This is a genomic window from Rhodosalinus sp. 5P4, from assembly GCF_041365695.1.
In the GTDB taxonomy this organism is placed as follows: domain Bacteria; phylum Pseudomonadota; class Alphaproteobacteria; order Rhodobacterales; family Rhodobacteraceae; genus Rhodosalinus.
The window spans coordinates 193885-250227 of record NZ_JBGFSJ010000004.1 but is presented as its reverse complement, the minus strand read 5'-3'; the positions used below and the strand labels follow the sequence as shown (position 1 = coordinate 250227).

Annotated in this window: 49 protein-coding genes, 1 tRNA gene and 1 pseudogene (1 of these 51 only partly in view); 28 read left to right on the top strand and 23 right to left on the bottom strand. The window is 68.5% G+C overall.

Annotated features, from left to right (window positions below):
* The 4 genes in view from AB6A69_RS09065 to AB6A69_RS09050 are tightly spaced (at most 32 nt apart) and all read right to left on the bottom strand, a layout consistent with a single transcriptional unit that may run on beyond the window.
* Positions 1 to 122 carry the 5' portion of a BMP family ABC transporter substrate-binding protein gene (locus AB6A69_RS09065; protein WP_371060533.1) on the bottom strand. The gene continues 952 nt to the left of window position 1, outside the view, so 122 of the gene's 1074 nt are visible here — the first part of the coding sequence; it begins with the start codon at positions 120 to 122; the stop codon falls past the left edge of the window.
* 32 nt (positions 123 to 154) lie between these two features.
* Entirely contained in the window at positions 155 to 1078 is a 924-nt protein-coding gene (locus tag AB6A69_RS09060; protein ID WP_371056437.1) for an ABC transporter permease, read from the bottom strand.
* Positions 1078 to 2163, bottom strand: a complete 1086-nt coding sequence (locus AB6A69_RS09055) for an ABC transporter permease (RefSeq protein ID WP_371060532.1) — start codon at positions 2161 to 2163, stop codon at positions 1078 to 1080. Before AB6A69_RS09055 ends, AB6A69_RS09060 begins: the two co-directional genes overlap by 1 nt.
* A 27-nt stretch (positions 2164 to 2190) precedes the next feature.
* Positions 2191 to 3723 (bottom strand): ABC transporter ATP-binding protein, encoded by a 1533-nt coding sequence (locus AB6A69_RS09050; protein WP_371060531.1) that lies wholly within the window; start codon positions 3721 to 3723, stop codon positions 2191 to 2193.
* 170 nt (positions 3724 to 3893) lie between these two features.
* On the opposite strand from AB6A69_RS09050, the gene dnaE reads away from it, so the two are divergent.
* Together dnaE and AB6A69_RS09040 are read left to right on the top strand one after the other, a co-directional pair.
* Positions 3894 to 7400, top strand: a complete 3507-nt coding sequence (dnaE, locus tag AB6A69_RS09045; RefSeq protein WP_371060530.1) for a DNA polymerase III subunit alpha — start codon at positions 3894 to 3896, stop codon at positions 7398 to 7400.
* Complete coding sequence (locus AB6A69_RS09040; RefSeq protein WP_371060529.1) at positions 7384 to 8262, top strand: hypothetical protein; 879 nt, start codon at positions 7384 to 7386, stop codon at positions 8260 to 8262. Before dnaE ends, AB6A69_RS09040 begins: the two co-directional genes overlap by 17 nt.
* Positions 8263 to 8271: 9 nt before the next feature.
* On the opposite strand, the gene AB6A69_RS09035 is transcribed toward AB6A69_RS09040, so the two are convergent.
* Positions 8272 to 8487: a SlyX family protein gene (locus AB6A69_RS09035; RefSeq protein WP_371060528.1), complete on the bottom strand. Its 216-nt coding sequence runs from the start codon at positions 8485 to 8487 to the stop codon at positions 8272 to 8274.
* Positions 8488 to 8613: 126 nt separating this feature from the next.
* Between AB6A69_RS09035 and hisS the strand changes: the two genes are divergently transcribed.
* From hisS to hisG, 3 genes are read left to right on the top strand one after another with little or no spacing between them, the layout of a single operon-like run.
* Positions 8614 to 10242 carry a histidine--tRNA ligase gene (gene hisS / locus AB6A69_RS09030; protein WP_371060527.1) on the top strand — a complete coding sequence of 543 codons (1629 nt, stop codon included), beginning with the start codon at positions 8614 to 8616 and terminating at the stop codon, positions 10240 to 10242.
* Entirely contained in the window at positions 10239 to 11327 is a 1089-nt protein-coding gene (locus AB6A69_RS09025; protein WP_371037543.1) for an ATP phosphoribosyltransferase regulatory subunit, read from the top strand. Before hisS ends, AB6A69_RS09025 begins: the two co-directional genes overlap by 4 nt.
* Entirely contained in the window at positions 11324 to 12022 is a 699-nt protein-coding gene (gene hisG / locus AB6A69_RS09020; RefSeq protein WP_371060526.1) for an ATP phosphoribosyltransferase, read from the top strand. The genes AB6A69_RS09025 and hisG overlap by 4 nt, the downstream gene beginning before the upstream one ends.
* A 9-nt stretch (positions 12023 to 12031) precedes the next feature.
* On the opposite strand, the gene AB6A69_RS09015 is transcribed toward hisG, so the two are convergent.
* Positions 12032 to 12460: a DUF1489 family protein gene (locus AB6A69_RS09015; RefSeq protein WP_371060525.1), complete on the bottom strand. Its 429-nt coding sequence runs from the start codon at positions 12458 to 12460 to the stop codon at positions 12032 to 12034.
* Between the two features lie 82 nt (positions 12461 to 12542).
* Between AB6A69_RS09015 and AB6A69_RS09010 the strand changes: the two genes are divergently transcribed.
* The gene (locus AB6A69_RS09010; RefSeq protein WP_371060524.1) at positions 12543 to 14834 is read left to right on the top strand and encodes an adenosylcobalamin-dependent ribonucleoside-diphosphate reductase; all 2292 of its coding nucleotides are present in this window, start codon (positions 12543 to 12545) and stop codon (positions 14832 to 14834) included.
* 10 nt (positions 14835 to 14844) lie between these two features.
* Here AB6A69_RS09010 and clpS read toward each other — a convergent pair whose 3' ends face one another.
* The 6 genes from clpS to AB6A69_RS08980 all read right to left on the bottom strand — a co-directional run bounded on the left by clpS (position 14845) and on the right by AB6A69_RS08980 (position 20803).
* The gene (gene clpS, locus AB6A69_RS09005) at positions 14845 to 15150 is read right to left on the bottom strand and encodes an ATP-dependent Clp protease adapter ClpS (protein WP_371060523.1); all 306 of its coding nucleotides are present in this window, start codon (positions 15148 to 15150) and stop codon (positions 14845 to 14847) included.
* Between the two features lie 100 nt (positions 15151 to 15250).
* Complete coding sequence (locus AB6A69_RS09000) at positions 15251 to 16915, bottom strand: amidohydrolase (RefSeq protein ID WP_371060522.1); 1665 nt, start codon at positions 16913 to 16915, stop codon at positions 15251 to 15253.
* 59 nt (positions 16916 to 16974) lie between these two features.
* Entirely contained in the window at positions 16975 to 17994 is a 1020-nt protein-coding gene (locus AB6A69_RS08995) for an extracellular solute-binding protein (protein ID WP_371060521.1), read from the bottom strand.
* A gap of 17 nt (positions 17995 to 18011) precedes the next feature.
* Positions 18012 to 18818: an ABC transporter permease gene (locus tag AB6A69_RS08990; protein WP_371060520.1), complete on the bottom strand. Its 807-nt coding sequence runs from the start codon at positions 18816 to 18818 to the stop codon at positions 18012 to 18014.
* Positions 18811 to 19725 (bottom strand): ABC transporter permease, encoded by a 915-nt coding sequence (locus AB6A69_RS08985; RefSeq protein WP_371060519.1) that lies wholly within the window; start codon positions 19723 to 19725, stop codon positions 18811 to 18813. The genes AB6A69_RS08990 and AB6A69_RS08985 overlap by 8 nt, the downstream gene beginning before the upstream one ends.
* Positions 19726 to 19729: 4 nt before the next feature.
* Positions 19730 to 20803 (bottom strand): ABC transporter ATP-binding protein, encoded by a 1074-nt coding sequence (locus AB6A69_RS08980; RefSeq protein WP_371060707.1) that lies wholly within the window; start codon positions 20801 to 20803, stop codon positions 19730 to 19732.
* A 241-nt stretch (positions 20804 to 21044) separates the two neighbouring features.
* On the opposite strand from AB6A69_RS08980, the gene AB6A69_RS08975 reads away from it, so the two are divergent.
* Both AB6A69_RS08975 and AB6A69_RS08970 read left to right on the top strand, forming a co-directional pair.
* The gene (locus AB6A69_RS08975) at positions 21045 to 22382 is read left to right on the top strand and encodes a mechanosensitive ion channel family protein (protein WP_371060518.1); all 1338 of its coding nucleotides are present in this window, start codon (positions 21045 to 21047) and stop codon (positions 22380 to 22382) included.
* Positions 22383 to 22449: 67 nt separating this feature from the next.
* Positions 22450 to 22524, top strand: a tRNA-Gln gene (locus AB6A69_RS08970).
* A gap of 492 nt (positions 22525 to 23016) precedes the next feature.
* Here AB6A69_RS08970 and AB6A69_RS08965 read toward each other — a convergent pair.
* From AB6A69_RS08965 to AB6A69_RS08940, 6 genes are read right to left on the bottom strand one after another with little or no spacing between them, the layout of a single operon-like run.
* Positions 23017 to 23943, bottom strand: coding sequence for an isoaspartyl peptidase/L-asparaginase family protein (locus AB6A69_RS08965; RefSeq protein ID WP_371060517.1), 927 nt, complete (start codon positions 23941 to 23943; stop codon positions 23017 to 23019).
* Positions 23940 to 24839 carry a polysaccharide deacetylase gene (locus tag AB6A69_RS08960; RefSeq protein ID WP_371060516.1) on the bottom strand — a complete coding sequence of 300 codons (900 nt, stop codon included), beginning with the start codon at positions 24837 to 24839 and terminating at the stop codon, positions 23940 to 23942. The genes AB6A69_RS08965 and AB6A69_RS08960 overlap by 4 nt, the downstream gene beginning before the upstream one ends.
* Positions 24836 to 25585: an SDR family NAD(P)-dependent oxidoreductase gene (locus AB6A69_RS08955; protein ID WP_371060515.1), complete on the bottom strand. Its 750-nt coding sequence runs from the start codon at positions 25583 to 25585 to the stop codon at positions 24836 to 24838. The genes AB6A69_RS08960 and AB6A69_RS08955 overlap by 4 nt, the downstream gene beginning before the upstream one ends.
* The gene (locus AB6A69_RS08950) at positions 25576 to 26592 is read right to left on the bottom strand and encodes a ketopantoate reductase family protein (RefSeq protein ID WP_371060514.1); all 1017 of its coding nucleotides are present in this window, start codon (positions 26590 to 26592) and stop codon (positions 25576 to 25578) included. The genes AB6A69_RS08955 and AB6A69_RS08950 overlap by 10 nt, the downstream gene beginning before the upstream one ends.
* Entirely contained in the window at positions 26589 to 27290 is a 702-nt protein-coding gene (locus AB6A69_RS08945; protein ID WP_371060513.1) for a creatininase family protein, read from the bottom strand. Before AB6A69_RS08945 ends, AB6A69_RS08950 begins: the two co-directional genes overlap by 4 nt.
* Entirely contained in the window at positions 27287 to 28267 is a 981-nt protein-coding gene (locus AB6A69_RS08940) for a GntR family transcriptional regulator (protein ID WP_371060512.1), read from the bottom strand. The genes AB6A69_RS08945 and AB6A69_RS08940 overlap by 4 nt, the downstream gene beginning before the upstream one ends.
* A 185-nt stretch (positions 28268 to 28452) precedes the next feature.
* Between AB6A69_RS08940 and AB6A69_RS08935 the strand changes: the two genes are divergently transcribed.
* The 11 genes and pseudogenes from AB6A69_RS08935 (at position 28453) to AB6A69_RS08885 (ending at position 40041) form a co-directional block, all read left to right on the top strand.
* Positions 28453 to 30027: an ABC transporter substrate-binding protein gene (locus AB6A69_RS08935; protein WP_371060511.1), complete on the top strand. Its 1575-nt coding sequence runs from the start codon at positions 28453 to 28455 to the stop codon at positions 30025 to 30027.
* 64 nt (positions 30028 to 30091) lie between these two features.
* Positions 30092 to 31066, top strand: coding sequence for an ABC transporter permease (locus AB6A69_RS08930; protein WP_371060510.1), 975 nt, complete (start codon positions 30092 to 30094; stop codon positions 31064 to 31066).
* On the top strand, positions 31063 to 32001 hold the full coding sequence (locus AB6A69_RS08925) for an ABC transporter permease (RefSeq protein ID WP_371060509.1): 939 nt from the start codon (positions 31063 to 31065) through the stop codon (positions 31999 to 32001). Before AB6A69_RS08930 ends, AB6A69_RS08925 begins: the two co-directional genes overlap by 4 nt.
* Positions 31998 to 32963, top strand: coding sequence for an ABC transporter ATP-binding protein (locus tag AB6A69_RS08920; protein ID WP_371060508.1), 966 nt, complete (start codon positions 31998 to 32000; stop codon positions 32961 to 32963). Before AB6A69_RS08925 ends, AB6A69_RS08920 begins: the two co-directional genes overlap by 4 nt.
* Positions 32960 to 33976 carry an ABC transporter ATP-binding protein gene (locus tag AB6A69_RS08915; RefSeq protein WP_371060507.1) on the top strand — a complete coding sequence of 339 codons (1017 nt, stop codon included), beginning with the start codon at positions 32960 to 32962 and terminating at the stop codon, positions 33974 to 33976. Before AB6A69_RS08920 ends, AB6A69_RS08915 begins: the two co-directional genes overlap by 4 nt.
* Positions 33973 to 35499: a carboxypeptidase M32 gene (locus AB6A69_RS08910; protein WP_371060506.1), complete on the top strand. Its 1527-nt coding sequence runs from the start codon at positions 33973 to 33975 to the stop codon at positions 35497 to 35499. Before AB6A69_RS08915 ends, AB6A69_RS08910 begins: the two co-directional genes overlap by 4 nt.
* A 93-nt stretch (positions 35500 to 35592) precedes the next feature.
* Entirely contained in the window at positions 35593 to 36504 is a 912-nt protein-coding gene (locus tag AB6A69_RS08905) for a DMT family transporter (protein ID WP_371060505.1), read from the top strand.
* Between the two features lie 64 nt (positions 36505 to 36568).
* Positions 36569 to 36962 (top strand): annotated as a pseudogene (locus AB6A69_RS08900) (transposase); the annotation flags it as partial.
* A gap of 260 nt (positions 36963 to 37222) precedes the next feature.
* The gene (locus AB6A69_RS08895; protein ID WP_371060504.1) at positions 37223 to 37738 is read left to right on the top strand and encodes a hypothetical protein; all 516 of its coding nucleotides are present in this window, start codon (positions 37223 to 37225) and stop codon (positions 37736 to 37738) included.
* On the top strand, positions 37735 to 39396 hold the full coding sequence (locus AB6A69_RS08890; RefSeq protein WP_371060503.1) for a Calx-beta domain-containing protein: 1662 nt from the start codon (positions 37735 to 37737) through the stop codon (positions 39394 to 39396). Before AB6A69_RS08895 ends, AB6A69_RS08890 begins: the two co-directional genes overlap by 4 nt.
* Before the next feature lie 171 nt (positions 39397 to 39567).
* Positions 39568 to 40041 (top strand): pyridoxamine 5'-phosphate oxidase family protein, encoded by a 474-nt coding sequence (locus AB6A69_RS08885; protein ID WP_371055123.1) that lies wholly within the window; start codon positions 39568 to 39570, stop codon positions 40039 to 40041.
* A gap of 294 nt (positions 40042 to 40335) precedes the next feature.
* Here AB6A69_RS08885 and AB6A69_RS08880 read toward each other — a convergent pair whose 3' ends face one another.
* Positions 40336 to 41145, bottom strand: a complete 810-nt coding sequence (locus AB6A69_RS08880; RefSeq protein WP_371060502.1) for a helix-turn-helix domain-containing protein — start codon at positions 41143 to 41145, stop codon at positions 40336 to 40338.
* Positions 41146 to 41262: 117 nt separating this feature from the next.
* On the opposite strand from AB6A69_RS08880, the gene AB6A69_RS08875 reads away from it, so the two are divergent.
* The 5 genes from AB6A69_RS08875 to AB6A69_RS08855 all read left to right on the top strand — a co-directional run bounded on the left by AB6A69_RS08875 (position 41263) and on the right by AB6A69_RS08855 (position 48928).
* Positions 41263 to 43284, top strand: coding sequence for a CocE/NonD family hydrolase (locus AB6A69_RS08875; RefSeq protein ID WP_371060501.1), 2022 nt, complete (start codon positions 41263 to 41265; stop codon positions 43282 to 43284).
* A 112-nt stretch (positions 43285 to 43396) separates the two neighbouring features.
* Positions 43397 to 44941, top strand: a complete 1545-nt coding sequence (locus AB6A69_RS08870; RefSeq protein ID WP_371060500.1) for an ABC transporter substrate-binding protein — start codon at positions 43397 to 43399, stop codon at positions 44939 to 44941.
* A 58-nt stretch (positions 44942 to 44999) separates the two neighbouring features.
* Positions 45000 to 45941 carry an ABC transporter permease gene (locus tag AB6A69_RS08865; RefSeq protein ID WP_371037530.1) on the top strand — a complete coding sequence of 314 codons (942 nt, stop codon included), beginning with the start codon at positions 45000 to 45002 and terminating at the stop codon, positions 45939 to 45941.
* On the top strand, positions 45928 to 46866 hold the full coding sequence (locus tag AB6A69_RS08860) for an ABC transporter permease (protein WP_371060499.1): 939 nt from the start codon (positions 45928 to 45930) through the stop codon (positions 46864 to 46866). Before AB6A69_RS08865 ends, AB6A69_RS08860 begins: the two co-directional genes overlap by 14 nt.
* 1 nt (position 46867) lies before the next feature.
* Complete coding sequence (locus tag AB6A69_RS08855; RefSeq protein WP_371060498.1) at positions 46868 to 48928, top strand: dipeptide ABC transporter ATP-binding protein; 2061 nt, start codon at positions 46868 to 46870, stop codon at positions 48926 to 48928.
* A 62-nt stretch (positions 48929 to 48990) separates the two neighbouring features.
* Here AB6A69_RS08855 and AB6A69_RS08850 read toward each other — a convergent pair whose 3' ends face one another.
* Complete coding sequence (locus AB6A69_RS08850; RefSeq protein ID WP_371060497.1) at positions 48991 to 49722, bottom strand: DUF1194 domain-containing protein; 732 nt, start codon at positions 49720 to 49722, stop codon at positions 48991 to 48993.
* 183 nt (positions 49723 to 49905) lie between these two features.
* On the opposite strand from AB6A69_RS08850, the gene AB6A69_RS08845 reads away from it, so the two are divergent.
* Entirely contained in the window at positions 49906 to 50223 is a 318-nt protein-coding gene (locus AB6A69_RS08845; protein WP_371037526.1) for a hypothetical protein, read from the top strand.
* Positions 50224 to 50347: 124 nt separating this feature from the next.
* Here AB6A69_RS08845 and hisD read toward each other — a convergent pair whose 3' ends face one another.
* A complete protein-coding gene (gene hisD / locus AB6A69_RS08840; RefSeq protein ID WP_371060496.1) occupies positions 50348 to 51655 on the bottom strand; it encodes a histidinol dehydrogenase in 1308 nt (435 codons plus the stop codon).
* Positions 51656 to 51741: 86 nt separating this feature from the next.
* Here hisD and AB6A69_RS08835 point away from each other — a divergent pair, with 86 nt between their 5' ends.
* Positions 51742 to 52692 (top strand): LysR family transcriptional regulator, encoded by a 951-nt coding sequence (locus AB6A69_RS08835; RefSeq protein ID WP_371055115.1) that lies wholly within the window; start codon positions 51742 to 51744, stop codon positions 52690 to 52692.
* Positions 52693 to 52822: 130 nt separating this feature from the next.
* Here AB6A69_RS08835 and AB6A69_RS08830 read toward each other — a convergent pair whose 3' ends face one another.
* Positions 52823 to 53584: an alpha/beta fold hydrolase gene (locus AB6A69_RS08830; protein WP_371060495.1), complete on the bottom strand. Its 762-nt coding sequence runs from the start codon at positions 53582 to 53584 to the stop codon at positions 52823 to 52825.
* A gap of 82 nt (positions 53585 to 53666) precedes the next feature.
* On the opposite strand from AB6A69_RS08830, the gene AB6A69_RS08825 reads away from it, so the two are divergent.
* Positions 53667 to 54035: a hypothetical protein gene (locus AB6A69_RS08825; RefSeq protein ID WP_371037522.1), complete on the top strand. Its 369-nt coding sequence runs from the start codon at positions 53667 to 53669 to the stop codon at positions 54033 to 54035.
* A gap of 51 nt (positions 54036 to 54086) precedes the next feature.
* Here the strand turns inward: AB6A69_RS08825 and glyA are convergent, their stop codons facing one another.
* The gene (gene glyA / locus AB6A69_RS08820; protein ID WP_371037521.1) at positions 54087 to 55382 is read right to left on the bottom strand and encodes a serine hydroxymethyltransferase; all 1296 of its coding nucleotides are present in this window, start codon (positions 55380 to 55382) and stop codon (positions 54087 to 54089) included.
* A gap of 164 nt (positions 55383 to 55546) precedes the next feature.
* Here glyA and AB6A69_RS08815 point away from each other — a divergent pair, with 164 nt between their 5' ends.
* On the top strand, positions 55547 to 56308 hold the full coding sequence (locus tag AB6A69_RS08815; RefSeq protein ID WP_371060494.1) for an NAD kinase: 762 nt from the start codon (positions 55547 to 55549) through the stop codon (positions 56306 to 56308).
* The last annotated feature ends 35 nt before the right edge of the window (positions 56309 to 56343 follow it).

Sequence of the window (56343 nt, the reverse complement as noted above, 5' to 3'; positions counted from 1 at the left end):
CAGCCACCGTCGCCGATGGGGCCGACATAGACGAATCCCACCTTGAGGGGGTCGTCCTGCGCGGACACGGGAAGCGCGAGCGCGATGGCCGCCGCTGCGGAAAGAAGGGTTCTGCGGTTCATGAGATGTCTCCCTGTTGCTTTTGTCGAACGCCTCAGTTCGAGGCGTGGAAGATGCGGCCCAGCGCCGCCGGGGCGCCATGCGTCCCGCGCGCCGAGATGAGCACGAGCACGAGGATCGTTACCAGATAGGGCGAAGCCGACAAGAGCGCGACGGGCACGTCCGCCCCGGCGGCCTGCAGGTTCAGTTGCAGCACGCTGACCCCGCCGAAAAGATAGGCGCCGATAAGGATGCGCCCGGCCCGCCAGGACGCGAAGACCACGATGGCGAGCGCGATCCACCCGGCGCCGGCCGTCATGCCCTCGGTCCATTGCGGCACGCGGACGAGCGAAAGATACGCACCCCCGAGCCCGGCGCAGGCGCCCCCGAAAAGGATCGCGAGAAGCCGCACCCGCACGACCTTGTAGCCGAGCGCGTGGGCGGCCTCGGCGCTTTCTCCCACGGCGCGCAGGACGAGCCCTCCGCGGGTGAGGCGCAGGAAGACCCAGACCGCGGCGACGATCGCGAGGCTCAGATAGACGATCGGATCGTGCGCGAAGAGCGCGCGGCCGAGATACGGGATCTCGGAGAGCGGCCCGAGGTCCAGCCGCGGCGTGGGCGGCGCCTTCATCCCCTCGAACGGCTTGCCGATGAGCGCCGACAGCCCGAGCCCCGCGAGCGTCAATGCGAGGCCGGTGGCCACGTGATTGGCGAGGAAGAACTGCGTCAGCACGCCGAAGGCGAGGCTCAGGCCCGCGCCCGCCGCGGCCGCGGCCAGGAAGCCGAGCGCGGGGTTGCCGCTCGTGACCGCCACGGCGAAGCCCATCACCGCGCCGGTGATCATCATCCCCTCCACCCCGAGGTTCAGCACGCCCGACCGCTCGGCCACGAGTTCCCCGATCGCGGCGAGCAGGATCGGCGTCGCGGAGACGATGATCGCCGCGGTGAACACCGCCGGCTGGATCGCGCCGAGATCCATCACCCCACCTCCCGCCGGCCGATCCGGATCCGGTAGTTGGCGAACACGTCCGCGGCCAGCAGGAAGAAAAGCAGCATTCCCTGGAAGAGCTGGATCGCGGCGGCGGGCAGCCCGAGCATCAGCTGCGCGAGTTCGCCGCCGATGTAGGTGAGCGCCATCAGTAGCCCCGCCGCGAGGATGCCGAGCGGGTTGAGCCGGCCGAGGAAGGCCACGATGATCGCGGTGAAGCCGTAGCCCGAGCCGAAGTCGATGGTGATCTGCCCGGCGGGTCCCGTGACCTCGAAGAGCCCCGCCATGCCGGCCAGCGCGCCGGCAAGCCCGAGGCTGACGAGGGTGATGCGCGCCGCGTTCACGCCCGAAAACCGCGCCGCGCGCGGCGCCGCACCCATGAGCTGGATCTGGAAGCCGAGGATATGGCGCGCCATCAGCACCTGCGCCGCGATCACGGCGGCGAAGGCCGCGACGACGCCCCAATGCATGCCGGTCCCGGCGACGAGTTCGGGATTGGCGGTCGCCTCCCACTGCGCAAGGTTGCGCGAGCCCGGAAAGCCCATGCCCTCAGGGTTCTTGAGAAGGCCCGAGGAGGCCGAGGCCAGCACCGCCTCTGCCACGTAGACCAGCATGAGCGACACGAGGATCTCGTTGGTGCCGAAGCGCACGCGAAGCAGCGCGGGGATCATCCCCCAGGCGAAGCCGCCCGCCGCGCCGGCCAGAACGGCAAGCGGGAAGATGAGGGGCGAGGCGGACGGGTAGAAGGCCAGTGCCGCGCCCGCCCCGCAGATCGCGCCGATGATGTATTGCCCCTCGGCGCCGATGTTCCACACCCCCGCGCGGAAGCCGATGGCAAGCCCGATGGCGATCAGGATGAGCGGCCCGGCCTTCACCAGAAGTTGCGGCCGCGAATAGGCGGCGAATTGCGGATGGAAGAGCGGATCCCAGAAGATGACGCGGATCGCCTCCAGCGGATCCGCGCCAAGCGCCGCGAAGAGCGCCCCGCCGGCGAGCATGGTCAGCGCGACTGCGATGACGGGCGCGCCCGCGGTCCAGCCGCGCGAGGGCTGCGGGCGTTTTTCCAGCGCGATCATGAGCCGGTCACCTGGCGCGTCCGCGGTTCACTGCGCCACATGCGCCACCTCCATGTCGTGGGCGCCGCCCATCATCAGGCCGATGCGTTCCCGGTCGAGTTCGCCCACGGGGCGCACCGCGCTCAACCGTCCGGCGTTGAGCGCGCCGAAGCGGTCGGATATCTCCATCAGCTCGTCGAGATCCTGGCTGATCGCGAGAACGGCCGCGCCCCGGGCGGCCATGTCCATGAGCGCCTGCCGGATCGTCGCGGCCGCGGCCGCGTCGACGCCCCAGGTCGGCTGGTTCACGACAAGCGCGACCGGCGTCTGCAGCAACTCCCGCCCGATCACGAATTTCTGCAGGTTGCCGCCCGAAAGCGCCCGCGCCGCGACCTCGGGCCCCGGCGTGCGCACGTCGAAGCGGGCGATCACCTCCTCGGCGAAGCGCCGCGCGGCGCCCCAGTCGATCATCCCGCGCGGCGCCAGCCCGCGTGTCGCGGCCGCGGTCAGAAGCGCGTTGCGGGTCAGGCTCATCTCGGGCACGGCGGCGTGGCCGAGACGTTCCTCCGGCGCGCTGGCAAGGCCGAGGGCCCGGCGCTGGGCGGGCCCGAGCGCGCCCACGTCGCGGCCCTGCAGGAAAACCGCGCCCCGCGGCGCGCGCCGTTCGCCCGAGAGCGCGGCAAGAAGCTCTTCCTGCCCGTTGCCGGCCACGCCGCCGATCCCCAGCACCTCGCCCTGACGCAGGGCGAAACTCACGTCGCGAAGCGCGGTGCCGAAATCTCCCGGCGCCGGAAGCGAAAGACCGCGTGCCTCCAGCGCGACCTCGCCCGTGTCGCGGCGCGCGCGGGCCGTGGTATCGAAGGCGCCGCCCACCATCGCCTCGGCCATCTCGCGTGCCGTGCTCTGCCGCGGGTCGGGGCGGGCCACCACCCGCCCGCGACGCAGGATCGTCGCGCGGTCGCAGAGCGCGCGGATCTCCTCGAGCTTGTGCGAGATGTAGAGGATCGACGTCCCCTCCGCGGCCAGCTTGCGCAACGTCTCGAACAGGATCTCCGTTTCCTGCGGCGTCAGCACCGATGTCGGTTCGTCCATGATCAGAAGCCGGGGCTCCTGCAGCAGGCAGCGCACGATCTCCACGCGCTGCCGCTCGCCCGCAGAGAGCGTGCCCACGGTCCGCGCCGGGTCGAGCGGCAGACCGTAGAGCTGCGAGACCTCGGCGATCCGCTGCGCCAGCGCGCGGGGCGGCGGCGCAGTCTCCATCCCGAGCGCGATGTTCTCGGCCACCGAGAGCGCGTCGAAGAGCGAGAAATGCTGGAACACCATGGCCACGCCCGCCGCGCGGGCCGCGCGGGGTTCCGGCGGGGCGTAGGGGGCGCCGCGCAGCGTCATGCGCCCCGCGTCGGGCTGCACGAGCCCGTAGATCATCTTCACCAGCGTCGTCTTGCCGGCGCCGTTCTCGCCCAGGAGCGCGTGCACCTCGCCCGCCGCGATCTCGAGCGAGACGTCGTCGCAGGCGCGCACGCCGGGATAGATCTTGGTGAGCCCCTCGAGGCTCAGAACGCTCTGGCCCGCCCTGGTCAAATCTCTCGTCTCCGCCGCGCCGGTCACCGTCCGCTTTAGCCCGATCCCGCCACGCTCCGCAATCGCGCTGCCGCCTGCGCGCGGTCCCCGGCCACGCCGGTGCGCGCGAAACGGGCGGCGCGCGGCGGCGGGCGCTTGCGCGCGCCGCCGCTTTCGGCGAGTCTCGCGCCATGACCGAGCCGCTCTTCGTGCACCTGCGCCTTCACACCGAATACTCGCTTCTCGAAGGCGCCGTGCGGCTCAAGAATCTGCCGGAGCTCTGCCGTGCCGCCGGGATGCCGGCGGTGGCCGTGACGGACACCAACAACCTCTTCTGCGCGCTGGAGTTTTCGGTCGCCACGCAGGGCGCGGGCATCCAGCCGATCCACGGCTGCCAGATCGATCTCGCCATCGCGGAGGCGGATCCGCTGGTGGCGCGCGGACAGCAGCCGAGGCCCGCGCCGCTGGTGCTGCTCGCGCAGTCCGAAGAGGGCTACGGCAACCTCATGAAGCTCAATTCCTGCCTCTACCTGCGGGGGGACGGGCAGGCGGCGCATGTCACGCTGGACGAGCTTGCACGCCACGGCGCGGGGCTCATCTGCCTTTCCGGCGGGCCGGAGGGCGCGGCGGGGCGGCTTCTGGCGCAGGGCAAGCGCGCCGAGGCGGAGGCGCTGATGCGCCGCTTGCGCGACATCTTCCCGAACCGCCTTTACGTCGAGCTCCAGCGCCACCCGGGCGAGCAGGGGCTGCCCGAGGCCGAGCGGCTGACCGAGCGCGGATTCGTCGAGATGGCCTACGGGATGGAGCTGCCGCTTGTGGCCACCAACGACGTGCATTTCGTGAAGGAGGAGCATTACGAGGCCCATGACGCGCTGATCTGCATCGCCGATGGCGCCTATGTCGACCAGCGCGAACCGCGCCGCCGCCTCACGCCGCAGCACTACTTCAAGTCGCCGCAGGAAATGGCGGCGCTTTTCGCCGACCTGCCCGAGGCGATCGAGAACACCGTCGAGATCGCCCGCCGCTGCGCCTTCATGGTCGAGAAACGCGACCCGATCCTGCCCCGCTTCGCCGCGGACGAGGTCGAGGAGCTGCGCCGCCAGGCGAAGGAAGGCCTTGCCGCGCGGCTTGCCGTGATCCCCCACGCCGCGCCCGTGGAGGACTACGAGAAGCGCCTCGAATTCGAGCTCGGTATCATCGAGAGCATGGGCTTTCCGGGCTATTTCCTGATCGTGGCCGATTTCATCAAGTGGGCCAAGGATGAGGATATCCCGGTGGGGCCGGGACGCGGGTCGGGGGCGGGCTCGCTCGTGGCCTACGCGCTCACCATCACGGACCTCGATCCGCTGCGCTATTCGCTTCTCTTCGAGCGATTCCTGAACCCCGAGCGGGTTTCCATGCCCGATTTCGACATCGACTTCTGCATGGACCGGCGCGAGGAGGTCATCGCCTACGTGCAGGAGAAATACGGGCGCGAGAAGGTGGCGCAGATCATCACCTTCGGCGCGCTTCTGTCGAAGGCCGCGGTGCGGGACGTGGGCCGCGTGCTGCAGATGCCCTACGGGCAGGTGGACAAGCTGTCGAAGCTCATCCCCATCGAGGGGGTGAAGCCCGTCTCCATCGAGAAGGCGCTGGAGGAGGAGCCGCGCCTGCACGAGGCCGCCCGCGCCGAGGAGGTGGTGGACCGGCTGCTGACCTATGGCCGCCAGCTCGAGGGGCTGCTCCGGAACGCCTCCACCCACGCGGCGGGGGTGGTGATCGGCGACCGGTCGCTCGACGAGCTGGTGCCGCTCTACCAGGATCCGCGTTCGGAAATGCCGGCCACGCAGTTCAACATGAAATGGGTGGAGCAGGCAGGGCTGGTGAAGTTCGACTTCCTCGGCCTCAAGACGCTTACCGTCATCCAGAACGCCATCGACCTCATCCGCGCCTCGGGGCGCGATCTGCACGTCGCGGCCGACGGGAGCGCGATCTACCAGCCCTTCGAGGGCGCGGAGAACGACATCGGGCAGATCCCGCTCGACGACGAGAAGACCTACGAGCTTTACGCAAGGGCGCGGACCGTGGCGGTGTTCCAGGTGGAAAGCTCGGGCATGATGGATGCCCTGAAGCGCATGAAACCCACCTGCATCGAGGACATCGTGGCGCTCGTGGCACTCTACCGTCCGGGGCCGATGGAGAACATCCCGAAATACTGCGAGGTCAAGAACGGGCTGCGCGAGCGGGACTCGACCCACCCGCTGATCGACCACATCCTCGACGAGACGCAGGGCATCATCGTCTACCAGGAGCAGGTGATGCAGATCGCCCAGGAGATGGCGGGCTACTCGCTCGGGGGCGCGGATCTTCTGCGCCGCGCCATGGGCAAGAAGATCAAGGAGGCGATGGACGCCGAGCGCCCGAAGTTCATCGAGGGTGCGAAGAAGAACGGTGTCGACGACGCCAAGGCGCTCGAGGTCTGGAACCTTCTCGAGAAGTTCGCCAATTACGGCTTCAACAAGTCCCACGCCGCCGCCTACGCGGTGGTCAGCTACCAGACGGCCTGGCTCAAGGCGAACCACCCGGTCGAGTTCATGGCCGGCGTGATGAACTGCGACATCCACCTCACCGACAAGCTCGGCGTCTATTTCGAGGAGGTGAAGAAGGGCCTCGGCCTGCCCTGGGATCCGCCCTGCGTGAACCGCTCCGAGGCCACCTTCACCGTTCGCGAGGGCCGGCTGGTCTATGCGCTGGGCGCGCTCAAGAACGTGGGCGTGGAGGCGATGCGCCTCATCACCGAGGCTCGGGACGGGACGCCCTTCACCAGCATCTTCGAGCTCGCACGCCGCGTGGACCTCAAGCGCATCGGCAAGCGCCCGCTCGAGATGCTGGCGCGCGCGGGCGGCTTCGACGCGCTCGACCCGAACCGCCGGCGCGTCCTCGAGAGCCTCGACGCGCTCGTCGCCTATTCCGCCGCGGTGCAGGAGCAGAAATCCTCCGCCCAGGTGTCGCTTTTCGGCGAGGCGGGCGAGGACCTGCCAGAGCCGCGGCTCGCGGGCGTGCCCGACTGGCTGCCCGCCGAGCGGCTGAACGAGGAGTTCGCGGCGGTGGGTTTCTACCTCTCCGGCCACCCGCTCGACGATTACATGGCGCCGCTGCGGCGAAAGGGCGTGCTGACGCTGGACGAGGTGACCGCGAAGGCCGGGCGCGGGCCCTGCCTGGTGAAGCTCGCCGGCGTCGTGGCAGGCCGGCAGGAGCGCAAGTCCGCGCGCGGCAACCGCTTCGCCTTCGCCCAGCTTTCCGACACCACGGGCGCCTACGAGGTGACGCTCTTCTCCGAGGCGCTGGAGGCCGCGCGCGAATACCTGGAGACGGGCGCGAAGGTGGTGGTCAGCGCCGAGGCGAGCCTCGAGGCAGACCAGTTGAAACTTATGGCCCGCGGGGTGACGCCGGTGGACGCGGCGGTGGCGGACGCGGGCGCCTCGTCGCTCAGGGTCTTCGTGGAGGCCGAGACGGCGGTGGGCGCGGTGGCGAGCGTGCTCGAGCAGGCCGCGCGCGAGGCACGGCGCGCGGCGCGCGGCCAGGTCTACCTCTGCCTTCTCGCCGACGGCCTTCCGGGCGAGGTGGACGTGGAGCTTCCCGGCGAGTTTCCCGTGACGCCGCAGGTCAAGGGCGCGATCAAGTCGCTTTCCGGCGTTCTGGATGTCGAGGAGGTCTGACCGCCGCACCGCGGGCGCGGCCGCGCTCGTGGCGCTGGCGGTCCTTGCAGGCTGCGGCGGCGACGCGCCGCGCGCCGAGGCGCCGGGCGCGACCGCCCGCGGCGATGGCGACGCGAGGGCCGCCACCGCGGAGGAAGGCGGGCGGGGTGCGGGCCTTCTGTCACGGCTCTTCGGGAGCGGGGCCGTCGGCGCGGCGCAGGACGGGGAGGCACCGGCCATTGGCGGGCCCGGACTAGGCGGCGGCGAAAGCGATCCGGCCACCGCCGCGGAAAGCCGGGCGGCGGCGCCCGGCGGCGGCCTTTTCGCGCGTCTCTTCGGGGGCGGGGAGGCGGCCCGCCCTATGCCGGAGGGGGCCGCGTTGCCCCCGGCCTCCGACGGGCCCGACGGGCGCGACGTGGCCTTCGGCACGCGCCTGCCCTACGGCGAGCTCGCCCGGGTCTGCGACGCGCCGCGCCGGTCCCTCGGCGCCGAGATCGAGCGGGCGGCGGGCTGGCGGCTTCACGACAGCGATCCCGGCAACACCGGGGCCCACACATTTTACCTGACCGGTTTCGACGATGGCTGCCCGCGCCAGTTCACCGCCGCGCTCGCGCTTTTCGGCGCGCCCTCGATGCACGAGCAGATTCGCTACGGCCTGCCCGCCGAGGCGCAGCCCTATTCGAAGACCGACAGCGCCTATGAGCGTCTCAAGTCGCGCATCTGCGCCGTCGCGCGGAACGAACCCTGCGGGCGGCGCATCTCGCGGATGGAGCGCGACACCGTGTTCGTCAGCATCTACGAACGCTTCGGCGAGAACCCGGTCTGGAAGAACCTGCTGCTGCACGATGGCGCGGCGCTGGCGCTCGACATCAAGGGACGCTGACGCGCGGGCCTACCAGTGCGGCGGCCGCTGATCGCCCAGCACGACGGCGCCGGCCTCCGCCTCGCGCTCGGCCTCGCGTTCCATCAGGCGCGCGACCCGGCGCGACAGCCGGTCGATCTCGTCGCGCTGGCGCGTCACGATCTCCGACAGCGTCTCCTGCGCGCGCTCCAGTTCGGCCACGTGCCGCTCCAGCCTGTCGATGCGGGTTTCCTCGTCGCTCGTCATGTCGCGCTCCGTGCTCCTGTCCACATTTGCACCGGTGCGCCGGGCGGGGCAAGCCGGGCCCGCCTTGCCCCGCCGCGCCCCTTCGGCTAGACCCCGCCGCGACCCGACCCCGGAGTGATCGTTCCCATGGCCAAGGAGAAGAAGCAGCCGCGCCCGAAGGCGGAGAACCCCAAGGGCTTCCGCGACTATTTCGGCGCCGAGGTGAGCGAGCGCGCGGCCATGCTGGAGACCATCGCGCGGGTCTATCATCTCTACGGCTTCGACGCCCTCGAAAGCCCCGCGGTGGAGACTCTGGAGGCGCTCGGGAAGTATCTTCCTGACGTGGACCGCCCGCATGCCGGGGTCTTCGCCTGGGCCGAGGACGAGGAGGGCGGCAAGGGCGACTGGCTGGCGCTGCGCTACGACCTGACCGCGCCGCTCGCCCGGGTCTACGCCCAGCACCGGCAGGAGCTGCCCACGCCCTACCGCCGCTACGCGATGGGCCCGGTCTGGCGGAACGAGAAGCCGGGGCCGGGGCGCTACCGCCAGTTCTACCAGTGCGACGCCGACACCGTGGGGGCGGCCAGCGTGGCCGCCGACGCCGAGATCTGTGCCATGCTCGCCGACACGCTGGAGGCCGTGGGCATCCCGCGCGGGGACTACGTGGTGCGGGTGAACAATCGCAAGGTGCTGAACGGCGTGCTGGAGGTCGCAGGGCTTCACGATGACGAAGAGCACAGCCATGCGCGAGGCATTGTGCTTCGAGCAATAGACAAGCTCGACCGTTTAGGCGTGAACGGAGTACGTGATCTTCTTGGCGCAGGCCGAAAAGATGAGAGTGGTGACTTTACCGAGGGGGCAAAACTCAGCAACGCGCAAATCGCGGTCATAATGCGCTTTGTCGGCGCGTCCACAGCAATCGACCAGCGACTGCGCGATCAGGCCCAGACGGCTGCCAATCGTGACAGTGACATGACTGCCGATCTATCCAACGCTTACGCTTCCGGATTCACGGAACTTTTCGGCCGCAGCCCTGGTGCGGCCGCTCTCCGCAACGTCGCGACCCTGAACTATCTTTCAGAGATTGTTGAAGGCTCCTCCGTGGGTGTTGAGGGTGTCGCTGAGCTCAAGAAAATGGCGGAGCTTCTTGCCGCGCAGGGTTATGAGCCAAACCAAATCACAATAGACCCCTCGGTGGTCCGCGGCCTCGGCTACTACACCGGGCCGGTCTTCGAGGCCGAGCTCACCTTCGAGATCCTCGACGAGAAGGGGCGGCCGCGGCAGTTCGGCTCGGTGGCGGGCGGCGGGCGCTACGACGACCTGGTGAAACGCTTCACCGGGCAGCCGGTGCCGGCCACCGGCGTCTCCATCGGGGTGGACCGCCTGCTCGCCGCGCTGCGCGAGAAGGGGCGGGTGCACAGCAAGACGCACGCGCCGGTCGTCGTCACGGTGATGGATCGCGACCGCATGGCCGACTACCAGGCGATGGTGGCCGAGCTGCGCCAGGCCGGCATCCGCGCGGAGGTCTATCTCGGCAACCCGAAGAACTTCGGCAACCAGATGAAATACGCCGACCGCCGCGGCGCGCCCGTCGCCGTGATCGAGGGCGAGGACGAGAAGGCGCGCGGGGTCGTCCAGCTCAAGGACCTGATCCTCGGCGCGCAGATCGCCGAAAGCGCGACGCTCAAGGAATGGAAGGAGCGCCCGAGCCAGGTCGAGGTGCCGCGCGTCGAGCTCGCCCACCGCGTGCGCGAGATCCTGGACGCCCACGGATGAGCCCCCGCACCGCCGAGACGCGCGCGCTGGCCGCGCGGCTCGTGGCGCGCTTCGAGGCGGCGGGCGCGCAGCCGGTGGACTGCGCGATTCTGCAGCCCGCCGACACGCTGCTCGACCTCTACGGCGAGGACATCCGGGCCCGCGCCTACACCACGCAGGATCCGCTCCGGGGCGAGCAGATGCTGCGCCCGGATTTCACCGTGCCCGTGGTGCAGATGCACATGGCCCACGGCGCCGAGCCCGCGCGCTACACCTATGCGGGCGAGGTCTTCCGGCGTCAGGAGGACGACCCCTCCCGCGCGAGCGAGTATCTCCAGGTGGGCTACGAGGTCTTCGACCGGACGGATCCCGCCGCCGCCGACGCCGAGGTGTTCGCGCTCTTCTCCCGGACGCTCGCGCCTCTCGGCCTGCGCGCGGCCACGGGCGATATCGGCCTTCTCGCCGCCGCCGTGCGCGGGCTCGAGACGACGGAGCGGCGCAAGGCCGCGCTCATGCGCCACATCTGGCGGCCGCGGCGGTTCCGCGCGCTTCTGGAGCACTTCGCGGGACGGAGCGCGCCGCCGCCCGCGCGCGCCGCGCTGCTCGCCGATTCCGACCCGATGGCGCGGGCCGCGCCGCTTCTGGGCAAGCGCGGGCCGGAGGAGATCGCGGACCGGATCGCGGCCCTGCGCGAGGACGCCGCCGCGCCGCCGCTGCCCGCGGCGCAGCTCGATCTGGTGGACGCGCTTCTGGGCGTGCGCGAGACCTGCGTCTTCGCGCTGGAACACCTGCGCGACATCGCCGTGGACCTCCCCTCCATCGGGGTTGCGGTGGACCGGCTGGCGCGCCGGCTCGACGCGTTGTCGTCGCGCGGTGTCGACGTGGCGGCGCTGGATTTCGAGGCGAGCTACGGGCGCACCTCTATGGAGTATTACGACGGCTTCGTCTTCGGCTTCTACGCCGAGGCGCGGCCGGACCTCGCGCCGGTGGCCACCGGCGGGCGCTATGATGCGCTCACCCGCCAGCTTGGCGGCGGCGCGGAGATCCCGGCGGTGGGTGGCGTGATCCGCCCCGGCATGGTGCTGGACCTCGGAGGGCTGCCATGACCGTGAAGCTGGGCGTGCCGTCCAAGGGGCGGTTGATGGAAAAGACCTTCGAGTGGTTCGCCGCACGCGGCGTCGAGCTGTCGCGCACGGGATCCGAGCGGGAGTATTCGGGCGCCGTGAGCGGCGTGGAGGGCGTGTCGCTGGTGCTGCTTTCGGCGGGCGAGATCCCGCGCGAGCTGGAGGCCGGGCGGCTTCAACTCGGCGTCACCGGCACCGATCTCGTGCGCGAGAAGCTGAGCCGCTGGGACCAGAAGGTGGAACCCCTGGCGGAGCTGGGCTTCGGCCATGCCGACCTCGTGATCGCGGTGCCGCGGGCCTGGGTGGACGTGGACACGCTCGACGATCTCGACATGGTGGCGGCAGAGTTCCGCGCGCGCCACGGCCACCGGCTGCGCATCGCCACGAAATATCACCGCCTGGTGCGGGACTTCCTGCGGGCGCACGGCGTCGCGGATTACCGGCTGGTGGACAGCCAGGGCGCGACGGAGGGCACGGTGCGCAACCTCACCGCCGAGGCCATCGCCGACATCACCTCGAGCGGAGAGACGCTCAGGGCCAATCACCTGAAGGTGCTCTCGGACGGGCTCGTGCTGAAAAGCGAGGCGACGCTTTTTCGCGCTCGGCGCGCGCCCCTCTCCGATGCCGACCGCCCGGCGCTTGCCGCGCTGCTGTCGCGCCTCGGGCTTGACGAGTAGCCGGCGCGCTCAGACCACCCCGATCTCGGACAGCGCGGCGCTGAGTTCGGGCGGCAGCGCGTCCTCGGCCTGCCGGCTTTCGGGCAGGTCCGCGGGGCTGTCCTCCGGCGCGAGGTAACGCCAGCCCTGGAACGGGCGGCGCTGCGCCGGGCGCGTGCGGATCAGGCCCTCTTCCAGCACGATGGCGCAGCGCGTGATCCCGTCCGCCCCTTCCACCGGGTCGAGCCGCAGGATGCGCTGGCGGCACTGGATGAGCCCCTTGACGACCCAGTAGATCGAGCCACCCGTCAGGATCTCGTCGGCGCGTTTCGGCCACATCCGCGTGACGTGGCGCGGCTTGCCGTCGGCGGTTTGCGCCCGCCGTGTCCGCTGCCAGCGCGCCAGTTCGTCGACGTTTTCGGTGCCCGCGCTGAGCTTCACAAGGTTTATGTGCGCCAAGAGATGACTCCCCCAAGTCTTGCGACTATATTAGGGCTTCCCCGGCACCCCGCAACCCGCCACGCCCTGCCAGGAGGCCCCGATGACCCGCTTCGCCGCGCCGATCGCCGAGACGATCTGGGACATGAAATACCGCTTCAAGCAGGCGGACGGAACGCCGATAGACCGCACGGTCGAGGACAGCTGGCGCCGCGTGGCGCGTGCGCTCGCGGCAGTCGAGGCCGACCCGGAGGCATGGGAAGAGCGGTTCAACGCCGCGCTCGAGGATTTCCGCTTCCTGCCCGCGGGCCGCATCCTCGCGGGCGCGAGCACGGGCCGGAAGGTGACGCTCTTCAACTGCTTCGTGATGGGCACGATCCCGGACAGCATGGCCGGCATCTTCGAACACCTGAAGGAGGCCGCCCTCACCATGCAGCAGGGGGGCGGGATCGGCTACGATTTCTCCACCATCCGGCCGCGCGGCGCGGACGTCACCGGCGTGGCCGCCGACGCCTCTGGGCCGCTCTCCTTCATGGATGTCTGGGACGCGATGTGCCGCACCATCATGTCGGCGGGCTCGCGCCGGGGCGCGATGATGGCCACCATGCGCTGCGACCATCCCGACATCGAGGAATTCATCGCCGCGAAATCCGATCCCGCCCGGCTCAGGAACTTCAACGTCTCGGTGCTGGTGACCGACACCTTCATGGAGGCGGTGAAGGCCGACGGGCCGTGGGAGCTCACCTTCGCCGGCAAGGTCTATCACACCGTTCCGGCGCGCGATCTGTGGAACCGGATCATGCGCGCCACCTACGACTATGCCGAGCCGGGGGTGATCTTCATCGATCGCATCAACGCGATGAACAACCTTGCCTATGTCGAGGAGATCGCGGCGACGAACCCCTGCGGCGAGCAGCCGCTGCCGCCCTATGGCGCGTGCCTTCTGGGCTCCATCAACCTCTCCCGCCTCGTGCGCGATGCGTTCGAGCCCGAGGCGGCGATTGACCTCGCGGCGCTCGACGATCTCGTCGCCACCGCGGTGCGGATGATGGACAACGTGGTGGACGCCTCCAATTTCCCGCTTCCCGAGCAGCGCGCCGAGGCGCAGGCCAAGCGGCGGATCGGCCTTGGCGTCACGGGCCTCGCCGACGCGTTGCTGATGCTGGGCCTGCGCTACGGCTCCGACGCGGCGGCGGCGCAGACCGAGGCGATCCTGCACCGGATCGCGCGCGCGGCCTATCTCGCCTCGGTCGATATCGCGAAGGAAAAGGGGCCCTTCCCGCTTTTCGAGGCGGAGGCCTTCCTCGCCTCGGGCGCCATGGCGCAGATGGACGAGGACGTGCGCGAGGCGATCCGCACCCACGGCATCCGCAACGCGCTGCTGACCTCCATCGCGCCCACCGGCACGATCAGCCTCTATGCCGGCAACGTGAGTTCGGGCATCGAGCCCGTCTTCGCCTATTCCTACACCCGCAAGGTGCTTCAGAAGGACGGCTCGCGCACCGAGGAGGAGGTGGCGGATTACGCCGTTCAGCTCTGGCGCGAGAAGTTCGGCGACCGAGACTTGCCCGCGTATTTCGTGAACGCCCAGAAGCTCGCGCCGGAAGATCACGTGAAGATGCAGGCGGCCGCGCAGCGCTGGGTGGATTCGTCGATCTCCAAGACGATCAACGTGCCCGCCGACATCGCCTTCGAGGACTTCAAGGACGTCTACATGCAGGCCTACGAGTCGGGCTGCAAGGGCTGCACGACCTACCGGCCGAACGAGGTGACGGGAAGCGTGCTGAGCGTGGGGGAGCAGGAGGACGTGGCCCCCGGCGAGGCACCGGAACAGGCGACGGACCTTTCGGGGGAAGGCGCCGACGTCATCTACATGTCCGAGCCGCTCGACCGCCCGCAATCGCTGGAGGGCGCGACCTACAAGCTGAAATGGCCCGACAGCGAGCACGCCATCTACCTGACCATCAACGATGTCGTCATCGGCGGCCGGCGGCGGCCCTTCGAGGTCTTCATCAACTCCAAGAACATGGAGCATTTCGCCTGGACCGTGGCGCTCACCCGGATGATCTCGGCGGTGTTCCGGCGCGGCGGGGACGTCTCCTTCGTGGTGGAGGAGCTGAAGGCCGTCTTCGACCCGCGCGGCGGGGCCTGGCAGAACGGCAAATACATCCCCTCGATCCTCGCGGCCATCGGCGGCGCGATCGAGCGGCACATGATCGCCATCGGCTTTCTCGAGGGCGAGGGAAAGGGGCTGAAGTCCGATCCCACCGCCAGGGTGGTGGGGCTGGAGAACGCCCCCCGCGGCGCCGCCTGCCCGTCCTGCGGGCAATACGAGATGCGCATGATGGAAGGGTGCCTGACCTGCGCGAGCTGCGGCTACTCCAAGTGCAGCTGAGGCGCGGGGGTCAATCCTCGCGCTCGGTCGTGAAGGTCAGCGGATAGCCCTTGGAAAGCCCGGCCTCGTTCGCCTGGGCGGTCTTCGTCTCGGCCACCTCCCTCGTGAAGACGGCGACGACGCAGGCGCCCTGCCGGTGGGCGGCGAGCATGACGAGGGCGGCTTCGTCCTCGCTCATCCGGAAGACGCGTTTCAGCACCGACACGACGAACTCGCGCGGTGTGTAGTCGTCGTTGAGAAGGATCACCTTCCAGAGCTTCGGGCGCTCCGTCCGGGTCGCGCTCCGCGTCTTCCGGAGCGTCACGATATTGGCCATTCCCCGGCACCTCCCCGGTCTCGAATCGCGCCCGAAGGATAGCGCATCGCGATGGCGGGGCAGCGTCCGATGCTGCGGCGCGGTCCGCGGAGGATCGCGCTCAGGCTTCCCAGGTGATCCGCCCGCCCGCCACGGTGAGCGCGGCGCGCGCGGTGTCGAGCGCCTCGGGGTCCATCGCCTCGAGGTCGTGGTCCATCACGGCGATATCGGCGAGGAAACCGTCACGGAGCCGGCCCTTGCGGTCCTCGGCGAACTCCACCCACGCGTTGTCGCAGGTGTAGGAGCGCAGGGTGTCCATGAGATCCTGGCGCTGGTCGGTCCAGGGCGCAGGCAGCTCGAGCGGCGCGGCGGCCGCCTTCACGCTGTCCATCACGTCCACCTGGATCACCGGCCAGTCGGTGGAAAAGCAGACGCGCGCCCCCGTCTCCCGGATCGACTGCCAGGCGAAGGCCATCGGGATCTGCTCGGGGTGGAGCACCTCGTCGAGCCCGTGCGCGGGGAAGATGTGGCCGCGCGGCGCGTGGCCGGGCTGGATCGAGGCGACGACGCCGAGCGCGGCGAAGCGGGGCAGGTCGTCGGGATGGAGCACCTCGATATGCTCGACCCGGTGGCGGCTGTCGCGCACGCCGTTCGCGCGCCGCGCGGCCTCATAGCCGTCGAGCGTGCGCCGGATGGCGAGATCGCCGATGGCGTGGGTGGCGATCTGCAGCCCCATCGCGTCGATGCGCACGCAGGCTTCGGTGAAGTGATCGGCCCCGAAGACGGGATCGCCGACGTGGGTCGTGCCCGGGTAGGGACGCAGCATCAGCGCCGTGCGGCTTTCCACCACCCCGTCCATGAACATCTTCACGCGGTTGGTCCAGATCCAGTCCCCGGAGAAGCGGCGGCGCATCTCTGCGGCCTCTTCCAGCCGGTCGAGCGGATCGAAGCTTTTCAGGTGGAAGGGCACCTCGGTGCGGCAGAGCAGTTTTCCTTCCGCCTCGAGCTCGGTCAGCAGCTCGGCGGTGTAGAAATTTCCGTCCATGTTGTGGAGCCCGGTGATGCCGTGGCTCGCGCAGTGGGCCAGCCCGCGGGCGATGGCGGCCTTGTCGCGCGCACGGTCGGCGGGGCCCGGCGCGGGCACCGGGTCGGCGCCGGTGACGAGCCCCTCCATGTCGCGCCCGCCGTGGCGGGTGTGGCGCAGGACGGGCTTGTAGGCGCCGGGCTCGCGCAGTTCCCCCGTCGCCGTGCCGTCGGGCGCCATCACGATCTCCGCGCCCGCATCCGTCTCGCCGCCATGCAGGATACCGCCGAGTTCCAGCGCCTTCGTGTTGGCCCAGATCGTGTGATGGTCGGGGGCGAACATGGCGAAGGGCCGGTCGGGCAGCACGCGGTCGAGATCCTGGCGCGTGGTCTGACGGCCGGGCCCCAGGATGTCGTAGGCGGCCATCACGGCGAAGACCACGCGGTCGTCGCTCCGCGCGGCTTCGGCGCGTACCGCCTCGGTCAGCGCGTCGTGGCCCTCGACCCCGTAGAGGTTCAGGTAGTCGAGCTCCACCGACCCGCCGAAGAGGTGGACATGGCTGTCGATGAAGCCCGGCAGCACGGTGGCGCCCTGTGCGTCGAAGACGCGCGTGGCAGAACCGGCGAGGCCGCGGATCTCCCCGGTCGCGCCGACGGCGGTGATCGTGCCGTGCTTCACCGCCAGCGCCTCTGCGCGCGGCCGGGCCGGGTCGAAGGTGACAAGCTTGCCGTTGAGGATGACGAGGTCGGGCGCGGCGGCCATGCGGGCACTCCGTGGGTCGGGAAGGGTCCGGGGGCGCGCGGGCGCGCCCCCGGCAGGGATCATTTCAGAAGCTCGGTCCAGATCGCGCGGTAGATCTGCTGCGCCTCGGGCGGGCAGATCTTCGAATCGACCCCGGCGGAGGCGAACTCCTCCGGCACGACGACCTCGGGCGCGGTGGCCATGACCTCGTCCATGTATTCCTCGGAGCCCGCGATGCCGTTGGCGTAGCGCGCGAAGTTCGAGATCATCGCCGCGTTCTCGGGATCCATTATGAAGTTCATGAAGGTCTTCGCCTCCTCGACGTTCTGCGCGTCCGCGAGGATCGCGAGGTTGTCCGACCAGACCGGAAAGCCCGTCACCGGATAGCCGAAGGCGATGTCGTCGTTCTGAAGCCGGGCGCGCAACGCGGCCCCGTTCCAGGTGATGCTGGCCGCGATGTCCTCGGCGGCGAGCCGTTCCACCGTGCTGTAGTCGATCGACAGCCAGTGCGGTTTCGCCGCCACCAGAAGATCGCGCACCTCGCTCAGCGTCTCGCGGTCCTGGCTGCACTGCTCGCCGCCGACGTAGTAGATGGCGATGGACATCACGTCCATCATCTCGGGGATGACGTTGATCTTGCCGCGAAGCGCCTCGGGCGGCTCCAGGAAGATCGCGGCGGTGTTGATGTCGCCGTCATAGTCGGAGGTGTTGACCGCCATGCCGACGGTGCCCCACTGCCACGGCACGGTGTAACGCCGTCCCGGGTCGAAATCGGGATCGCGCCAGCGCTCCGCCATGTGCTCGAAATTCTCCATCTGGTCGGGCCGCGCCTCCAGCAGCAGGCCCTCCTGCAGGTAGATCGGCACATAGGTCGCCGATGGCACGACGATGTCGAAGCCGTGCCCGCCGGCCTGGATCTTGGCGAGCGCGGTGTCGTTGCTGTCGTAGTCGGTGATCGTGACGTCGATGCCGGTCTCGGCCTCGAACTTCTCGATCATCTCGGGGCTGGTGTAGTTGCCCCAGTTGTAGATGTTGAGCTCCTGCGCGAGCGCCGGCCCGGCGAAGGCGAGCGCCGCCGTGGTCATCACCAGTCTGTTCATCTTTCGTACCTCCTTGGTCACTTCCTGCTTCGGTTGAGGAAGAAGAACGCCATCACCAGCACGACCGAAACGGCGAGAAGCGCGGTCGAGATCGCGTTGATCTCGGGCGTCACCGCGCGGCGGAGCTGGCCCAGCATGTAGGTGGGCAGGGTATCCTGCCCGGCGGATTTCACGAACTCGGTGATCACGACGTCGTCGAGCGAAATCACGAAGGCCAGCATCGCGCCGGCGAGGATGCCCGGCCAGAGCTGCGGCAGCGTCACCCGCCGGAACACCTGCCACGGCGTCGCGTAAAGGTCGGCCGCCGCCTGTTCCAGCGTGAGGTCCATGCCCTGCAGCCGCGCCCGGATCGGCAGGAACGCGAAGGGAATGCAGAAGGCGGTATGCGCGATGATGAGATACCAGAGCCCGGTGTAGCCGGTGGCGACCTTGATCATCGCGAAGAAGATCAGCAGCGCGACGGCGGTCACGATCTCGGGCACCATCAGCGGCTGGTTCACGAGCGCGAAGACGACGGTCTGCCCGCGCCACGGACGCGTGCGGGTGGTGGCTAGCGCCGCGCCCACGGCGGCCGAGGTGGCGATGGCCGAGGCGGCGGTGGCGATCACCACAGACCGGACCGTCGCGGCCTGAACCTGCTCGTTCTCGAGCGCCGAGGCGTACCAGCGCAGCGAGAAACCCTCCCAGAGGGCGACCGAGGTGCCCGCGTTGAAAGAGAAGATCACGAGAAGGAAGATCGGCAGGTAAAGCAGCACGAAGCAGAGCGTCGCCACCGTGGTGAAGCCCGGTTGCCGGGTCACGTCGAACCCCTGCCGCCTAGCCATGCCCGCGCACCTCCTCGCGCCCGGCGGCGCGGATGTAGAAGATCAGCGCCACCATGACGATGGCCAGAAGCGTGAGCGACAGGGCCGCGCCGAGCGGCCAGTTGCGCCCCTGTCCGAACTGAAGCTCGATGAAGTTGCCGAGCATCATGTTCTTGCCGCCCCCCAGCACCCGCGGCGTGACGTAGGCGCCGAGGCAGGGCACGAAGACGAGGATCGAGCCCGCCACCACGCCCGGCTTCACCAGCGGAAGTATGATCCGCCGCAACACCTGCAGCCGCGTGGCGTAGAGGTCGTAGCCCGCCTCCACGAGCGAGAAGTCGAACCGCTCCATCGAGGCGTAGATCGGCAGCACCATGAGCGGCAGGTAGACGTAGACCATGCCGACGAGCACCGCGAATTCGGTGAAGAGCATCTGGATCGGGGCATCGATGACGCCGGCCCAGAGCAGGATCGTGTTCACCGTGCCCTCGTTGCGGATGAGTTCCATGATGGCGAAGGTGCGGATCAGCAGGTTCGTCCAGAACGGGATGATGATGAGCAGCATCCAGAAGTCGCGCGTGCCGCGTGGACGGGTGGCGATGAAGTAGGCCGTCGGGAAACCGAAGAGCAGCGCCAGCAGCGTCGTCATCAGCGACAGCTTGATCGAGCGCCAGAAGATCGACAGGTGCGCATCGGCCAGCCCGACCTCGCCGGTGAAGAAGTCACGCTCCATCAGGACGCTGACCCACGCATCGGTGGAGAAGTCCCACACGACCCCGCCGTAATCCCCCGGGGTCAGGAAGGAATAGATCAGGACGATCAGAAGCGGGCCGGACGCCGCGAAGAGCAGGATGACGAGCGCGGGCGCCAGCAGCAGGGCGCGGGCGCGGCGCCTGTCGGTGTCCTGTCGATGGGCGGGCAGGGCCATCCGTTCAGTCCCTCAGGACCTGGCCGACACCGGCGGCGAAGGTGATGCCCACCGGGTCGCCGGCCTGCCGCGGCTGGGCCGCGTCGGGCTGGTTCTGCTGGCGCACGACGAAGCGTCCGCCGGCATCGAGATCGACGTGGAAGTGCGTGTCGGTGCCGAAATAGACCACCTCGGCCAGCCGGCCGGGCAGAAGCGCCTCGTCGGGCGGGGAAAGCTGGGCGTGCTCGGGCCGCACCGCGAGCGTGACGTGCCCCGACGCGGCGCCGCCCTCCGCTGTCCGGGCCTCGGTCTCGGTGCCGGATGGCAGCCGGATCCGCGCCCGCCCGTCCGAAACGTCCAGCAGCTCGGCCTCGAGGAAGTTGGTGTCGCCGATGAAGTCGGCCACGAACCTTTCCGCCGGGTGATCGTAGATGTCGCGCGGGCCGCCGATCTGGCGGATCGAGCCCTCGTTCATCACCGCGATTCGGTCGGACATGGTCAGCGCCTCGGCCTGGTCGTGGGTGACGAAGACGAAGGTGATCCCCGTCTCCGACTGAAGCCGCTTGAGCTCGAGCTGCATGTCCTTGCGCAGCTTGAAATCGAGCGCCGAAAGCGGTTCGTCCAGCAACAGCACCTTGGGGCGCGGCGCGAGCGCGCGGGCCAGCGCCACGCGCTGCTGCTGCCCGCCCGAGATCTGGCTCGTGCGCCGCCCGGCCATCTCCGTCATGCGCACGAGCTCGAGCATCTCGTCCACCGTGCGCCGCACCTCCTGCCGCGGCTTGCCCAGCATCTCCAGCCCGAAGCCGATATTCTCGGCCACCGTCATGTGCGGGAACAGCGCGTAGGACTGGAAGACGGTGTTCACCGGGCGCCGGTGCGGCGGGTTGTCGAGCAGGTCGCCGCCGTCGAGGGTGATGCGCCCCTCGGTCGGGTATTCGAAGCCCGCGATCAGCCGCAGAAGCGTGGTCTTGCCGCAGCCCGACGGGCCGAGAAGCGTGAAGAATTCGTTTTCGCGGATCGTGACGGAGACCTCGTCGAGCGCGCGGAAGGCGGTGCTTCCAGTGCCGAAAATCTTCGTGACTCCATCGATTTCGATCATCGTCGCCCGATCCGCCGCCTCGCCCGCACCTTTCGAGAAGATCATCCGCCCGACAGCATGGCAAGGGCAACTTGCCGGCGGCCCGCGCCACGACGCGGTCTTGCTCCAGCTTCCGCATGGGCCGCGGACGGGCGGCGGCTTTCCCAGCCCCCGGGGCGGTCCTGGTGGCGGCGCGCCACGGCTTGCCCGGGCGACGTGGCGCTGTAGTGTGAGCGGAGACCGCCGCCGACGGAGCCGCCGCATGTCGCGCCTCGCGCCCCTCTTCCTCGCGCTCGTTCTGGGCGCAATCGCACCTGCCGCGGCCTTCGCGCAGCAGACGCCCGCGCCCGCGACCGGCCCCGCGATCCAGCTCGAGAACGACGCCGCGACGGACGCCGCCATCGCCACGCGCCTGCGCGGCATCCTGTCCGAGCTCGACGGGTACGACGACGTCACGGTGACGGTGAGAGAGGGCATCGTCACTTTCCGGGGAACTGCCGTCGACGGCGCGGCGATCGCGCAGCTCGACGAGATCGCCAACCGCCTTTCCGAGGTGATCACCGTGCGCAATCAGGTCGCCGAGACCACCGCGGTCGCCGAACGCCTCGATCCCGCGATGGAGCGCCTGCGCGCGCGTTGGCGGCAGGTGGTCTCCACCTTGCCGCTTCTCTCGGTCGCGGCGGCCGTTTTCGTCGCCGTCGCCGCCATCGGCTGGCTGATCACGCGCTGGCGCGGACCGTGGCGACGCCTCGCGCCGAACGGTTTCATTGCGGATATCTACCGCCAGCTCGTGCGGCTGGGATTCGTGCTCGCCGGGCTCGTCGCCGGGCTCGACATCCTGGGCGCCACGGCGCTTCTCGGCACGATCCTCGGGGCGGCCGGCCTCATCGGCCTTGCCGTCGGCTTCGCGGTCCGGGACACGGTGGAAAACTTCATCGCGTCGATCATGCTCTCGATCCGTCAGCCCTTCGACCCCGACGACACGGTCGAGATCGAGGGTGATGTCGGCAAGGTGGTCCGCCTGACGAGCCGCGCCACGATCCTTCTGTCCCATGACGGCAATCACGTCCGAATCCCGAACGCGACCGTCTTCAAGAGCAGGCTCGTGAACTACACGCGCAACGACGCCACCCGGATCGTGTTCGATCTCGGCGTCGCGCCGGACACCGACCTGGCCGAAGCGCAGCGAATCGCCGCCGGGACGCTGCAAGCGTTGCCCTTCGTTCTGGATCGGCCGGCGGCGAGCGTATGGGTCCACGAGGCGGGTGACAGTTCCGTGGCCCTGCGGCTCACGGCGTGGATCTCGCAGCGGGAGAGCAGCTTCTATCCCGCGCGCGGGGAGGCGATCCGCCTCGTCATGGCAGCGTTCGCGGAGGCGGGCATCGAAATGCCGGAACCCACATACCGCGTCATGCGCGTCGCCCCGCCCGACGCGAACGCGACCGCGCCGCGCGGCGCGGTCCCCGCCGCCGGTCACAGCTTGCGGGAGCCGCAGGACGTGGCCGCCTACGACGAACAGGCCCTCGACCAGATCGTCCGGGAAGAACGGTCCGACGCCGGGGCGCAAAACCTTCTGAGCGGCGATGCCGCCCGCGAATGAGGAGGCCATTTTCCCGCAGCGAGGGCTTGCGTCGCGCCGGCGCCGGGAGTAACTAGCGCCCCACCGCTGGGGTGTAGCCAAGTGGTAAGGCAGCGGTTTTTGGTACCGTGTACCGTAGGTTCGAATCCTACCACCCCAGCCATGACGTCCGGAAATCACCAGAAAGCCCAGGAAGATTGGGCTTCCGCGTGTAACGCGGAAACCAGTGTATCCCAGTCCGCTCCGGGTGGGATACATGATGGGATACATCGCGCCCGCGCGGGCCTCAGCCTGATCGCCGAGGAGCAGCAGAAAGCCTTCTTCGCCTGGACGGCACGGCTTCCGAAGTCCCACGGGAAAGCCACGGCAAGAACCGCTTCTGCCGGCACGCCCCGAAAGACCCGTCGAAATACGCCTTCACCAAGCAAGACGAGATCGACGCGGCAGACGCGGCGGACGAGGAGGTCATGGAGGTGATCCGGGCCCGCAACCATCTCTCGAATGCCGAGAAACGTGCACTTCTTGCGGAACAGCCCGTGCCGCGCCGTACGATGACGACGAGGGGCGGTCACACCATCAACGCGCGGGCGGAGCGAAAACGGCACGGCGCCCTGCCGCGCGTCTTCGTGAATCGTCCTGCGCGCGGGTGGCGTCGCTATGCGCGGTAGATGAGCGTCTTCCGTGGTTCGCCGCTTCTGACCATGCCGCGATACATGCCTTCACAGTTGAAGGGCATGGCGATGCGGCCCGCCGCGTCCACGGCGATCAGGCCGCCGGACCCGTCATTCTGGGCGAGATCCTGCATCACGACATGCTCGGCCGCGGTTTCGATCGGTTCGTCGAGATGGCGCATGCGCGCGCTGATCTCGGCGGCGGCATTCCAGCGGATGAAGACCTCGCCATGCCCGGTTGCGGACACGGCGCATGTCGCGTCGTCGGCAAATGTGCCGGACCCGATCAGGGGCGTGTCCCCGACGCGGCCCGGGGCCTTCGCGGTCATGCCGCCCGTGGAGGTGGCTGCCGCGACATGGCCCGACGCGTCGCAGGCGACGGCGCCGACCGTGCCGTGGCGTCGTGCGGGGTCATCGTTCTCCGCGCCTTCTTCACGCATCTCGAGCGTTTCCTGAAGCGCGTCCCAACGCGCTTGCGTGAAGAAATAGCTCTCGTCCTCGAATGGCAGACCCGCATCACTGGCGATCCGGAGCGCATTCTCGCCGATCAGCATGACGTGATCGGTGCGCTCCATGATGGCGCGCGCCGCGCGGACGGGGTTGCGGGGTCCGAAAATGCCGGCAACGGCGCCGGCGCGGCGCGTTGCGCCGTCCATCACGGCGGCGTCCATCTCCTGCTTGCCATCGGCGTTGAAGACGGCGCCACGTCCGGCGTTGAACAGGGGCTCGTTCTCGAGCGCGCAGACCGCTGCCGTGACCGCATCAAGGGCGGGGCCGCCGTCTTTCAGGATTGCCTCGCCAGCTTCGAGAGCGCGGGCGAGGCCCGCGTGATACGCACGCTCCAGTTCAGGGGTGATCTTCGATTTCAGGATGGTTCCGGCGCCACCGTGAATGGCAAGGGCGTAAGTCATGTCTGTCCTTTCAGTCCGGCCGCAGCGGCGCAGTGGCGCGCGATGTCGGCATGGGTGGCGACCCAGCAATCGCCCCTGTCGGCAATGCGTTCGAGAAGCGTTTCGAGAATGAACATCCGGCTGCGGTAGCCGATCACATGCGGGTGCATGGTCAGCAGGAAAAGCCCGCCATCGGCGTAGGCGCCCTCGAACTCTCGCGTGAAGATGTCCAGCACGGCTTCGGGCGGGGTGTAGGGGCGTTGCGCGCCAAAGCGGTTCATCGTGAAGTAGACGGCGTCGTCGCGGATCCATTCGACCGGCAGCTCGACGATCCCGGTGGGTTCGCCATCGGCCACGATCTCGTAGGGATCGTCGTCCGCGAACAGCGAGCTGTCGTAGGCAAGCCCGAGTTCGCGCGCGATGGCGAGCGTGTTGGGGCTGTAATCCCACGATGGCGTGCGCATGCCGACCGGCCGCGTCCCGGCGAGCCGCTCCAGCGTGTCGGCCGCGCGGAACATCAGGTCGCGCTCTGTCGCGTGGTCGAGGCGCGAGTTCACCTCGTGAATCCAGCCATGCAGTCCGATCTCGTGGCCGTCCTGCGCCAGGTCACGCTGTTCGTCGGGGTGCAGCAGCGCCGAGACGGCCGGGACGAAGAAGCTGGCCTTGAAGCCGTGCCGGTCGAGAGCGGCGCGGATGCGCGGGAGTCCGCGCCGGCTGCCGAATTCGCCCCATGACAGGCGCGCGGGCGACTGGCCGCCGTCACGCAGCTCGTTGGTTTCGTGATCGCTGTCGAAGGACAGCGCCACGGCGCAGCGCGCGCCCCCGGGCCATGTGTCTGGCCTGAGGTTGCGGCCCGCACGGACCTGGTTCACCAGCCCGCGCCAGGTGGTCTCGTCCCAGCCATGCGGTTCGCTCATGCATGTCCTCCGTCGACCGGGAGAATCTGCCCGGTGATCCATTCCGCCCGATCCGAGGCCAGGAAGACGACGGCGTTGGCGATGTCCTCGGCCCGTCCGAGACGGCGCATGTGGATGCCCTGAACGATCTGTTTCTGTCGCTCTGGGCCGAACGCGTCCCATTGGCGCTCGGTGGAAGGGTTCGACAGGATGAAGCCGGGAGCGACGGAGTTCACCGTGACGCCATGCGGGCCCAGTTCCAGCGCCAACTGGCGGGTCAGTCCCACAAGCGCGTGCTTGGCCGAGGCGTAAGCCTGGATCCCCGTCAGGCTTGGCCGCAGCCCCGCACCCGAGGAGATGGTCACGACCCGGCCCCAGCCGCGTGCCTTCATGCCGGGTGCGGCGGCCTGCGCGCACCACATCGCGGCATCGACATTGGCGGCGAAGATCGCGCGCCAGTCGGCTTCGGAAATCTCCTCGATCGGACGGCCGGCCTGGCCGCGCACACCGCCGGCGGCCGTCACAAGGCCATCAAGGCGGCCATGCAGCGCCTCGACATCCGCGATCGCGCTGCGCGCGCCGTCGCGGCTGCCCAGATCGGCGGCATGGGTCGTGGCGCGATGTGCCAGGCTCGCCATGCCGTCCTCGTCGATATCGATGGCGGCGACGGTCGCGCCGGCATCGGCCAGCGAAGCGACGATGGCGGCGCCGATACCCTGCGCGGCGCCGGTGACGGCGAAGACCCGGCCCTCGAGGCTCAACTGCATAGCGGCACCATCTCGCTGACGAGGTCCGGCGACTGTTCGCGGCGCCCTTCCTCGATGTCGTGGATCAGCTGGACCATGCGCGCCAGCGTGGGGGTCTCGACCCCGTGCTCGCGGCCGAGATCGACCAGCAGGCCGACCTGTGCGTCGACCTCGGTGCGCCGCTTGCGCACGGCGAGGTCGCGCCAGATGCCGGAATGGGTCTTGGCCGTGTGGCGGTTGTGTTCGACCATCGCATCCAGCGATGCCGCCATCCGTGCGGTATCGGCGATGCGGAAGGCTTCGGGGTCGAAACCGTTGAACCCGAGCGGCTCGATGCCCTGCGCCGCGGCAAGGCGCATGACCTCGTGACCCAGCGCCTGGTATACGGCGCGATGCTCGGGGCGTGCCATTGCGTCCGACATCGAAAGCGGCGTCAACGCGGTCGCGAACAACAGCGCGCCGTAGCCAAGCTTGCCCCAGAGGTAACCCCAGATATTGTCGGTCAGAACCGCGTTGGGTTCCACGATACGAAGCAGGGCGTGAATTTCGCGCGTCCGGTCGATGTTGCGGCCGTCCAGCTCCCCCACCGCGACGGCGGCCCGGTTGCCATACAGGATGCGGCCAGGTTCCAGCCAGTCGGCGCCGTAGTTCACGAAGCAGCCGACAGTGTTCTGCGTACCGATGCGGTTGGCGATGGCGATCTCGTTCAGCCCGTTCTGCGCCGAGACGACGAAGCCCCCCGGTGCGAGATGCGGCACGAGCATGTCGAGCGCCGCCTCGGTATGATGCGCCTTGACCGCGAGGATGATGCGCTGGAACCGGCCTTTCAGTTCGGCGGGCGTGCTTGCGGGCAGCTTCTGCGTGAATGCCTCGACCGGGCCCTCGATGACCAGCCCGTCCTCGCGCATGGCGCGGACGTGATCCTCGACGATGTCCACCATGCGTACGTCATGGCCCGCTCGGGCGAGATAGGCGCCCAGAATTCCGCCGATGGCGCCGGCGCCCCAGATCAGGATCGGCTCGCTCATGCCCAGTCGCCTTCCAGCTGGGCGCGCGTTTCCTCCACGGCGATGGACCAGAGACGGTCGGTCTCGGCGTCGGGCTTCTGGTAGACGCCACCGTAATTGCCGTCGCCGATCAGTTCGCGGACACCCGCTGCATTGCGGTCGCGCAGTTTTTCGAACGGCACGAACGGCTTCTGTTCCGTCGGAAGGTCACGGCCGGGCAGGCGGGTCCAGGGGAAGTTTTCCATCCACGAGGCGTGGCTGGCGACCGGGTCGATCTCCTGCACGCAGGCCCATGTCCGGGGCGCGCGCCACCAGTCGTGGAAGCGGCAGCGGGCGCTGTCATGCGCTTCCATCCATTCCATCGTCACGGGCTGGACCGGGCTGTTGCCGCCATGTCCGTTGACGATCAGGACGCGCCTGAACCCGGTGGCGTAAAGGCTGTCGAGGATATCGCGCAGAAGCGCCGCGTAGGTCGCGAGCTTCAGGGACACGCTGCCGGGGTAGGCCATGAAGTACGGCGTAAGACCGTAGGCCACCGCGGGAAAGACCGGTACGCCCAGCGGCTCGGCCGCGTCGGCCGCGACCTTTTCCGACAGGATCGAGTCGACCGAGAGAGACAGGTAGGCATGCTGTTCAGTCGAACCCAGCGGCAGGACGCAGCGGTCGTCCGTTTCGAGGTATTTCTCGACCTCGAACCAGTTGCTTTCGGAAATCTTCAAGGCGCGTGTTCCTCCTTGTCTGGCGTTCGTCCGCGGCAGGCGTCGATCGCCGGCAGCAGGTCGGTCTCGATCGCGTGGCTGTCTGGGGTGTGGCGGTATTCGATGGCCATCTGGTCGGCGCGCAAGCCTTGCCGCAGGTTATCGGCGCCGGTCGAGTGGACGATCACGTCGGCGCGCGACAACAGGCCCGGCAGGTCGTCGTCGTCGCTGACGGCGCCGGTCACGCGGGTGACGTGCGGCGCGAAGCGCAGGACGCCGGCGCGCATCACGGGCAGGAATTCCGGGAAATAGGATACCACCGCGACCTGTGCCTGCGGTGCGATGGCCGCGAGCGCGATGCGCGTCGCTTCTTTCGGGATGAGCGTGATGCCAACGACGGGTATGCCGGGGAAAAGCGCCTGCGCCTCGACGCGCAGGGTGCGCGGTGTGACGACGATATCGATCCTCTCGGGGCGGTCTCGGACAAGCTGCTCGGTGGTGCGGGCGAGGATCTCGTCACCGGGGCGCAGGAAGGGTTGGATGTCCTCGGCATAGGCCGCGGTCGCGTCGTGGAACGTACCCAGCATCAGCACACGCACATGTCCCGGACGAAAGGACGCCGTCGATACGCGATAGGCGAGTTCCGCCCGGGAGAGGCCGGCCTCCTGGCCCAGGCGCACCAGTTCGCCGATGCAGCGCTCGACATCGCGCAGAGACTGGGCCTGCTGGTGCGAGACCCCTCCGTGGGTGACGAATGTGCCAGTGCCGACCCGCCCCTCGACATGTCCGGCCTCCCGCAGCGCGGAATAGACGTTGCCGACCGTGACGGGCGACATGCCCAGATGCCCTGCGAGCCGCCTGACCGAGGGCAGGCGCGTGCCGGGCGGTATGTCGCCCGAGGCGATGCCGTATTCCAAGGCACCGCGCAATTGGACCGAGACGGACACCGACGACGACTTGTCGATCGCCACGGCGAGGCGTTCGAATGTGCTATCCATCTGTGGTTTACAGTCCACCATAGTGTATCATTGCAGGATAACGATCCGGCCCTCAAGCACATTTATTTCGCATGCTGCCGCTTTTGCGTAGCGGATCTTGCGGGTTTTGCAATTTTCTTATTGACGGACGCCCATGACGCGGTCGTAGTGTCACAGACAACTGTAACACATGGACGGGAGGCACTATGCTCAGAAATTCACTCAGGACCGGGATCGCGGTCGCCGCATTGCTGGCCGCGGCGCCGGCCGCGTTCTCGCAGGAGCTCACGATCGGCCTGCGCGCCGGGCCCGACTCGATCGACCCGCACTGGTCGACGCTGGGCAGCCAGGCTGAAGCCCTGCGCCACATCTACGACACGCTGGTCGATGCCGACGAAACCTTGCAGCTGAAGCCGGGCCTTGCCGTCAGCTGGGAGCCTGTCACCGACACGGCTTGGGACTTCAAGCTGCGCGAAGGGGTCACCTTTCACGATGGCACGCCCTTCACGGCTGAGGACGTGAAGTATTCGATCGACCGGATCCCGAACGTGACCGGCCCGATGTCGATGACGCTTTATACCAAGTACGTCGAATCGGTCGAAGTGATCGACGACTACACCGTGCGTGTGCACACCAAGGGTATCGCGCCGGCTCTGCCGAACGACTTCACCCGAATGTTCATCGTGCCGTCGGAAACAGGTGAGGGCGCGGGCAACGAAGAGTTCAACTCGGGCGAGGCCGCCATCGGCACCGGGCCCTACAAGTTCGTCTCCTGGGAGCCCAAGGGCGACCTGGTGCTGGAGCGCTACGAGGGCCATTGGCGTGGCGACACCCCCTGGGAGCGCGTCGTCCGCAAGGAAATTCCTGACGATGCCGCCCGTGTTGCGGCGCTGCGGTCGGGCCAGGTTGACCTGATCAACTACGTCCCCGCGACGGACTTCCTGTCGATGGAGAACGACCCCGACATCGAGACGTTCACGTCGGATTCGGTCTACATCCTGAACGTGCAGCCGTCGGTGAAGGACGAAGAACCCCAGCCGATCCGCGTCAACGGTGAAGAGGTCGAGGGAAACCCGCTTCAGGATCTGCGCGTGCGCAAGGCGCTCGACCTCGCAATCAACCGCCAGGTGCTCGTGGACGTCGTCCTTGAAGGTCTCGGCACGCCGGCCAACCAGTTGATGCCCGAAGGCTTCTTTGGCTACTCGGACGAAATTGGCGAAAAGGAATACGATATCGAGCAGGCCCGCGAACTGCTGGCCGAGGCGGGGTATCCCGACGGCTTCGAAATCGATTTCACCTGCACCAACAACCGCGTCCCCGGCGACGCCGTGGTCTGCGAGGCGCTGGCGCAGATGTGGTCGCGGCTGGGCCTGACCGTGAACGCTCAGGCGCTCAACGGCACCGTCTTCTTCCCGGCTGCGGCCAACGAGGAATACACCATGGCGATGTCCGCCTGGGGCACTCTGACCGGCGAAGCCGCCTATACCTACGGCGCGATGGTCCACAGCAAGGACCCCGAGAAGGGCTTCGGCAACTTCAACCGGACCGGCTATTCGAACCCGGAATTCGACGAGGTCTTCGTCGAGGGTACGCAGACGCTGGATACCGAAGCGCGTCGCGCGCTGTACGAACAGGCTTCCGTCATCGCGATGGAGGACCGGGCGCTGATCCCGACGGTGATCCTGCAGACCGTCTGGGCCGCCGAGGCCGACACGCTGGAGTTCAAGCCGCGCGTCGACCAGGAAACGCGGGCCTGGGTCATCGAGCCCACCAGCGAGTAACGCAGGCCGAAAAAGGAACAGGGCGCCCCATCGCGGGGCGCCCGATCCATACACCCGAGGCGACATGTTTGGATTCATCATCAGCCGCCTGCTTCAGGCGATCATCGTCGTTTTCGCGATGTCGATCATCGTTTTCGTCGGCGTTTATGCCATCGGGAACCCGATCGACGTGATGATCGATCCGGCCGCAACGGCCGAGATGCGCGAAAGGCTCATCGCGCAATACGGTCTGGACCAGCCCTTGTGGCGCCAATACCTAACCTTCCTTGCCAATGTGGCGCAGGGCGACCTCGGCCAGTCGATGGTCTACAACACCTCGGTGACGGGGCTGGTGTTCTCGCGCCTGCCGGCAACGCTGGAGCTTGTCCTTGTCGCCATCGGCATCGCGACCGTGGTCGGCATTCCGGCGGGTCTCTATGCCGGTTATCGCCCGAAAAGCGTGGCGGCCAAGGCGATCATGGCGCTGTCGATCCTCGGTTTCTCGGTGCCGACCTTCTGGATCGGCATGCTGCTGATAATGGGCTTCGCAGTAGAGCTGGGCTGGCTTCCCTCGGGTGGGCGCGGTGACGAGGGCACCATTTTCGGCGTCACCACCTCGCTGGCTACCGCCAATGGCTGGAGCCACGTCATCATGCCAGCGATCAACCTGTCTCTGTTCAAGATGGGGCTGATGATCCGCCTGACCCGGGCCGGGATGGTCGAGGCGATGCAGACCGACTACGTCAAGTTCGCGCGCGCGCAGGGCCTTCCCGACCGGCAGATCGTGTTCCGCCACGTGTTGCGCAACATCTCGATCCCGGTGGTCACGGTCTTCGGACTCGAACTCGGCTCGACGCTGGCCTTCGCGGTGGTGACCGAAAGCGTCTTCAACTGGCCCGGCGTGGGCAAGCTCATCATCGACTCGATCCTGACGCTCGATCGGCCGGTGATGGTCACGTACCTGATCCTCGTCGTGATCCTGTTCGTCATCATCAATTTCACTGTCGACATCATTTACGCGCGGCTCGATCCCCGCGTGCGGCTGGGGGGTGTGAAGTGACCGACGTCGCGATCAAAACGGTCGATCCGATCGCCGAGCCTGATGCCGCCCCGATCGAGACGCGCGCCACGCGTCTGAAGAATTTCTGGTCGGATTTCCGGCAGTCCTGGGTGGCGATCGGCGCGCTGATCGTGATCGTCACGCTCCTGCTGCTCGCCTTCGGCGCGCCCCTCGTGGCGCCCCAGGATCCTTACGATATGGCGATGCTCGACTGGCTCGACGCCTTTTTGCGGCCCGGGACCGTGGGCTCGGGCGGGTATGTCCACCTGCTGGGAACCGACAATGCCGGGCGCGACATGCTGTCGGCGATCTTCTACGGTCTGCGCACGAGTTTCACGATCGGCCTCTCGGCGGGGGCGCTGGCGCTTGCCATCGGCATCACGGTCGGCCTGACCGCAGCCTATTTCGGCGGGCGGATCGAATCTCTGCTCATGCGGATCGTCGATCTGCAACTCTCGATGCCGGCGATCCTGCTGGCGCTGGTGCTGGTGGCGCTGCTGGGGCAGGGGGTCATGCAGATCATCCTGGCGCTCGTGGTTGCGCAATATGCCTACTTCGCGCGCACTACTCACGGCGCCGCGACGGTAGAGCGCGGAAAGGACTATATCGAGGCAGCGCGCTCGACCCCGCTGCCGACGCATCGCGTGCTGTTCCGGCACCTGCTGCCCAACGTGCTGCCGCCGCTTATCGTCGTGGCGACGGTCCAGGTCGCGTCGGCCATCGCGCTCGAGGCGACGTTGTCGTTTCTGGGCGTGGGCCTGCCGCTGACCGAACCGTCGCTGGGATCGCTCATCTCGAACGGATTCAAGTACATCCACTCCGACCGCTACTGGCTGTCGATCTATCCGGGGATTTTTCTGATGATCACCGTTGTCGCCATCAATCTGGTCGGGGACCAGGTCCGCACCGTCCTCGATCCGAAGCGCAGCCGATGAGCGCCGCGCTCGATGTTCAGGGGCTGACGACGCGGTTCGACACCCGCGCCGGCACCGTCACCGCCGTCGATGGCGTGAGCTTTGCCGTCGAACGCGGCCGGATCATGGGTCTCGTCGGCGAAAGCGGGTCGGGCAAGTCAGTCACGGGGTTCTCGATCCTCGGCCTGATCGAGGAGCCGGGCCGCGTAAGCGCAGGCCGCGTCATGGTCGAGGGGACCGACCTGCGTGCGCTCTCGCCCGACAGGATGCGGTCGATGCGCGGGCGTAAGGTGGCGATGGTGTTCCAGGACCCGATGATGACGCTGAACCCCGTGCTGCGGATCGGCGACCAGATGGCGATGGCCGTGCGCGTGCATGAACCCATGTCAAGGGCGCGGGCGCTCGATCGTGCGCGCGACGCGCTCGGGACCGTGGGCATCCCGTCGCCCGAAGAGCGGCTGGCTGCCTATCCGCACCAGCTTTCGGGCGGCATGCGCCAGCGCGTGGCGATCGCCACGGCGCTGCTCCACCGCCCCGCGGTCATCATCGCGGACGAGCCGACCACCGCGCTAGACGTGTCGATCCAGGGCCAGATCCTGGCCGAGGTGCGTCGTCTCGCCGACGAAACGGATACGGCCATCGTCTGGGTTACGCATGACCTGGCGGTGGTCTCGTCGCTCGCTGATGACATCTGCGTGATGTACGCGGGCAAGATCGTCGAGCGGGGCACCGCCGAAGAGGTGATCGGACAGCCGCGCCACCCCTATACGCGGGGGCTGCTCGATTCCGTTCCGGGACAGCACGCGCCGGGCACGCACCTGCCGCAGATCCCCGGCTCGACCCCGCAACTATCGCATTTGCCCTCGGGCTGCCCGTTCCGCAACCGGTGTCCGCGTGCCACGCAGATCTGTGCGACCTTGCCCCCCTTCACGAGCTCCGGAACCCATTCCGCCCTGTGCCATCACCCGCTGGAGGCTGCATGACCGCGCCGCTTCTCGTCGTCGACCATGTGTCGAAGCGTTTTCCCCTTAAGGTGACCTTCGCTGACAAGCTGACCGCGCGCCTGTCGGGCCGCAGGGCCGGGGGCGCGGTTCATGCCGTTACCGACGTGTCCCTGAGCGTCGATCGCGGCGAGGTTGTGGGCATCGTGGGAGAATCCGGCTGCGGCAAGTCCACGCTCGGTCGCATCGTGTCCGGCATCTACGCCCCGACCGAAGGTACCGTGACGCTGGACGGAAAGCCCGTTGCCAAGGGGCGGGAGGATCACGTCAACAAGCTTACCACGCGGGTGCAGATGATCCACCAGGACCCCTTCGCGAGCCTCAATCCGCGCATGAAGGTCGGCGAGACGATTTCCGAGGGGCCGCGCACGCATGGGCTCGTGCCTTCGTCCGAGGTGCGCGAACGCACGCGCGAGCTTCTGCAACAGGTAGGGCTCGAGGGCGCCTATGCCGACCGGCTGCCGCACCAGTTTTCCGGCGGGCAGCGGCAGCGTATCGCCATCGCCCGGGCGCTGGCGATGCAGCCGGACCTGCTGGTGCTCGACGAGGCGGTCGCGTCGCTCGACGTGTCGATACAGGCGCAGGTGCTGAACCTGTTCCTGGACCTGCGCCGCGACCTGGGCCTCACGGCGCTATTCATCAGCCACGATCTTTCGGTCGTGCGCCATGTCTGCGACCGCGTCGCGATCATGTATCTGGGCCGCGTGGTGGAACTTGCCCCGGCGGATGAACTCTACGCCCGGCCGGAACACCCCTACACGAAGGCGCTGTTCGCCTCGGTTCCGACCCTGGGGACCGGGAGGCGCGTGTTCGAGCCCGTCAAGGGGGAAATCCCGTCGCCGATAGATCCCCCGCCGGGCTGCGCATTTCATCCGCGCTGTCCGTTTGCAGGGCCGCGCTGCCGGGTGGAGATTCCGCGCCTCACGGCGGCGGGCGAGGGGCGCAGCGTCGCCTGCCACCTCAACGATGGCGGCGTAGAGGCGAAAGCGGCATGACCGACCTTCAGACACGCGTCGCTCGCCTCAACGATGTTCTGTGCGCGGTGAACGCGCTGACGTGGGATTCGCGGACCATGATGCCCAAGGGCGGAGCGGAGACGCGCGGGCACCAGATCGCCACGCTCAAAGGCATCGCCCGGGACATGATTCTGGCGCCGGGCATGCGCGATGCCGTCGCGGCCGCCCTGGAAGCGGTGGCGGAACACGACGCGAGCGACGCCGACCGCCGCGCGGCCGAGGCCGTGGCCGCGGCGATCGATCACCATTCCCGCATTCCGGCGGATCTGCTGCGCGCGCAGGCCGAACAGAGCACATTGTCGGGCGCCGCCTGGGTGGAGGCGCGCGCCAAGTCGGACTTTGCCATCTTCTGTCCGTATCTCGAACGCACTGTCGCGCTCGCCCGCGAACAGGCGGATGCGCTGGGGCATGACAGCCATCCCTATGATCCTATGGTTCGGATCTTCGAGCCGGGCGAGACGGCGGCATCGCTTTCGGACTTCTTCTCGACGCTGCGCGCCGGCCTGCTGCCAATCCTCGACGCGGCGCAAGGACGGGCGCAACCGCGGACGGATTTTCTCTATCGCGACTATCCCGAAGCCGATCAGCAGGCCTTTGCGTTCGAGACCGCCCGCCTGCTTGGCCTGGACGTGGACCGCAGCCGGCTCGACGCGGCCGTGCATCCGTTCGAGATCAGCTTCACCCGCAACGATGTGCGCATCACCTCGCGATGGGCGCGCAATTACCTGCCCATGTCGATCTTCGGCAGCATCCACGAAACCGGTCATGCGCTGTACGAGATGGGCGCCGATCCGCGCCTGACGCGCGGCGCGCACGCGACCGACATGATCGGGCTCTATGCCGTCGCGGGGACGAGCTTCGGGATGCACGAAAGCCAGTCGCGCCTGCTGGAGAACCATGTCGGTCGCAGCCCGGCGTTCTGGGCGCGTCACTTCGGCCGCCTGCGCGACACCTTTCCCGATCAGCTCGCCGACGTGACCGAAGAGGAATTCGTCGCTTCCGTGAACCGGGTCGAACCCGGCCTGATCCGGGTCGAGGCCGACGAGTTGACCTACGACCTGCACATCATGCTGCGCGTCGAGATCGAGATGGCGTTGATGGACGGCTCCCTCGCGGCCGCCGATGTTCCGTCCGTCTGGAACGCGGCCATGCAGCGCGATCTGGGATTGCAGGTCCCGAATGACAGGCTTGGCTGCCTGCAAGATGTGCACTGGTCTTCGGGCTATATCGGGTCTTTCCCGACCTATACCATCGGCAATGTCACCGCGGCGCAGATCATGGCGCATCTGGACGGGACCATGCCGGCCGTGCGCGAGGGCCTCGACCGGGGCGAGACGACCGCCCTGCGCGACGCGCTTGGCGATCTTGTCTGGCGCCACGGCCGGTCCCGCAGTCGGGCCGAGATCCTCGAGGGCATCGGGGCCGTCGCGAACGACCCGACAGCCTACCTCGCGTATTTGCACGGCAAATTCGGACACGCCTCGGACGCGGCTGGAGCCTGAGCGTGCGCCTGACGGGGCCTTTCGTGCTGCCCGCGCCGCGCGAACCGGTCGACCGAGGTCCTGATCGTTTCCCCCGGTGCTGGACGTGATCCGATGATCCCGACGCGAGACCCTGCAGACGCGGCGGAGGTCGCCGCGGGCAACTTGCGCGGCGTGCTTCTGCTGGCCTTCGCTGCGGTCCTGTTCACGGTAGAGGCGACGCTGGTCCGCATTTCTGCGCCTGTCGCGAACGAGGCACAGATCGTGTTCTTTCGGTCGGTGGCGCAGCTCGTGCTGTCGGTGGTGGTCCTCTGGCGGATGAAGGCGGTGCGGCGCCTCCTGACGACACGGCCGATGCTGCACGTGCTTCGGGGCGTGACGAGCCTGGCGACCTGGTGGCTTTACTACATCAGCTTTCGGGTCCTTGATTTCGCGCTTGCCACGACGCTGACCTTCACCACGTCGCTGTTCGTGGTCGCGCTGGCCGCCCCCCTCCTGGGCGAGCGCGTGGGCCGGATGCGCTGGGTCGCGACGGGCGTGGGGTTCGTCGGTATCTCGGTGGCTGTCGGCCCGACTGCCAGCGCGTCGGTGACAGGGGTGGCGATCGGGTTGCTCGGGGCGGCCGGTGGCGCGGTGATCGTGGTCTTGAACCGCCTCCTGGGCCGAACGGAGGACACCGTTACGATCATGATCTGGATTGGTCTGGTCACGACGCTCGGATCGGCGCCCGTGGCCTGGCTTCTCTGGGAGCCCATGGCATTCAGGGATGGGGTCGTCGTCTGCTTCACCGGCTTGATGGGCGCGTTGGGCATGTGGCTGACCATAGAGGCCTACCGCGTCGGCGAGGCGAGCGCCCTTGCACCGGTACCCTATCTCCGCTTCGTCGTGGCCGCCCTCATCGGGATCGCCTTTTTCGGAGAGTACCCCACGCCCTCTCTTCTTTTCGGTGCGGTGCTGGTCGTGATCGCATCGTTTCTGGCCATTCACCACGAACGGCGCAAGGGGCTTACGGCGCCGTATCGTTGAAATGGGCATTGTTGAACACGTATTGTCAGGGCTTCATCGCGGTAACTCAGCCTGGTAGCGGGGTGCCGCGCCGGCAGGCAAGCGTGGCCGCCAAAGGACCTACAGTGATGCCGCCCTTCGGGCCTGCCTGACGATGAAGGTGCCGTTCGGCATGGTCGAGATCGGCGCGCCATCGGTCCGAGCGACAAAGTCGACGCGGCAGGCGCCGGGCTTCGTCGGGAGCTTGCCGCGCCTGGTGGGCCTCGACCGGAGCGTGCCGGATTTCAGCACTCTGCCGCGTCGCCAGAAGACCCACGCCATCAAGATCCCGTATCGCGGCTCCGAGGGACTGCTGCACCTGCTGGTCGACAGCACCCGCGATCAAGGCCGAGGGCGAAGGTCGTGGAGGATCGGGAAACGCTCCGGGGAACGGTTTCCCCGACGAACGGCACGCGCGTAAGCATGGTGGGCACAGCCGAATGAAGTTGGCGACTGCCGGGCGCCGGTGAGGGGCGATCTCCCCCGCCGTGGGGCGCCCGTCCGGACAGGTGATGGCAAGCTTCGAGGTGCACGAGCAGCTGAACGGCGCGGTACGCTTGACAGTGCGCTTTGCCGGGACCCCCCGTCGAGACGCCGCAATGATCCGCGCTCTGCTTCTTGTCGTGGCCATGGCTGGCATGGCCCATGCTCAAGAGGTAAATAGTGTTCCTTCGACCCATGACTGGGCGCGGAGCGCGCCTTGACGGACGAGCATGTCCCGGCCACCGTGGCGGCCATGGAGGCACAACTCGTCTGCCCCGGCCCGGACGGCATCCGCGTCATGCCGAGCGCTTCCGATGCGCGCATTTTCATGGGGTACGGCCGCGCGACGCGCTTCGGCTCATGGGAGAGCTTCGCCAGATTCAACGACGCGCACGACACCGTCGAATGGCGCCGGAGGCGCCTCGAGGGGCGCATGCGGCCTTGCGCGACGATCCACCGCTGGACGATCTTTGCCGGCGAGCGCGAACGCAAGATCTTGATCGTAAGCACCGTCGCCGACGCCGCACCGGAAAGCTGCATCGTCGCCGTGATCGACGCCCACCGCATAGCGGGGGGCAACGCCCTGGCGTGTGGGGGTGGCCGATCGTTACGCGCGGGCTTTCGCTTGCGCAGACGCCACGGCCCGCGCGTTCGGCGATGTCGGCCTCGACACGCGCTTGCCGCGGCGTTTGCGGGAAAACTGAAACTCCAATCCGGGAAAGGTGCGCCATGATCCTCCGGACAGTCCGCGCGGCGCTGATCCTCTTCGCCACGCTTCCCGTGACGGCATCGGCCCAGACGCTGACGATGGACGCCGTGACGCCCGAGATGCGCGAAGGCTCAGATACGACCGGAAGGTTGCTCATCCGGCTGGACAGGCCCGCCGAAAATGCCTTCAGCGGGCAGGTCCGGCTGGAGGGTACTGGCGCGACAGCCGGGGTGGATTTCGCGCCGACCGTCGTCCCGTTTTCCTTCGTCGCGGGCGAGATCTCGAAGACGGTGACGTTCAGCATTCTCGACGATATCGAGGACGAACCCTATCGCGAGATACTGCTGGCCACGGTCGAGAACATCACGCCCATGGGTACCTCCGACATGCCGGGCGTCATCAATGCCGCGGCATCGGTGCCGCTGACCATCTTGGACGACGACGAGCATCTGACCGTCACGGCCAGTGGCGGCGCCGAAGGCGGAGTGGCGGAAATCACCGTGCGCCAGGAGTTCGACAGCGAACTGCCCGTCTTCATCACCGCGACCCCGCAGGACGGCAGCGCCACGCCCGGCGCGGATTTCGCCGCAGCGCGTGTTTATGGCCACCTTCCCGCAGGCAGGACCGAGACCACGCTTCTGATCCCGCTCTACGAGGACGATCTGCGCGAGGGTGCGGAAAGCTTCGGGGTCTCTATGGGCCACGACGGGCCCGGCACCGCGATCTTCGATCCGCGGGACGTGACGCTTCGGATCACGGACACCACACGCCCCGCAGAGCCCGTGATGATCGAGCATGGCGGCGGCGTCGTGAAGATATTCTCCGAGGGCAGCCTTGTTCACCAGCAAGCCTTCCAGTACCGGTCGATGAAGGGCACGCTTCGCAAGCACATCGGCGGCACGCGCATGACCCTGAGCCAAGCGACGGGCCACGACCTGGCCCTTTCACGTTTCTGCGCCCGGGGCATGGATTTCGCCGCCATCGCCGGCGACCTGCCCGGCCAATCACCGGAAGACATCGGTGCCGGAGACGATGCCGGCTGGAAAGGCGCGTTCAGCGTGGACGGGATCGAGTTCGACTATGTCCTTTTCGAGCGGCCGGATGGCAGTTACCAGGGGTTCGGAAGGCAGCAGGGCAGCGTGGGCGGTGGCGGCAGCGTTCTGACGCTGCACTCGGTCAAGGTGGCGCCGCTCGACCCGCCGAAGCCCGAAGTGCCGCGCCTGCCGCCGGATGCGCCCGAGACGCAACTGCCCCTGAGCGCGGCCGCGGATGCCGTGGCGCGCGAACTGGCCAAGGAGTTCGGGATGAGCCCCGAGGCGCTGCGCCCCTATATTTCGGCGACGCCCGGGCCCGACATGACCACGGGCGACGGCCCCTCGGCGCGCCCGGTCGACGTTCAGATCTGGCTGGATGGAGAGGGGCGCCCCCTGCGGGCGGACCGCACCGCGCCCGGCCCCTGCGATCCAGAATACGGCAAGGCGGAGCCCGCCCTCAGCCGTCTTCGCTATCGGTTCCACACCGCCGCCGACCTGATCGTCGCGCAGGGGGCCGTTGTGGACGTCGAGACGGGCAAGATCGAAAGCGCCTACATGGAGGATTTCGACACGGCCACGGGCGGCCTCGACGAAGCGGCCGGGCGCGCGCATGGCGGGCTGGCGGCCGATCTGGCCGCACCGGAATAGCGCCCGTCGAGGCGTTTCAGCGTGGCGTGGGGCGCCTCCGGCCGCTGCCCCTTGACCCTTGCCCGAGAAGCCGACACCCTCGCATGCCGCAAGCAAAGGGCGGGCGCGCGCCGCTGCACCGACAGCGTGCCGCGCCATTCGATTTCTCACCACAGGGCAAGGAAAATCTTTATGGCAGATACGGAACTCAAGCAGGAATTCTGGAGCCGTCTCGACGACGTGCGCGCCGGTCTTCTGGCGGCGGATGGCGAAAGGCCGGTGCCGATGTCGCCGATGCCCGAAAAGGACGCGAACGCGATCTGGTTCATCACCGCCGCCGGTTCGGCGGCCGACCGGGCGGCGAAATCCGGCGGCGAGGCGTCGTTCCACGTGGCCGACCCCAGGGCAAATTTCTACGCCAACGTCTTCGGCAAGCTCGAGGAAACCAACGACGCCGCCAAGCTCGATGAACTCTGGTCCGCGATGGCCGCGGCCTGGTTCCCCGATGGCCGTGACGACGACGCCGTGCGGCTGGTCAAGTTCACGCCCCACGAGGGCGAGATCTGGGCCACGGAAGGCGGCGCCGCGTATCTCTACGAGATCGCCAAGGCCAACGTGACCGACAAGATGCCCGATGTGGGCGTGCATGGACGGGTCGTCTTCTGAACCGGCTGCCGGCAGCGCCGCTGCCGGCAGCGCGCGACATTTGAAAGCGGCCTCCGCCGCGCTGGCAGGGGCCGCTGCCCGGCTTGCAGCGGGCCTCGGGGATCTTCTTCGGCAGAGGTTTTCGTGGGGCGCGCCGTCCTTGGCTCGATCCAGAGCGCCGGCCCCGGGAGCAGTTATCCAGATACCGGACCGCCTCCCGGCAACCGCGGATGTGTTTCGAGGGAGGGCGCCGCGGGGAGCGACCGTAACTCCGGACGAGACGCCGGACCTCTCTCGCGCCGCGCTGCGTGCGGTTCAGGGTTCCTCGACTTCCAGCACGTGGCCGCCTTCGGGAATCCTGTTGCGGATCATCTCGGGCACGCCTTCGGGGATCTCGGGTGCGTCGGGCGCGAAAAGTCCGCAGCCGTAAAGCGCCCGCTTCACGTCGACCTGCTGGCCGAGATGCTCGAGCATCGCGATCGACGCGCCGGGCTTGCGGCCCCGGCGGGTCGGCCCGCCGGTCTGGATACCCGTCAGCCGGCCGATCCGGCTGTGATAGCTGGGATAGAGCGTCATCTGCGTGATCGAGTTGGATTGCATCGCCTCGTATTCGACGATGTAGATCCGGTTGGTCAGGAAGAAGACCGCGCCTTCGTACTTGCTGATGGCATTGGCGGGGCCGCGCCCGCCCTCGCGGATGAGCTCGAGGTTCTTCCAGTAGCAACGCCCGTCGACGTGATAGATGCGCGCAAGGGATTTCGTGATCCGCCCGGGCTTCCCGAAAGAGTAGAAATAGCGGAAATAATATCCGTCATAGCGGCGCAGGCTTCCGCTCGCGCGCATCAGGCGTTCGAGATGGGCCATGGGGCCGTCGAGCGCCGGGGACGCGAAGGGCTGCGTGCGCACCGAGGCGAGGCTGCGCAGCTGCGACGCCTCCGAGACGATCTCTCCCTCGGTCACGCCGAAGAAATCGCAGATCCGGCGCATGTTGGCCCGCGACGGGCGCGACTGCCCCGAGAGATACTTGTTGAATTGCTGGCGGTTGATCCCGAGGCGGCGGCACACCTCCGCGATCGATGGATAGTGCGAGCACAGGAAGGACAGGTTGTCGGCGAAATCATCCATGACCGTGCATTTAGCGCATGGATGCGCAAAGAGTGTCAATCCGCGAAAGGGCGCGAAATTGCGTCGCACCCCCGCGCATGCTTGTGTGAATTGAAGGCAATTAGCGGAGCGTCACGCATGAAGATCGTCAGATCCTTCCCGCACGCGGTGCGGGAGATCGAGCATACCGAAATCCCGATGCCGGACGGCTGCCGCCTCGCGGCGCGGATCTGGATGCCCGAGGGGGCGGAGGACGCCCCGGTGCCGGCGATCCTCGAATATCTTCCCTACCGCAAGAACGACTTCACCGCCGAGCGTGACGCCACGATGCAGCCCTATCTTGCCGGTCACGGCTATGCGGTGGTGCGCCTCGACCTGCGTGGCGCGGGCGACTCGGAAGGGGTGATGCCGGACGAATACCTGCCGCAGGAGTTGCAGGACGGCGTCGATGCCATCTCCTGGATCGCCGGCCAGCCCTGGTGCGACGGCAATCTCGGCATGATCGGCATCTCGTGGGGCGGGTTCAACGGGCTTCAGGTCGCCGCGCTTCAGCCGCCGGCGCTGAAGGCGATCGTCACGCTGTGCTCGACCGACGACCGTTACGCCGACGACGTGCACTACATGGGCGGCTGCCTTCTGGGAGAGCAGCTTTCCTGGGCGTCGATCATGTTCGGCCGCAACACGCTGCCGCCGGATCCGCGCCATGTGGGCGAGCGCTGGCGCGAGATGTGGAAAGAGCGGCTGAAGGGGAGCGGCCTCTGGCTGAAGAACTGGCTCGAACACCAGACCCGCGACGAGTTCTGGAAGCATGGCTCCGTCTGCGAGGACTGGTCGAAGATCCAGATCCCCGTCTACGCGGTCTCGGGCTGGCCCGACGGCTACTGCCGCGCGGTGTTCCGTCTGATGGAGAACCTCCAGGGTCCGAGGAAGGGCCTCGTCGGTCCCTGGGCGCACCGCTATCCGCATATCGGTGAGCCCGGCCCGGCCATCGGCTTCCTGCAGGAAGAGCTGCGCTGGTGGGACCATTGGCTGAAGGGCAAGGACACCGGCATCATGGACGAGCCGATGCTGCGCCTTTACCGGATGAACAGCGCCGAGCCCGCGGGCCATTACGAGGTCCGCGAGGGCGCGTGGATCGCGGAGCCGTCCTGGCCCTCCCCGAACGTGGAGCGCGCGGAATTCCGGCTGGGCGCCGACCACAGCCTGTCACGCGAGGCCACGGCGCCCGACGGGGTGCTGGAACATTCCACCCCGCTCGATGTCGGGATGGCCTCGGGCAAGTGGTGCGGCTATTCGAAACCGGGCGACGCGCCCCTCGACAAGCGCCGGGACGATGCCGGGAGCCTGACCTTCGAGACCGCACCGCTCGAGGACCCGCTCGACATCGCGGGGGACGCGCAGGTCGTGCTCGAGCTTTCGGTGGACCGGCCCGTGGCGCAACTCGCCGTGCGGATCGGCGACGTCCATCCCGACGGGCGGTCCACCCGCGTCACCTTCGGCGTGCTGAACCTGACCCACCGCGACAGCCACGAGCATCCCGAGCCGCTGGAGCCGGGCAAACGCTACAGGGTCACCGTGCCGATGAAGCATGTCGCGCAGCGGTTCCGGCCCGGGCACCGCCTCCGCCTCGCGATCTCGACGAATTATTTCCCGATGATCTGGCCCGCGCCCGAGAAGGTGACGATCTCGGTCCACACCGAAGGCTCGCGCCTCGTCCTGCCGCTGCGGCCGCCGGTTCCCGAGGACGACGCGCTCCCCGCCTTCGAGGCGCCGGAGGCCGCGCCGCCCCTCGAGAAGGAGGTCCTGGAGGCGCCGGAAGAGTACTGGCAGATCGTCGAGGATGCGCGCACCGGCGAGATGGAAATGCGCCTTGCCGAGGGTGGTGGACGGGTGCGGATCGCCGGCAACGAGCTGACGACCTATTCGCAGGGTTACGAATCCTACCGGGTGCGGCCGGGCGACATCACGTCGGCCGTCGGCGACGTGCGCTGGCATTACGCGCTGGAGCGCGGCGACTGGAAGATGCGCAGCGAGACCGAGACGACGCTCACCGCGGACGCGACGCATTTCATCGTCAAGGCACGGGCGCGCGCCTGGGAGAACGACGACCTCGTGCACGACGAAAGCTGGGACGAGCGCATTCCGCGGCAGTTGGTGTGATGGCGCGAAAGCGCGCAGGCACGACGCATGACCGCCTCGCGGCGGGCCACGGATCGCGTGGCGGATCCATTTTTGCCTGTTGAACCTGAAAACAAATACGGGAGGACTTCCAATGACACGTTTCACCCAGACAAGACGCGGGTTCCTCGCCTCGACGGCGGCCGCGGGTGCCGCGGCGGTGCTGCCGTTCAAGGCGGCGGCGCAATCCTCGGGCACGCTGCGGTTGCGGATCGACGGCGATCTCGACGTGCTCGACCCGGGCTTCATGACCGGCGGCATCGAGATCGAGGCGCAGAAGCAGTGTCTGCCCTTCCTCGCCCAGTACAAGCGCGAGGGCGACACCGTCACCTGGGAGCCGACCTATTTCGTCGACAAGCTGGAACAGCGCGACGCCACCCACATCGATTTCACCCTGCGCGACGGGCTGGTCTGGTCCGGCGGCTACGGGCCGGTGACGGCGGCGGACGTGAAGTATTCCTATGAGCGGATGACCTCGAGCGACTGGTCGGGCTATTTCGAGGCGCTCGACCGCGTCGACGTCACTGACGAGCGGTCGGGCACCATCGTGCTGAAGGAGCCCTTCGCGCCCTTCATCATGGTCACGCTCTGCCACGGCCCCGGGGCGGTGCTGTCAGAAAAGGCCATGAAGGATGTGGGCGAACGCTTCACGACGGAGTTCCCGGCGATCTGCGGGCCCTACAAGCTGGACCTCACGCCCGGGCAGCGCGCGCTGTACACGCCGAACCCGGACTGGACCGGGCCCAAGCCGGCCTTCGAGCGGGTCGAATGCCCGATCATCGGCCAGGTGAAGGCGGCGGAACTGGCCTTCGAGGCCGGGGAGCTGCATTGCACGGAGGTCGCGGCCGACACGCTCGCGCGCTACAGCGCGAACATGCCCGACGGCGCCGAGATCACCGTGGGGGGCGAGTTGCAATACATGTGGCTCGGCATGAACACCCAGAACCCCAAGCTCGCGGACCTGACCGTGCGGCGCGCGATCCAGCACGCGGTCGACGTGGACTCGATCCTGCAAGGCGCCTATTCCGGCACCACCGAGAAATCCTACGGCATCGTCTGCCCCGGCCTGCTCGGCAAGCGCGAAGCGACCAAATACTACCAGTACGATCCCGAGAAGGCGCGTGACCTTCTGGCCGAGGCCGGGATCGCCGGGCTGGAACTGACGCTGCGCACGCTCAACACGCAGGAGCGGATGCTGGCCGCCCAGATCATCCAGGCCAACCTCGCCGGCATCGGCATCACGGTGAAGGTGCTGCCGCTCGACTCCGGCCCGTTCTGGGAGATGGGCCAGGAAAGCAAGGGCGACACCTGGCAGGACCTGGAACTTTGGCTGATGCGGTTCGGCACGACGCCCGACCCCTACGAGGCGACCCAGTGGTTCACCTCTGACCAGGTCGGCGTCTGGAACTGGGAGCGCTGGACCTCCGAGGAATATGACCGCCTCTATGCCGAGGGCACGCGCGAGACCGATCCGGCCCGGCGCGAGGAGATCTACCTGCGGATGCAGGACATCATGGAGGAAACAGGTGCCTATGTCTGGATCAACCACGAGCCCGAGGCCTTCGTGCATTCCAGCGACGTCGTGGTGAGCGCGGCGCCCACGGGGGAACTGGACTACCGCCGCTTCGTGCGGGCGTGACACACCGCGCCGCCCCGGGACGCGATGCCGGGGCGGCGCCCGAAGCCCTGGGCGCAAGATGATCTACCTGACGAAACGGCTGGGCCTGTCCGCCGCGGTGATCCTTCTCGTGGTCGCGGTGCTGTTCTCGCTTCTGCATCTCATACCCGGCGATCCGGCGACGATCGCGCTGGGCCCGCGCGCGACGCCCGAGGCGATCGCCCGCTACGCCGCGAAGATGCACCTGGACGAGCCCGTCTGGACGCAATTCCTGATCTATGTCGGCAACGCGCTGACGGGGGATCTGGGCGTGGATGTCTTTTCCGACCGACCGGTGGCCACGATCATCGGCGAGCGCCTGGGCTTCACGCTCGCGCTGGTGTGCGCCGGTCTCGGCTGGGCCGTGCTGCTGGGCGTTCCGCTGGGCTGCCTGGCGGCGGTGCGGCCCAACACGGCGCTCGACCGGGTCACGGGGCTTCTCTCCGTCGGGACCATCGCGGTGCCCTCTTTCCTGGTGTCGATCTGGGCGCTTCTGATCTTCGCGGTGGGGCTGGGCTGGCTGCCCGCGATCGGCGCGGGCGAACCCGGCGATCTGGGCGACCAGCTCCGCCATCTCGTCCTGCCCGCCTTCGCCATCGGGCTCAGCTGGGTCGGCTATCTCGCGCGGATGGTGCGCGCCTCGATGCTCGAGGTCATGGGCGAGACCTACATCCGGTCCGCCCGCGCCTTCGGCCTGCGCCCGCGCCGGGTGGTGTTCGGCTACGCGCTGCGCGTGGCGATCCTGCCCACGGTGACCCTGATCGGCATGGGCTTCGGCGGGCTGATCTCGTCGACCGTCTTCGCCGAGATCATCTTCGCGCGCCCGGGCCTCGGCAAGCTCATCTTCGACGCCGTCATGGCGCGGAACTTCCCCATCGTGCAGGGCGGCGTGCTGGTCGCGACCGCGCTCTACATCGTCGTCGTCCTGCTGTCCGATCTCATCGTTGCCTGGCTGGATCCCCGTGTCCGTGAAACGCTCTGAAATGGAAACCGGGCTGCCGCCCGTGGACGCCAGCCGCCTTCCCGAGGACGCGCTGGAAGATACCATGCGCGAATCCGCCGCCCGCGAGCGGCGCGAGAAGCTGCGCATGTTCCTGACCAGCTGGCAGGGCATGACGGGCCTCGTACTGGTGCTGGTCTTCTTCGCCTCGGCGATCTTCGCGCCGTGGCTCGCGCCCTACGATCCGAACGCGCTGAACATTCCGGCCCGCCTTTCCGGCCCCACGGCCGAGCACTGGGCAGGCACCGACCAGCTTGGCCGCGATACCTTCTCGCGCATCCTTTACGGCGGGCGCGTCGCGCTGAAGATCGCCGCGATCGGCGTGTCGGTCTCGCTGGTCGTGGGGCTGATCCTGGGCATGATGGCGGGTTTCGGCCCGCGCTGGCTGGACAATCTTCTGCTTCTGCTCTTCGACACCGTCCGGGCCTTCCCGACGATCATCCTCGCGCTCGCCACGGTCGCGCTGACCGGCCCGAGCCTGGAACTGGTGCTGGCCATCGTCATCATCACCTCCATCCCGCAATACGCCCGCGTCGCGCGCACCGCCACGCTGTCGTTGAAATCCGCCGATTTCATCATCGCCGAACGCTCCCTGGGCGCCTCGACGCCGCGCATCCTGTTCCAGCACGTCATGCCCAACGTCGTCGGCCCGCTTCTGATCCTCGCGGCGATGGAGGTGCCCGTGGTCGTCACCGTCGAGGCGGGGCTGTCGTTCCTGGGGCTCGGCGTGCTGCCGCCGACGGCGAGCTGGGGCACGATCCTGAACGAGGGCTACCTGGTGATCCGCGACACGCCCTGGATGGTGATCGCGGGGGGCGTCCCGCTGATCCTGACGACGCTCGGCTTCACCTTCCTGGGCGAGGCGCTGCGCGACATCTTCGATCCGCGCATGGGCAAGGGGCGCTGACATGGCGAAAGACACGACCGGCGACGAGGCCACGCTGCTCGACATCCGCAACCTTTCGGTGGATTTCCGCACGCCGCGCGGGCGGGTGAAGGCGCTGCGCGACGTCAGTTTCGCGGTGCCGCGCGGGAAATTCGTGGGCGTGGTCGGGGAAAGCGGATCGGGCAAGAGCACGGTGCTCTGGTCGATCCTCGGGCTTCTGGCCGGCAACGCGGAGGTGACCTCCGGGCAGATCCTCTTCGGCGAGCGCGACATGCTGCGCCTTTCCGAAGAGGCGATGCGGGCCGCCCGCGGCGAGGAGATCTCCGTCGTCTTCCAGGATCCGATGACGAGCCAGATCCCGGTGCTGAGCTATGCCCGGCAGATGCGCGACATCCTCTATCGCCGGCGGGGCATGTCGGCCGCGGAAAAGCGCCGACGCGGCATCGCGATGCTGGAAAAGGTCGGCATCCCCGACCCGGGCGAGCGCGTCGATCAGTATCCGCACCAGTTCTCCGGCGGGATGCGGCAGCGGGCAGGCATCGCGATGGCGCTGCTGACCGAACCGAACCTGCTGCTCGCGGACGAGCCCACCACCGCGCTCGACGTGACGATGGAGGCGCAGATCATCCATCTGCTCCAGGAGCTTCAGACCGAATTCGATGCGACGGTCGTGGTCGTTTCGCACAACCTCGGGTTGATCGCCGAGCTCTGCGACCAGGTGGTCGTCATGTATGCCGGCGAGGTGGTGGAAACCGGCGATGTGCGCAGCATCTTCCATGCCCCGCAGCACCCATACACCCGTGCGCTGCTGGAGTGCGATCCGGCGCGCATCGCCGAGCGCAGCCGCCGGCTGCCGGTGATTCCCGGCGACATTCCGGACCTGACGCGCCCGCTTGGCGGCTGCATCTTCGCCGACCGCTGCCCCCGCGCGATGGAGGTCTGCCGGGCCGAGACGCCGCCCGATCACGCCACGCCCGCGGGGGGCATCGCCCGCTGTCACCTCGTCGCCGGACCGCACGCCGATGCCGCGTGGCCGCCGCCCGCCGACGTCGCCACCGTCCGCGCGGGCGAGGGGGGCGGCGCGCGCCGCGCCTCGCCCGACGCGGGCACCGCGCCGGTGCTCGAGGTCGAGGACCTCAACGTGCGCTTTCCCACCATGGGATCGCTGAGCGCGCGTCTGAAGGGCGTGAAGGATCCCTTCGTCGATGCCGTGCTCGACGTCTCGCTTTCGGTGCGCGAGGGCGAGACCGTGGGCCTCGTCGGCGAAAGCGGTTCGGGCAAGACGACGCTGGGCAGGGCGGTGCTCCATCTCGTCGCCTCGCAGGGCGGCAGCGTCCGCTTCGGCGGCGAGGAGATCCGCACCATGCGCGAGGGCCGGTTCAAGCCGTTGCGCCGCGACATGGCGATGATGTTCCAGGACCCGGTGGGCTCGCTCTCGCCGCGGAAATCGGTGCGCGCGCTCATCACCGAGCCGTTGCAGATCCACGGGATCGACGCCGATCTCGACGCCGAGGCCGAGCGCCTCGCGGGGCTCGTGCGCCTGCCCAAGGCGTTCCTGTCGCGCTACCCGCACGAGTTGTCGGGCGGGCAGGCCCGGCGCGTCGGCGTGGCCCGCGCGCTCGCGCTCAACCCGCGGCTGATCATCGCCGACGAGCCGACCGCGGGGCTCGACGTCTCGGTGCAGGGCGAGATCCTGAACCTCATGGCCGAGCTTCAGGCCGAGCACGGGCTGGGTTACCTCGTGATCACCCACAACCTGCCCGTGGTGCGCCACATCTCGGACCGGCTGGCGATCATGTATCTGGGACGCATCGTGGAGCAGGGCGACGCCGAGGCGATCTTCGCCGAGCCCGCCCACCCCTATACCGAGGCGCTGGTGCGCGGCGTGCCCCAGCCCGATCCGGACCGGCGGCGAACGCATGTCTCGATCTCGGGCGAGGTGCCGAGCCTCGTGAACCGCCCCGCGGGATGCGATTTCGTGGGCCGCTGTCCCTACGCGCAAGAGCGCTGCCGCATTGAAAAGCCCCGGCACCGCGTCCAGGAAGACGGCCGCGTTCACGCCTGCCATTTCCCCCTGAGATAGCAGCGACGGCCCCGGATGGACGGTCGCGACGCGGCTGTGCCGGGGGCGCGGTCCCGCGCTGCTCAGCGCGCGGCGATGGCGGGGCCGTGGCGGCCCGAGGGGCCGGAAATCTCGAGGATCAGCTTGCGGCGCACCGCGTCGGCGAAGCTGTCCATGCCGTCCGCCGTCACCACGAACGCGCCGGGCCCGCCGATGATCCTGTCCTCGTAGAGCCGTTCGAGGTCGGCGCCGCCCCCCGCTCTCCCCGAGCAGAAGCGGCAGCGGATCGCGAGCGCATTGATGGTCATGCCCGCGGCCAGCACCTCCTCCCGCGCGGCGGAGATGGGCGGACCGGAGTAGTTGTTGGCGCTGTCGCCGGAAAAGTCGATCACCTTGCGCCAGCCGTCGATATCGTTCTCCTCGATCAGCCGCTTGCCGGCGAGAAGCGCCGAGCCGATCGCGTTGCGGCCGTAGGCCATGCGCGGCGGCTCCATCAGCGCCTCGGCGAAGCGCGCGGCGCTCTCTGCGCCGGCGATCACCGTCCAGGGCACCACGACGCCCTGGCTGTCCGCGGCGGCCCACTCCACATAGGTGACCGCGATGCTGCCATAGGCGGTCTCGGCGATGGCGCGCAGCACGGCGGGATCGACGATCGCCTGGGCGTAGCCCCGGCGTTGAAACAGGATTTCATCGCGGTCGATGGACCCCGAGGCATCGGCCAGCAGCACGAGCTCGAGGTCCACCTCCTGCGCGGCGGCGGGCGCGGCGACAGCGAGGGCGGCGGCGGCGAGCCAGCCGGAAAGGAAGTGGCGCATGGGGGCCTCCGCTTCGGGTTGCCCCTTGAAAGGTGCTGCAGCTTGCCCCTGCGTCAAGACATCGCTGCCGCGCACGGGCCGGCGGCGTGATCCCGCGTTGAAATTCCGGACGCACCTGCGCATTATGTCGCCACAAAAAGAGGGCGCTTCCGGCGCCCCGTGCAGCATGAGGCGAAGAGGCAGATGAAAAAGATCGGTGTCGCCGCTTGCGCGGCGTTACTCATGGTTTCGGGCGTGACCTCCACCGCTGCGGGTCCGCTTCAGCGCGGGTGCCTGCAATCGGACCGTCCCGGCGCGACGCGCTCCATGTGCGGGTGCATCCAGGCCGTGGCGGACGGGATGCTGAAGCGCGGCGACCAGCGCAAGGCGGCGCGCTTCTTTCGCGACCCGCACAGCGCGCAGGAAATCCGGACCTCGCGAAGCCAGCGAGACAAACGTTTCTGGCAGGAGTACAGGGCCTTCGGCGACCGGGTGGAGCAGGTCTGCTCGGCCTACCGCTGAGGATCCGCATCGCGGGGCGAGGCGTTGGCAGTCCGCCGCGCGGGCGCCCCGCCACGGCCGGCGCGCAGGGCGGCCCGGGCGCCCGTGCATGATAGCATGGCCGCGACCGCAAGGCGGCGACGCCTCAGGTCACCTGCCCTTCCCGCGCGAGGTCGATCACGCGAGCGCCCGTGTCCAGCCGGATTTCGGCGGCGCGGGCGTGGGCCTCCATGCCCTCGCCCCGCGAAACCGCGGTTGTGGCGCGGACGAGCTCGGGCAACGCTTCGCTGGTGGCGCGCTGCCATGTCACCACCTTGAGGAACTTGTGGGCTGAAAGGCCGCCGGTGTGGCGGGCGGCGCGCCCGGTAGGCAGCACGTGGTTGGGGCCCGCCGCCTTGTCGCCGAAGGCCACGGTGGTATCGGCGCCCAGGAAAAGCGAGCCGTAGGCCGAAAGACGCGCGCGCCACCAGGGCAGGTCCACGGCCTGGACATGCAGGTGTTCGGGCGCGTGGGCATCGGCGGTCGCGGCCATGTCCTCGCGGGTGTCGCACAGGATCACCTCGCCCATCGCGTCCCATGCCGCGGCCGCGGCGGCCCGGTTCAGCTCGGGCAACGTGGCGACGCAGTCGGGTAACAGCCGCATCACCGCCTCCGCCAGCGGGCGGTGGTCGGTGACAAGCCAGACGGGCGATGTCGCGCCGTGCTCGGCCTGGCTTATGAGGTCCCAGGCGACGGTGTGCGGATCGGCGGTGGCGTCGGCGATGACCATCGAATCGGTCGGTCCGGCGACCATGTCGATCCCGACAGGTCCGAAGAGCTGCCGCTTCGCCTCGGCCACGAAGGCGTTCCCCGGACCCACGAGGATGTCCGCCGGACGCGCGCCGAAAAGCCCTTCGGCCATCGCCGCCACGGCCTGCACGCCGCCGAGCGCAAGGATCCGGTCCGCGCCGGCCAGGTGCATGGCGTGAAGCACCGCGTCGGGGATCCCGTCGCCGCGCGGCGGCGAGGCGGCCGTGACATGGGCCACGCCCGCGGCCTTGGCCGTGGTGATCGTCATCAGCGCCGAGGCGATGTGCGCATAACGGCCGCCCGGCACATAGGCGCCCGCCGCGGCAAGCGGGATCAGCCGTTGCCCGGCGACGAGGCCGGGCCGCAGTTCGGTCTCGAATTCCGTGATCGAGGCTCGTTGCGCCTCGGCGAAGGCGCGGATGTTCGCGTGCGCATAGGCGATCGCGTCCCGCAGGTCGGGGTGCAGCCGCGCGCCCGCTTCCGCCGCCGCCTCGGGCGGCACCACGATCTCGTTTTCCCAGCCGTCGAGCCTGCGCGCGTAGTCGCGGACCGCCTCCTCGCCGCCCGCGCGGATACGGGCGAGCATGGTCCGCACCGTGTCGGCGACGTCTGCGGCGGCATCAGGCGCAAGGCCCGGGGCGGGTTTCAGGGCGACAGGTGGCATCGGGCGACGCTCCTCCGGGGTTGACGGCCGAAAGGCCGAGTTTCACTAAAGGCGAATGTGGCGCGGCGCGCGCCCGGAGGCGGACCATGGTGACGAAGGGGGTGACCCTGCGGGGTCTGGAGGTGTTCGAGGCGCTGGCCGCGTCGGGCTCGGTCGCCCGGGCATCGGCGCTGACCGGCCTCAGCCAGCCCGCCGTTTCGCAGCAGATGAAGAACCTCGAGGCGGCGCTGGGCGTGGAGTTGCTGGATCATGCCCGCAGGCCGATGCAGCTGACCCCGGCGGGGCGAAGCTTTCTGGCGCGGACCCGCGAGGTGCTCAGCCAGCTTCGCCTGGCCCAGTCCGAGCTGACGGTGATGGATCTCGCGCATCTTTCCACGCTGACGCTGGGCATGATCGACGATTTCGACAACGACATCACGCCGCGCCTCGTGACGCTTTTGGCCGAAAGCATGACGCGCTGCCGCTTTCGCCTGATCACGGCGCCGAGCCACGAGATAAGCGCCGACCTGAAGGCGCGGCGGCTCAACCTCGCCGTCGCGGCGAGCGCAGGCGACTCGATCGAGGGCGTTCTGGAATACCCGCTGGCGCGCGACCCCTTCATCCTCGTCACGCCGCGCGGGCCGAACGAGGGTGCGGCCGCGCTCGATCGGCTGCCGCTTCTGCGCTACGACCGCGACCAGTTGATCGGGCGCATGATCGAAACGCATCTGAAGCGCCACAAGGCCGAGTTTCCGGAGCGCTTCGAGCTCGGCGCGCACCAGGCGCTGATGGTGCTGGTGGCACGCGGGGTAGGCTGGGCGCTGACGACGCCGCTGGGCTACATGCGCGCGGCGCGCTATCACGACCGGATCGCGGCGCACCCGCTGCCCTTCGCGCCGTTTGCGCGCACCATCTCCCTTTTCGCGAGCGCGGACTGGGCCGACCGGGTCCCGCGCGACATCGCGCGGACGGTGCGCGAGCTTCTTCAGGCGCAGATGATCGACCCTGCGCTGGCGCAGTTGCCCTGGCTGGAGGGCGAGTTGCGGGTGCTCGACTGACGGACGCATGGCTTTCCTTCGGGATAGTCGCCCGTAGAGTCCCGTGTGCGCGGCCGCTGGCAAGCCTTCGTCGCCAAGCTTCATGAACAAAGATGGCGAGTTTTCGGAAATCCGAAACTATGCAGGTGGATCAGGCGTCGAGAAAAGCGCGGATCGCGGCCTCGAACTCCCGCGGCTTCTCGGCGTGAAGCCAGTGTCCGGCGCCGGGAATCCTCGCGAAACGCGCGGCGGGGAAGAGCGCCTTGATCCTGTCGCGGTGCTCGGGGCGGACATAGTCGCTCTCCCCGCCCGAGAGGAAGAGCGCCGGCCCCTCGAAGCGCCCGGCCACATCCTCGGGAAAGCCAAGGATCAGATCCATGTCGCGGTCCAGCACGTCGAGATTGAGGCGCCAGCGCCTGCCAGCCACGTCGAGCGCCTGCGTGAAGAAGGACACGAGCCGCGGGTCGTCCAGACGCGGGGCAAGCTGTTCGGCCGCGTCGGTGCGCCTGTCGACCCGCGACATGTCCACCGCGCGCATCGCGGCGATGTTGTGGGCCTGGCTGTGGTGGTAGGGCACCGGCGCGATGTCGGCCACGACGAGCCTGCGGACGAGGGCGGGTTGGGTGAGCGCGAGGACCATCGCCGCCTTGCCGCCCATGGAGTGGCCCGCGACATCGGCGGGACCGCCCCGGGCTTCGATCACCTCGGCAAGGTCGAGGGCCATGCCGGGGTAGTCATGGCGCTCGGTCCAGGGGCTTTGCCCGTGATTGCGCATGTCCACCGTGATCACCTGCCCGCGGTCGGACAGGCGCTTCGCGATCGCGCCCCAGTTCCGCCCCGAGCCGAAGAGGCCGTGGGCGATCAGAACCGGCGGGGCATCGCCGGGTGTGCCATGAAGCTGGGTGGCGAGCATGGCACCTTGGTAGCGGTGTGCGCGGGGCTTGGCCAGAGGCCGGCGGATGGCTAGGGTCGGCGGCCGGAACCGGGGGGGCGGGATGGCGGATCACGCGGACATCGCGGCGAAGACGGCGCGGCTCGAGGCGCTGCTGGGCGAGAAGCTCGGGCTGACCGATGGCCCGCTCTCGCGGCGTGTCGCGCGGGCCCGGCGGCGGCTGCCCGCGGGCGTCCACGCGCAGCTTGCGCGCGTCGCGCGCGCCGCCGAGGCGGCCGGCCATCCCCGGCTGGTCCGCCAGATCGACGACGCCGCGCTGGAGCGCGCCTACGCCGAGGCCGTCGCTCACCTGGAGCGGGTGAACCCGAATGATCGGCGTATCGGCATGTTGCTGGACGTCGCCGCGACGCTGATCTTCAACCTGGCGCTCTTCGCGCTGCTTCTCGCACTGGCGCTGCGCTGGCTGCGCTGAGGCGGGCCGCGCCGTGGCGGCACCCCGGGCAGGGCGCCGCCGCGCGATGTCTCAAATCCCGGGATAGATCGGGAAACGCGCGCAGACTTCCGCGACTTCGGCCTTGACCTTGGCCTCGACCTCGCCGTTCGCGTCCTCGCCATTGGCGGCGAGCCCGTCCACGACCTCGATGATCCAGTCCGCGATCTGCCGGAACTCGGACTCGCCGAAGCCGCGGGTGGTGCCGGCGGGCGTGCCGAGGCGGATACCGCTCGTCACCGCGGGCTTTTCGGGATCGAACGGCACGCCGTTCTTGTTGCAGGTGATGTGCGCGCGTCCCAGGGCCTTCTCCGTGGCGTTGCCCTTCACGCCTTTCGGGCGCAGGTCGACGAGCACGACATGGGTGTCCGTGCCATGCGTCACGGTGTCGAGCCCGCCCTTGATGAGCTGATCGGAGAGCGCCTGCGCGTTCTTCACCACGTTTCTGGTGTAGGTCTTGAACTCGGGGCGCAGCGCCTCGCCGAAGGCCACGGCCTTGGCGGCGATGACATGCATCAGCGGGCCTCCCTGAAGGCCGGGGAAGACGGCCGAGTTGAATTTCTTCGCGAGCGCCTCGTCGTCGGTGAGGATCATGCCGCCCCGCGGTCCGCGCAGCGTCTTGTGGGTGGTCGTCGTCGCGACATGGGCGTGCGGGAAGGGCGAGGGATGCTCGCCCGCGGCCACGAGACCGGCGAAATGCGCCATGTCGACGTGAAGATACGCGCCCACCGCGTCGGCGATCGCGCGGAACCGGGCGAAGTCGATCTGGCGCGGGATCGCCGAGCCGCCGGCGATGATGAGCTTCGGCTTGTGCTCCTGCGCGAGACGCTCGACCTGCTCGTAGTCGATCAGGTTGTCCTCGCGCCGCACGCCGTATTGCACCGCGTTGAACCACTTGCCCGACTGGTTGGGCGCGGCGCCATGGGTCAGATGCCCGCCGGCATCGAGGCTCATGCCGAGGATGGTGTCGCCCGGCTGGAGCAGGGCAAGGTTGACCGCCTGGTTGGCCTGGCTGCCCGAGTTCGGCTGGACATTCGCGAAGCCGCACCCGAACAGCTTGCAGGCGCGTTCGATCGCGAGGTTTTCGGCCACGTCGACCCACTGGCACCCACCGTAGTAGCGCCGGCCGGGATAGCCTTCCGCATACTTGTTGGTGAGTACGGACCCCTGCGCTTCCATCACCGCCGCCGAGACGATGTTCTCGGACGCGATGAGCTCGATCTCGTCGCGCTGGCGGGAAAGCTCGCCGGTCACGGCGGCGAAAAGCTCGGGGTCGCGGGACGCGAGGCTTTCGTCGAAGAAGCCGGAGTCGCGGTGCGGGGCGTTCATGGCGGTCCCTCCTCAGTGGCGCATGGCTTGCTTTCCTATCGGAAACGGAGTGTCGCCGAAAGCCCCGGAAGCGACCATGTGTCGGATCGGCGCGGCACTGCTGGCGCTTTGGGGAAAGCTGTGTTCTGTCTCGGAAACATACGCCCATCATCGGGAATCCGCGAATGGCCCTGAAGCTCGCCTTCACCGCGTCGGACATCGAGGTCGCCCAGGCGGCGCGGGCGCGACTTGCGGCACGCTATGGGGATGCGCCCGAGGACGAGGCGGAGGTGATCGTCGCGCTGGGGGGCGACGGTTTCATGCTGGGCACGCTGCATCGCACGCAGCATCTCGCCGCGCCGGTCTACGGAATGAACCGCGGCACGATCGGGTTTCTCATGAACGAGTACGGCGAAGAGAGGCTCGCCGAGCGCATCGCCGCGGCGGAGGAAACGGTGATCAATCCGCTCTCGATGCGCGCGCGCTGCGCCGACGGGACGGTGCAGGAAGCGCTCGCGATCAACGAGGTGTCGCTTCTGCGCGCGGGACCGCAGGCCGCGAAGCTGCGAATCACCGTGGACGGGCGGCTCAGGATGGCCGAGCTGGTTTGCGACGGGGCGCTCGTGGCGACGCCGGCGGGGTCGACCGCCTACAACTACTCCGCTCACGGCCCGATCCTGCCCATCGGATGCGACGTGCTGGCGCTGACCGCGATCGCGCCCTTCCGTCCGCGCCGCTGGCGCGGCGCGTTGCTGCCGAAACGCGCCGAGGTGCGGTTCGACGTTCTGGAGCACGACAAGCGCCCGGTGATGGCCGATGCCGACTCGCGCGCGGCCTACGATGTGGTGCAGGTGGACATCCGCTCCGAGCCCGGGATCAACCACAGGCTGCTCTTCGACCCGGGCCACGGCCTCGAGGAACGCCTGATCCAGGAACAGTTCGTCTGACGGCGCGAGGATCCTTCGATCGAAGGATCCTCGCG

Excerpts from the sequence above, each read along its gene's own strand:
- AB6A69_RS08905 (WP_371060505.1), top strand. The coding sequence starts at position 35,593 with ATGATCCCGACGCGAGACCCTGCAGACGCGGCGGAGGTCGCCGCGGGC.
- AB6A69_RS08890 (WP_371060503.1), top strand. The coding sequence starts at position 37,735 with ATGATCCTCCGGACAGTCCGCGCGGCGCTGATCCTCTTCGCCACGCTT.
- AB6A69_RS08910 (WP_371060506.1), top strand. The coding sequence starts at position 33,973 with ATGACCGACCTTCAGACACGCGTCGCTCGCCTCAACGATGTTCTGTGC.
- AB6A69_RS08955 (WP_371060515.1), bottom strand. The coding sequence starts at position 25,585 with ATGCAGTTGAGCCTCGAGGGCCGGGTCTTCGCCGTCACCGGCGCCGCG.
- AB6A69_RS08950 (WP_371060514.1), bottom strand. The coding sequence starts at position 26,592 with ATGAGCGAGCCGATCCTGATCTGGGGCGCCGGCGCCATCGGCGGAATT.
- AB6A69_RS08835 (WP_371055115.1), top strand. The coding sequence starts at position 51,742 with ATGGTGACGAAGGGGGTGACCCTGCGGGGTCTGGAGGTGTTCGAGGCG.
- AB6A69_RS08930 (WP_371060510.1), top strand. The coding sequence starts at position 30,092 with ATGTTTGGATTCATCATCAGCCGCCTGCTTCAGGCGATCATCGTCGTT.
- AB6A69_RS08885 (WP_371055123.1), top strand. The coding sequence starts at position 39,568 with ATGGCAGATACGGAACTCAAGCAGGAATTCTGGAGCCGTCTCGACGAC.
- AB6A69_RS08850 (WP_371060497.1), bottom strand. The coding sequence starts at position 49,722 with ATGCGCCACTTCCTTTCCGGCTGGCTCGCCGCCGCCGCCCTCGCTGTC.
- AB6A69_RS08865 (WP_371037530.1), top strand. The coding sequence starts at position 45,000 with ATGATCTACCTGACGAAACGGCTGGGCCTGTCCGCCGCGGTGATCCTT.
- AB6A69_RS08940 (WP_371060512.1), bottom strand. The coding sequence starts at position 28,267 with ATGGATAGCACATTCGAACGCCTCGCCGTGGCGATCGACAAGTCGTCG.
- AB6A69_RS08870 (WP_371060500.1), top strand. The coding sequence starts at position 43,397 with ATGACACGTTTCACCCAGACAAGACGCGGGTTCCTCGCCTCGACGGCG.
- AB6A69_RS08915 (WP_371060507.1), top strand. The coding sequence starts at position 32,960 with ATGACCGCGCCGCTTCTCGTCGTCGACCATGTGTCGAAGCGTTTTCCC.
- AB6A69_RS08995 (WP_371060521.1), bottom strand. The coding sequence starts at position 17,994 with ATGAACAGACTGGTGATGACCACGGCGGCGCTCGCCTTCGCCGGGCCG.
- AB6A69_RS08845 (WP_371037526.1), top strand. The coding sequence starts at position 49,906 with ATGAAAAAGATCGGTGTCGCCGCTTGCGCGGCGTTACTCATGGTTTCG.
- AB6A69_RS09025 (WP_371037543.1), top strand. The coding sequence starts at position 10,239 with ATGAGCCCCCGCACCGCCGAGACGCGCGCGCTGGCCGCGCGGCTCGTG.
- AB6A69_RS09010 (WP_371060524.1), top strand. The coding sequence starts at position 12,543 with ATGACCCGCTTCGCCGCGCCGATCGCCGAGACGATCTGGGACATGAAA.
- AB6A69_RS08855 (WP_371060498.1), top strand. The coding sequence starts at position 46,868 with ATGGCGAAAGACACGACCGGCGACGAGGCCACGCTGCTCGACATCCGC.
- AB6A69_RS08975 (WP_371060518.1), top strand. The coding sequence starts at position 21,045 with ATGTCGCGCCTCGCGCCCCTCTTCCTCGCGCTCGTTCTGGGCGCAATC.
- hisS (WP_371060527.1), top strand. The coding sequence starts at position 8,614 with ATGGCCAAGGAGAAGAAGCAGCCGCGCCCGAAGGCGGAGAACCCCAAG.
- AB6A69_RS08880 (WP_371060502.1), bottom strand. The coding sequence starts at position 41,145 with ATGGATGATTTCGCCGACAACCTGTCCTTCCTGTGCTCGCACTATCCA.
- AB6A69_RS09040 (WP_371060529.1), top strand. The coding sequence starts at position 7,384 with ATGTCGAGGAGGTCTGACCGCCGCACCGCGGGCGCGGCCGCGCTCGTG.
- AB6A69_RS08990 (WP_371060520.1), bottom strand. The coding sequence starts at position 18,818 with ATGGCTAGGCGGCAGGGGTTCGACGTGACCCGGCAACCGGGCTTCACC.
- AB6A69_RS08985 (WP_371060519.1), bottom strand. The coding sequence starts at position 19,725 with ATGGCCCTGCCCGCCCATCGACAGGACACCGACAGGCGCCGCGCCCGC.
- AB6A69_RS08875 (WP_371060501.1), top strand. The coding sequence starts at position 41,263 with ATGAAGATCGTCAGATCCTTCCCGCACGCGGTGCGGGAGATCGAGCAT.
- AB6A69_RS08830 (WP_371060495.1), bottom strand. The coding sequence starts at position 53,584 with ATGCTCGCCACCCAGCTTCATGGCACACCCGGCGATGCCCCGCCGGTT.
- clpS (WP_371060523.1), bottom strand. The coding sequence starts at position 15,150 with ATGGCCAATATCGTGACGCTCCGGAAGACGCGGAGCGCGACCCGGACG.
- hisD (WP_371060496.1), bottom strand. The coding sequence starts at position 51,655 with ATGCCACCTGTCGCCCTGAAACCCGCCCCGGGCCTTGCGCCTGATGCC.
- AB6A69_RS08980 (WP_371060707.1), bottom strand. The coding sequence starts at position 20,803 with ATGATCGAAATCGATGGAGTCACGAAGATTTTCGGCACTGGAAGCACC.
- AB6A69_RS08960 (WP_371060516.1), bottom strand. The coding sequence starts at position 24,839 with ATGAGCGAACCGCATGGCTGGGACGAGACCACCTGGCGCGGGCTGGTG.
- hisG (WP_371060526.1), top strand. The coding sequence starts at position 11,324 with ATGACCGTGAAGCTGGGCGTGCCGTCCAAGGGGCGGTTGATGGAAAAG.
- AB6A69_RS08815 (WP_371060494.1), top strand. The coding sequence starts at position 55,547 with ATGGCCCTGAAGCTCGCCTTCACCGCGTCGGACATCGAGGTCGCCCAG.
- AB6A69_RS08920 (WP_371060508.1), top strand. The coding sequence starts at position 31,998 with ATGAGCGCCGCGCTCGATGTTCAGGGGCTGACGACGCGGTTCGACACC.
- glyA (WP_371037521.1), bottom strand. The coding sequence starts at position 55,382 with ATGAACGCCCCGCACCGCGACTCCGGCTTCTTCGACGAAAGCCTCGCG.
- AB6A69_RS08825 (WP_371037522.1), top strand. The coding sequence starts at position 53,667 with ATGGCGGATCACGCGGACATCGCGGCGAAGACGGCGCGGCTCGAGGCG.
- AB6A69_RS09000 (WP_371060522.1), bottom strand. The coding sequence starts at position 16,915 with ATGGCCGCCGCGCCCGACCTCGTCATCCTCAACGGCAAGCTTGTCACC.
- AB6A69_RS09035 (WP_371060528.1), bottom strand. The coding sequence starts at position 8,487 with ATGACGAGCGACGAGGAAACCCGCATCGACAGGCTGGAGCGGCACGTG.
- AB6A69_RS09060 (WP_371056437.1), bottom strand. The coding sequence starts at position 1,078 with ATGGATCTCGGCGCGATCCAGCCGGCGGTGTTCACCGCGGCGATCATC.
- AB6A69_RS09055 (WP_371060532.1), bottom strand. The coding sequence starts at position 2,163 with ATGATCGCGCTGGAAAAACGCCCGCAGCCCTCGCGCGGCTGGACCGCG.
- AB6A69_RS08935 (WP_371060511.1), top strand. The coding sequence starts at position 28,453 with ATGCTCAGAAATTCACTCAGGACCGGGATCGCGGTCGCCGCATTGCTG.
- dnaE (WP_371060530.1), top strand. The coding sequence starts at position 3,894 with ATGACCGAGCCGCTCTTCGTGCACCTGCGCCTTCACACCGAATACTCG.
- AB6A69_RS08965 (WP_371060517.1), bottom strand. The coding sequence starts at position 23,943 with ATGACTTACGCCCTTGCCATTCACGGTGGCGCCGGAACCATCCTGAAA.